The sequence below is a fragment of the Pontibacter sp. H249 genome, assembly GCF_037892465.1.
Lineage (GTDB): Bacteria > Bacteroidota > Bacteroidia > Cytophagales > Hymenobacteraceae > Pontibacter.
Genome location: NZ_JBBKTR010000015.1, coordinates 57,672 through 115,342 on the forward strand (window position 1 = coordinate 57,672; position 57,671 = coordinate 115,342).

At 43.8% G+C, this 57,671-nt stretch carries 52 protein-coding genes (2 of these 52 cut by a window edge); 17 read left to right on the forward strand and 35 right to left on the reverse strand.

Annotated features, from left to right (window positions below; all coding sequences use genetic code 11):
• From WG943_RS16780 to WG943_RS16825, 10 genes are all read right to left on the reverse strand, one after another.
• A protein-coding gene (locus WG943_RS16780) for an inorganic diphosphatase (protein ID WP_340410859.1) crosses the window boundary here: on the reverse strand, positions 1–176 show its start. The gene continues 385 nt to the left of window position 1, outside the view; 176 of the gene's 561 nt are visible here — the first part of the coding sequence; it begins with the start codon at positions 174–176; the stop codon falls past the left edge of the window.
• A gap of 60 nt (positions 177–236) precedes the next feature.
• On the reverse strand, positions 237–1,937 hold the full coding sequence (gene pafA / locus WG943_RS16785) for an alkaline phosphatase PafA (RefSeq protein WP_340410767.1): 1,701 nt from the start codon (positions 1,935–1,937) through the stop codon (positions 237–239).
• A 176-nt stretch (positions 1,938–2,113) separates the two neighbouring features.
• Entirely contained in the window at positions 2,114–3,001 is an 888-nt protein-coding gene (gene atpG / locus WG943_RS16790) for an ATP synthase F1 subunit gamma (protein ID WP_340410768.1), read from the reverse strand.
• 70 nt (positions 3,002–3,071) lie between these two features.
• Positions 3,072–4,652, reverse strand: coding sequence for a F0F1 ATP synthase subunit alpha (gene atpA, locus WG943_RS16795; RefSeq protein ID WP_340410770.1), 1,581 nt, complete (start codon positions 4,650–4,652; stop codon positions 3,072–3,074).
• Positions 4,653–4,654: 2 nt separating this feature from the next.
• Complete coding sequence (gene atpH, locus WG943_RS16800; protein ID WP_340410772.1) at positions 4,655–5,212, reverse strand: ATP synthase F1 subunit delta; 558 nt, start codon at positions 5,210–5,212, stop codon at positions 4,655–4,657.
• Between the two features lie 54 nt (positions 5,213–5,266).
• On the reverse strand, positions 5,267–5,761 hold the full coding sequence (locus WG943_RS16805; protein WP_340410773.1) for a F0F1 ATP synthase subunit B: 495 nt from the start codon (positions 5,759–5,761) through the stop codon (positions 5,267–5,269).
• Between the two features lie 141 nt (positions 5,762–5,902).
• A complete protein-coding gene (gene atpE / locus WG943_RS16810) occupies positions 5,903–6,163 on the reverse strand; it encodes an ATP synthase F0 subunit C (RefSeq protein ID WP_299817806.1) in 261 nt (86 codons plus the stop codon).
• A 39-nt stretch (positions 6,164–6,202) separates the two neighbouring features.
• Entirely contained in the window at positions 6,203–7,231 is a 1,029-nt protein-coding gene (gene atpB, locus WG943_RS16815; protein WP_340410776.1) for a F0F1 ATP synthase subunit A, read from the reverse strand.
• 44 nt (positions 7,232–7,275) lie between these two features.
• Positions 7,276–7,614 (reverse strand): hypothetical protein, encoded by a 339-nt coding sequence (locus tag WG943_RS16820; protein ID WP_340410778.1) that lies wholly within the window; start codon positions 7,612–7,614, stop codon positions 7,276–7,278.
• 50 nt (positions 7,615–7,664) lie between these two features.
• Positions 7,665–7,895, reverse strand: coding sequence for an AtpZ/AtpI family protein (locus WG943_RS16825; protein WP_340410779.1), 231 nt, complete (start codon positions 7,893–7,895; stop codon positions 7,665–7,667).
• Positions 7,896–8,212: 317 nt separating this feature from the next.
• Here WG943_RS16825 and porW point away from each other — a divergent pair, with 317 nt between their 5' ends.
• From porW to uvrC, 3 genes are read left to right on the forward strand one after another with little or no spacing between them, the layout of a single operon-like run.
• Positions 8,213–11,089: a type IX secretion system periplasmic lipoprotein PorW/SprE gene (gene porW, locus WG943_RS16830; protein ID WP_340410781.1), complete on the forward strand. Its 2,877-nt coding sequence runs from the start codon at positions 8,213–8,215 to the stop codon at positions 11,087–11,089.
• A gap of 3 nt (positions 11,090–11,092) precedes the next feature.
• Entirely contained in the window at positions 11,093–13,411 is a 2,319-nt protein-coding gene (locus WG943_RS16835; protein WP_340410782.1) for a penicillin-binding protein 1A, read from the forward strand.
• 12 nt (positions 13,412–13,423) lie between these two features.
• On the forward strand, positions 13,424–15,241 hold the full coding sequence (uvrC, locus tag WG943_RS16840) for an excinuclease ABC subunit UvrC (RefSeq protein WP_340410783.1): 1,818 nt from the start codon (positions 13,424–13,426) through the stop codon (positions 15,239–15,241).
• Positions 15,242–15,320: 79 nt separating this feature from the next.
• Here the strand turns inward: uvrC and porN are convergent, their stop codons facing one another.
• The 10 genes from porN to lipB form a co-directional block, all read right to left on the reverse strand.
• Complete coding sequence (gene porN / locus WG943_RS16845) at positions 15,321–16,178, reverse strand: type IX secretion system ring protein PorN/GldN (protein ID WP_340410784.1); 858 nt, start codon at positions 16,176–16,178, stop codon at positions 15,321–15,323.
• A gap of 19 nt (positions 16,179–16,197) precedes the next feature.
• The gene (gene porM / locus WG943_RS16850; protein ID WP_340410785.1) at positions 16,198–17,796 is read right to left on the reverse strand and encodes a type IX secretion system motor protein PorM/GldM; all 1,599 of its coding nucleotides are present in this window, start codon (positions 17,794–17,796) and stop codon (positions 16,198–16,200) included.
• Between the two features lie 51 nt (positions 17,797–17,847).
• Positions 17,848–18,651 carry a type IX secretion system motor protein PorL/GldL gene (gene porL / locus WG943_RS16855; RefSeq protein WP_340410786.1) on the reverse strand — a complete coding sequence of 268 codons (804 nt, stop codon included), beginning with the start codon at positions 18,649–18,651 and terminating at the stop codon, positions 17,848–17,850.
• A gap of 75 nt (positions 18,652–18,726) precedes the next feature.
• Entirely contained in the window at positions 18,727–19,746 is a 1,020-nt protein-coding gene (gene porK, locus WG943_RS16860) for a type IX secretion system lipoprotein PorK/GldK (protein ID WP_340410787.1), read from the reverse strand.
• Between the two features lie 229 nt (positions 19,747–19,975).
• Complete coding sequence (locus tag WG943_RS16865) at positions 19,976–20,935, reverse strand: PorP/SprF family type IX secretion system membrane protein (RefSeq protein WP_340410788.1); 960 nt, start codon at positions 20,933–20,935, stop codon at positions 19,976–19,978.
• A 159-nt stretch (positions 20,936–21,094) separates the two neighbouring features.
• Complete coding sequence (locus WG943_RS16870; RefSeq protein WP_340410789.1) at positions 21,095–21,901, reverse strand: uroporphyrinogen-III synthase; 807 nt, start codon at positions 21,899–21,901, stop codon at positions 21,095–21,097.
• A 57-nt stretch (positions 21,902–21,958) separates the two neighbouring features.
• On the reverse strand, positions 21,959–23,140 hold the full coding sequence (locus WG943_RS16875; protein WP_340410791.1) for a DUF4271 domain-containing protein: 1,182 nt from the start codon (positions 23,138–23,140) through the stop codon (positions 21,959–21,961).
• On the reverse strand, positions 23,115–24,164 hold the full coding sequence (locus WG943_RS16880; protein ID WP_340410793.1) for an MraY family glycosyltransferase: 1,050 nt from the start codon (positions 24,162–24,164) through the stop codon (positions 23,115–23,117). The genes WG943_RS16875 and WG943_RS16880 overlap by 26 nt, the downstream gene beginning before the upstream one ends.
• 102 nt (positions 24,165–24,266) lie before the next feature.
• The gene (locus WG943_RS16885; RefSeq protein ID WP_340410794.1) at positions 24,267–24,671 is read right to left on the reverse strand and encodes a hypothetical protein; all 405 of its coding nucleotides are present in this window, start codon (positions 24,669–24,671) and stop codon (positions 24,267–24,269) included.
• A gap of 5 nt (positions 24,672–24,676) precedes the next feature.
• On the reverse strand, positions 24,677–25,348 hold the full coding sequence (gene lipB / locus WG943_RS16890; RefSeq protein WP_340410861.1) for a lipoyl(octanoyl) transferase LipB: 672 nt from the start codon (positions 25,346–25,348) through the stop codon (positions 24,677–24,679).
• Positions 25,349–25,619: 271 nt separating this feature from the next.
• Between lipB and WG943_RS16895 the strand changes: the two genes are divergently transcribed.
• Positions 25,620–25,982, forward strand: a complete 363-nt coding sequence (locus WG943_RS16895; protein ID WP_340410795.1) for a YraN family protein — start codon at positions 25,620–25,622, stop codon at positions 25,980–25,982.
• On the opposite strand, the gene WG943_RS16900 is transcribed toward WG943_RS16895, so the two are convergent.
• Together WG943_RS16900 and htpG are read right to left on the reverse strand one after the other, a co-directional pair.
• Positions 25,979–26,893: a toxin-antitoxin system YwqK family antitoxin gene (locus WG943_RS16900; RefSeq protein ID WP_340410796.1), complete on the reverse strand. Its 915-nt coding sequence runs from the start codon at positions 26,891–26,893 to the stop codon at positions 25,979–25,981. The two genes, WG943_RS16895 and WG943_RS16900, sit on opposite strands and share 4 nt — an antisense overlap.
• Positions 26,894–27,141: 248 nt before the next feature.
• A complete protein-coding gene (htpG, locus tag WG943_RS16905) occupies positions 27,142–28,968 on the reverse strand; it encodes a molecular chaperone HtpG (RefSeq protein WP_340410798.1) in 1,827 nt (608 codons plus the stop codon).
• Between the two features lie 262 nt (positions 28,969–29,230).
• Here htpG and WG943_RS16910 point away from each other — a divergent pair, with 262 nt between their 5' ends.
• From WG943_RS16910 to WG943_RS16925, 4 genes are all read left to right on the forward strand, one after another.
• Positions 29,231–29,554, forward strand: a complete 324-nt coding sequence (locus WG943_RS16910; RefSeq protein WP_340410800.1) for a hypothetical protein — start codon at positions 29,231–29,233, stop codon at positions 29,552–29,554.
• Between the two features lie 172 nt (positions 29,555–29,726).
• A complete protein-coding gene (locus WG943_RS16915) occupies positions 29,727–32,111 on the forward strand; it encodes a TonB-dependent receptor (protein WP_340410802.1) in 2,385 nt (794 codons plus the stop codon).
• Positions 32,112–32,166: 55 nt separating this feature from the next.
• On the forward strand, positions 32,167–32,748 hold the full coding sequence (locus tag WG943_RS16920) for a hypothetical protein (protein ID WP_340410803.1): 582 nt from the start codon (positions 32,167–32,169) through the stop codon (positions 32,746–32,748).
• A gap of 140 nt (positions 32,749–32,888) precedes the next feature.
• Positions 32,889–33,455, forward strand: coding sequence for a hypothetical protein (locus WG943_RS16925; protein ID WP_340410805.1), 567 nt, complete (start codon positions 32,889–32,891; stop codon positions 33,453–33,455).
• A gap of 57 nt (positions 33,456–33,512) precedes the next feature.
• On the opposite strand, the gene WG943_RS16930 is transcribed toward WG943_RS16925, so the two are convergent.
• A complete protein-coding gene (locus WG943_RS16930; protein ID WP_340410806.1) occupies positions 33,513–34,148 on the reverse strand; it encodes a YdeI/OmpD-associated family protein in 636 nt (211 codons plus the stop codon).
• Between the two features lie 131 nt (positions 34,149–34,279).
• Here WG943_RS16930 and WG943_RS16935 point away from each other — a divergent pair, with 131 nt between their 5' ends.
• A complete protein-coding gene (locus WG943_RS16935; protein ID WP_340410807.1) occupies positions 34,280–35,524 on the forward strand; it encodes an MFS transporter in 1,245 nt (414 codons plus the stop codon).
• Positions 35,525–35,664: 140 nt separating this feature from the next.
• Here WG943_RS16935 and WG943_RS16940 read toward each other — a convergent pair whose 3' ends face one another.
• Positions 35,665–36,168, reverse strand: a complete 504-nt coding sequence (locus WG943_RS16940) for a hypothetical protein (RefSeq protein WP_340410809.1) — start codon at positions 36,166–36,168, stop codon at positions 35,665–35,667.
• Positions 36,169–36,314: 146 nt separating this feature from the next.
• On the opposite strand from WG943_RS16940, the gene WG943_RS16945 reads away from it, so the two are divergent.
• The gene (locus WG943_RS16945; protein ID WP_340410810.1) at positions 36,315–36,647 is read left to right on the forward strand and encodes a DUF4286 family protein; all 333 of its coding nucleotides are present in this window, start codon (positions 36,315–36,317) and stop codon (positions 36,645–36,647) included.
• Between the two features lie 71 nt (positions 36,648–36,718).
• On the opposite strand, the gene WG943_RS16950 is transcribed toward WG943_RS16945, so the two are convergent.
• The 3 genes from WG943_RS16950 to WG943_RS16960 all read right to left on the reverse strand — a co-directional run bounded on the left by WG943_RS16950 (position 36,719) and on the right by WG943_RS16960 (position 40,274).
• Positions 36,719–37,192, reverse strand: coding sequence for a GNAT family N-acetyltransferase (locus tag WG943_RS16950; RefSeq protein WP_340410812.1), 474 nt, complete (start codon positions 37,190–37,192; stop codon positions 36,719–36,721).
• 16 nt (positions 37,193–37,208) lie between these two features.
• Complete coding sequence (locus tag WG943_RS16955) at positions 37,209–37,967, reverse strand: acyl-[acyl-carrier-protein] thioesterase (RefSeq protein WP_340410813.1); 759 nt, start codon at positions 37,965–37,967, stop codon at positions 37,209–37,211.
• A 111-nt stretch (positions 37,968–38,078) separates the two neighbouring features.
• Positions 38,079–40,274 carry a prolyl oligopeptidase family serine peptidase gene (locus tag WG943_RS16960; RefSeq protein WP_340410814.1) on the reverse strand — a complete coding sequence of 732 codons (2,196 nt, stop codon included), beginning with the start codon at positions 40,272–40,274 and terminating at the stop codon, positions 38,079–38,081.
• A 236-nt stretch (positions 40,275–40,510) separates the two neighbouring features.
• Here WG943_RS16960 and WG943_RS16965 point away from each other — a divergent pair, with 236 nt between their 5' ends.
• Complete coding sequence (locus tag WG943_RS16965; protein ID WP_340410816.1) at positions 40,511–41,164, forward strand: 2OG-Fe(II) oxygenase; 654 nt, start codon at positions 40,511–40,513, stop codon at positions 41,162–41,164.
• Between the two features lie 92 nt (positions 41,165–41,256).
• Here WG943_RS16965 and WG943_RS16970 read toward each other — a convergent pair whose 3' ends face one another.
• Positions 41,257–42,258, reverse strand: coding sequence for a sugar nucleotidyltransferase (locus WG943_RS16970; protein WP_340410818.1), 1,002 nt, complete (start codon positions 42,256–42,258; stop codon positions 41,257–41,259).
• A 247-nt stretch (positions 42,259–42,505) separates the two neighbouring features.
• On the opposite strand from WG943_RS16970, the gene WG943_RS16975 reads away from it, so the two are divergent.
• The 4 genes from WG943_RS16975 (at position 42,506) to WG943_RS16990 (ending at position 47,156) form a co-directional block, all read left to right on the forward strand.
• Positions 42,506–43,084 (forward strand): LemA family protein, encoded by a 579-nt coding sequence (locus tag WG943_RS16975; protein WP_340410819.1) that lies wholly within the window; start codon positions 42,506–42,508, stop codon positions 43,082–43,084.
• Between the two features lie 67 nt (positions 43,085–43,151).
• Entirely contained in the window at positions 43,152–43,589 is a 438-nt protein-coding gene (locus WG943_RS16980) for a TPM domain-containing protein (protein WP_340410821.1), read from the forward strand.
• A 7-nt stretch (positions 43,590–43,596) separates the two neighbouring features.
• Complete coding sequence (locus WG943_RS16985) at positions 43,597–44,376, forward strand: TPM domain-containing protein (RefSeq protein WP_340410823.1); 780 nt, start codon at positions 43,597–43,599, stop codon at positions 44,374–44,376.
• Positions 44,377–44,552: 176 nt separating this feature from the next.
• On the forward strand, positions 44,553–47,156 hold the full coding sequence (locus tag WG943_RS16990) for an ATP-binding protein (protein ID WP_340410825.1): 2,604 nt from the start codon (positions 44,553–44,555) through the stop codon (positions 47,154–47,156).
• Between the two features lies 1 nt (position 47,157).
• Here the strand turns inward: WG943_RS16990 and WG943_RS16995 are convergent, their stop codons facing one another.
• The 4 genes from WG943_RS16995 to WG943_RS17010 form a co-directional block, all read right to left on the reverse strand.
• Positions 47,158–48,522 carry a sigma-54-dependent transcriptional regulator gene (locus WG943_RS16995; RefSeq protein WP_340410827.1) on the reverse strand — a complete coding sequence of 455 codons (1,365 nt, stop codon included), beginning with the start codon at positions 48,520–48,522 and terminating at the stop codon, positions 47,158–47,160.
• Between the two features lie 209 nt (positions 48,523–48,731).
• Positions 48,732–49,076: a hypothetical protein gene (locus WG943_RS17000; RefSeq protein WP_340410828.1), complete on the reverse strand. Its 345-nt coding sequence runs from the start codon at positions 49,074–49,076 to the stop codon at positions 48,732–48,734.
• Positions 49,077–49,372: 296 nt separating this feature from the next.
• A complete protein-coding gene (locus WG943_RS17005; protein WP_340410830.1) occupies positions 49,373–49,591 on the reverse strand; it encodes a hypothetical protein in 219 nt (72 codons plus the stop codon).
• Between the two features lie 47 nt (positions 49,592–49,638).
• Positions 49,639–49,995: a hypothetical protein gene (locus WG943_RS17010; protein WP_340410832.1), complete on the reverse strand. Its 357-nt coding sequence runs from the start codon at positions 49,993–49,995 to the stop codon at positions 49,639–49,641.
• Between the two features lie 292 nt (positions 49,996–50,287).
• Between WG943_RS17010 and polA the strand changes: the two genes are divergently transcribed.
• A complete protein-coding gene (gene polA / locus WG943_RS17015; RefSeq protein WP_340410834.1) occupies positions 50,288–53,140 on the forward strand; it encodes a DNA polymerase I in 2,853 nt (950 codons plus the stop codon).
• Between the two features lie 80 nt (positions 53,141–53,220).
• On the opposite strand, the gene WG943_RS17020 is transcribed toward polA, so the two are convergent.
• The 3 genes from WG943_RS17020 to WG943_RS17030 all read right to left on the reverse strand — a co-directional run bounded on the left by WG943_RS17020 (position 53,221) and on the right by WG943_RS17030 (position 56,926).
• Positions 53,221–54,081, reverse strand: coding sequence for a hypothetical protein (locus WG943_RS17020; protein WP_340410836.1), 861 nt, complete (start codon positions 54,079–54,081; stop codon positions 53,221–53,223).
• 172 nt (positions 54,082–54,253) lie between these two features.
• Complete coding sequence (locus tag WG943_RS17025; protein WP_340410837.1) at positions 54,254–55,675, reverse strand: SGNH/GDSL hydrolase family protein; 1,422 nt, start codon at positions 55,673–55,675, stop codon at positions 54,254–54,256.
• A 15-nt stretch (positions 55,676–55,690) separates the two neighbouring features.
• The gene (locus tag WG943_RS17030; protein ID WP_340410839.1) at positions 55,691–56,926 is read right to left on the reverse strand and encodes an OmpP1/FadL family transporter; all 1,236 of its coding nucleotides are present in this window, start codon (positions 56,924–56,926) and stop codon (positions 55,691–55,693) included.
• Between the two features lie 288 nt (positions 56,927–57,214).
• Between WG943_RS17030 and WG943_RS17035 the strand changes: the two genes are divergently transcribed.
• Positions 57,215–57,671, forward strand: the 5' portion of a protein-coding gene (locus WG943_RS17035; protein ID WP_340410841.1) for an NAD(P)/FAD-dependent oxidoreductase. It continues 437 nt past the right edge of the window; 457 of the gene's 894 nt are visible here — the first part of the coding sequence; its start codon is at positions 57,215–57,217; its stop codon lies beyond the right edge, outside the window.

The following is a 57,671-nucleotide window of genomic DNA, read 5'->3' on the forward strand; positions in this document are numbered from 1 at the left end:
TAGTTTGCAGGGTAATTTACAGAAGAGAAAAGCACACGGTCCAGCTTTAGCATACCACTTTCCTTATCCAACTCATACTTTGCTTTCGAACCTTTCGGTATCTCAATGATTGCGGTTACCACCTCGGGAGCTTCATCGCCGTAGCTCACGCTATGCCATGGGTTGTTGTTATCCATATTCTCCATTTAAAAAAATTTAATGTGCGCCGTTTATTTCCTCATCTTCAGGCGCTATGTTTATTTCATGTGTTGTTGCAATGGTTGCCCTACGCTTCCGTTAGGCTCCTGAATATATAGCCAGGAAGCGATGGTTGGAGCGATATCTGCTACTTTTGTTTCTACCGAGCTTTCACCGTGTCTTACCTTCCAGCCATACCATACCATCGGAACATGGGTATCATAGTTAGAGTACGAGCCATGTGTAGTACCTGTTTGTCTTCCCGATCCATACCCTTCAAACCAGGCTGGGCTTAGAATTAATACCACGTCTCCGCTTCTTGATGGATAGAAACCACGCTCTACTCTGCTTAATGCACCACTTGCCCAACTTGACGTAGCCAGACTTGATCCTGTTACAGCTCTTTCTACTGGCGATAAGCGGATTACATACTCGGCCACACGTTGCTGCACTTCGCTTAACTGTAGCTTTTTACTGTCAACTAATTTTCTGTTCAGATAGATTTGCTGATTCATGTAACGTTCTATCCATGGTCCTTTGCCATACAGCTTTGTCAGGTGGCTCTCTACAGAGTCTCTGATTATGGCCGATGTAGATACTCCGGCAGGTATTTTGTGCTCCGACAAGTATGCTGGTACATGTGCCGCACCGTGGTCAGCTGTCAGGAAAAACAAAACATTTCCTTTACCTACTTCAGCCTCTATTGCATCTATCATTTCACCTAGTTCTATATCCAGGCGCAGAAATACATCCTGAGCCTCAACAGAATTAGGACCAAAAGTATGACCTACGTAATCAGGTGTAGAAAAGCTTACAGTTAAAAAATCCGTATACTTTCCTTTGCCTAAGTTCTCGCCTTTAAGAGCAGCAAGTGCAAAGTCCCTCGTGATGGTGTTCCCACCTGGAGTAGAGCGAAGAAGTTCAAAATCTTTCTTCCTGATGGTAGGCAGGTTGTGCGGAAACACTGGTTTGCTTTCTCCAGATAATGTTCCTTCCCAAGGCATGTCGTCAGCTGTACTTTCTGTGTACTGTTCAATTGGTAGCAATGTGTTCCATACTTTGCTCAAGTACTGATCCGGATACTGTTGTTTATTGAACTCCTGTACCCATGCCGGCAAGTCTTTCATGTAGAAGGTACTTGTAATAAAGTTACCGTTCTGTGAGTCGAACCAATAGGCACCGTTACCTAAGTGACCAGCAGGCAGTATAGACCCTCTATCTTTCAGTGCTACACCGATCACCTTAGAACCCATATTTGTGGCTAGCCTCAGCTCATCTGTAATGGTGGTGGTAACAAGATTAGCCGGCGACATTAGACCTGCATCTGATGTACTTCCAACTGTTTTCACAGTCTTATCTTCGGTACAATATACTACCTTACCTGTAGTTCTATCGTACCAGCTGTTGCCTACTATACCATTAAGTGCAGGCTCACTGCCTGTATAAATAGAGGCATGTCCTGGTGCTGTATAAGTTGGTACGTAGCTATACTGTGTATTCTTAAAGTTAAAGCCTTGCCTTAAGAGTTTCTTGAAGCCGTTATCGCTGTACTTGTCCCAGTAACGGTACAGGTAATCGTAACGCATTTGGTCTACAACAATACCTACAATCAGCTTTGGCCTGTTAAGTTCTGTTAAAGCAGCACCTGACTGGTTTTGAGCTGTTGTTGTTTGTGCAGGTTTTGCACAGGCACTCAGCATCACCACCATCACGATAGCCACCTTTGCCCATACAGTATGCTTTAAGTCTCTAATCATCATTGGGTTTTATTATACCAACTGCAAATATAACAGGCGTGTATCTTATCATTTCTGATAATTACCTGTTATAACTCAAATTTTTTAATTTGTTAACAGTGTAAGTATAGTACAGCTACAAAAAAGAAGCAGCGCCCACCTATTTGATGGGCGCTGCTTCTCTTGAGTTCTTATTCTTCTTATTCTGAAGCCAGAGCCTCTGCACCACCCACAATTTCAAGAATCTCCTTGGTAATTGCAGCTTGGCGCGTCCTATTGTAGGTTAGCTTCAGCTGTTTTAGAAGCTCACCTGCGTTCTCTGTTGCTTTATCCATCGCCGTCATTCGGGCACCGTGCTCAGAAGCATTAGACTCCAACACTGCTTTGTACACCTGAATTTTAAGCGACTTTGGTATCAGCTCTTGTATTATCTCTTCTTTAGAAGGCTCAAAAGTATAATCGATCAGCATAGCAGAAGCATTCTCCTCCACCGGATTTTCCTCAATTGGCAGGAATTGCTCTGTCTGTACAATCTGGGTAGCAACGTTTTTGAACTCGTTATACACAAGATCTACCTGATCAAATCGGCCATTTACAAAACCATTCATGGCAAACTCGGCAGCGCCTCTTACTGTGTCAAAAGACAAGTTTGAGAAAATGGTAGTGTAGTCACCATTTACGTTGTAGCCTCTTTTCTTTAAACCTTCAAAGGCTTTTCGACCTATCGCAAGTATAGTAACGTTGCCAGTTGCCTGCTGCGCGCTATACTTTGTATTGATAAGAGAAACAACACCTTTTATGATGTTTGAGTTAAAGGCACCAGCCAAACCACGGTCAGAAGAAACAGCAATAATTAGCACATTTCTTACTTCACGCTTCTCAGTGTACTGGTTTGTTACAGAGCCTTCCGTTATAGAAGATAGGTTTGCCAGTATTCCGCTTAGGCGCTGAGCGTAAGGGCGCATACGCAGAATGTTATCCTGTGCACGTCTCAACTTAGCAGCTGCCACCATTTTCATGGCTTTTGTAATCTGCTGTGTTGATGAGATGGATGTGATGCGGCCTCTAACCTCTTTTAAACTTGCCATAATGTTGTTGCTATAAGCATAAACCAGGGGTTAGCAGCCTTAGCTACAAACCCCTGACTTTTTAAATCAACTATTTTTTATACTTAGCCGATACTTCTCTGGCTACTTGCTTGATCGTGTTGGTTGTTTCGTCGTCCAACTTTCCAGCTTTCAGCGCATTCAGCACATCGTTATGCTGTGCACGCATGGTACGCAGGAAGTCTTTCTCGAATTCTCTAACCTCAGAAACCGGAACGTTATCCATCAAACCGTTTGTAGCGCAGTAAATAATTGCTACCTGCTCTTCTACAGATACAGGAGAATACTGTGCCTGCTTCAAGATCTCAAGGTTACGACGGCCACGCTCAATTGTAAGCTTAGTTGCCGCATCCAGGTCAGAACCGAATTTAGCGAAAGCCTCCAGTTCACGGAACTGCGCCTGGTCAAGCTTAAGCGTACCAGCTACTTTCTTCATCGACTTGATCTGAGCAGAACCACCCACACGAGATACCGAGATACCTACGTTGATCGCAGGACGGATACCTGAGTTGAACAGGTTTGTCTCAAGGAAGATCTGACCATCCGTAATCGAAATTACGTTTGTCGGGATATAAGCAGAAACGTCACCAGCCTGCGTCTCGATGATTGGAAGGGCAGTAAGTGAACCACCACCTTTAACCAATGGACGAAGAGAATCCGGTAAATCGTTCATGTTTTTAGCGATCTCATCAGATGCGTTGATCTTAGCGGCACGCTCCAATAAGCGAGAGTGCAGATAGAATACGTCACCTGGGTAAGCCTCACGCCCTGGAGGTCTTCTTAGAAGAAGAGATACCTCACGGTAAGCTACGGCCTGCTTAGAAAGGTCATCATAAACAACCAGTGCCGGACGGCCAGTATCACGGAAGAACTCACCAATAGCAGCACCTGTAAATGGCGCGAAGAACTGCATTGGAGCCGGATCAGAAGCTGATGCAGCTACAACTACTGTATAATCCATAGCGCCACCTTTTTCAAGGGCCATCACAACTTGTGCAACAGTAGATGCTTTCTGGCCAATAGCCACATAAATACAGAATACAGGCTCGCCTCTTTCGAAGAACTCACGCTGGTTCAGGATAGCGTCAATCGCAACAGCTGTTTTACCAGTCTGGCGGTCACCGATGATAAGCTCACGCTGGCCACGGCCAATCGGAATCATCGAGTCAATCGCTTTGATACCAGTCTGCAGCGGCTCGTTTACCGGCTGACGGAAGATAACACCAGGAGCCTTACGCTCTAATGGCATCTCATATAATTCACCCGCAATTGGGCCTTTACCGTCGATAGGCTGACCAAGTGTATTTACTACACGGCCAATCACGCCTTCGCCTGCTTTGATAGAGGCAATGCGGTTTGTTCTTTTAACGGTAGCCCCTTCTTTGATCTCGCTGTAGTCACCAAGCAATACGGCACCTACGTTGTCCTCTTCCAGGTTCAGAACGAGTGCCTGAAGTCCGTTCTCAAACTCTAATAGCTCACCAGACTGTGCTTTGGAAAGGCCATAGATACGAGCGACACCGTCACCCACTTGTAGTACAGTACCAACTTCTTCCAGTTCTGCCTCAGAGCGGAAGTTTGATAGCTGCTCTCTTAATATGGCTGATACTTCGTCAGGTCTTACTTCTGCCATGATTATAGTTTATTAATGTATGGGTTGTCTTTGAATTCATTTCTCAGCTTGCGAAGACTGTTCTTCACTGAGCTGTCTATTTGTTTATCACCTACTTTAAGCACGAAGCCTCCGATTAGTGATGGGTCGATTATTTCCAACAACTGGATTTTCTGACCATACTCTGCAGCTAACTTGCCTACTAATTGCTCGCGCAGGTTTGCAGTAAGCGGCAGCGCCGATGTTACCTGAGCTTTAACAATACCTTTGATCGTATTGTACTGCTCTTCAAAAGAAGCTGCGATGAACTCAAGGTGAGACTCACGCTGCTTGCGGGCTACAATGCTGAAAAAAGCCAGTGTAAGCTCCTGCACTTTGCCTTTAAATACCCCGTTAAGTATAGCCAGCTTTTTATCAGGCTTAACTATCGGGTTCTGAAGCAACAGCTGAAAATCGCGGTTCTGAGAAACTACCTTTGAAAAAAGCTGCATATCGTTATGCACTTCCTCCAGTATGCCTTTCTCATTGGCCAGCTCAATCAGCGACTTCGCGTATCTGGAAGCAACTCTAAATTCTGACATAATGCTTGTTTATGATACAGCGGCCGCGTTAAGGCAAACCACCTTTAGATTCTTTTAGTTAAGCGTTACTTCACGGATGTAGTCCGCTGCCAGCTCCTGCTGTGCAGCTGGGTTGCTAAGCTCTTTTCTCAGGATGCGCTCTGCAATATCAAGAGAAAGAGTAGCTGCCATATTCTTCACTTCTGTGATAGCGGCGCGCTTCTCATTTTCGATTGCCTCACGTGCCTGTGCAATCATGCGTGCACCTTCCTCGTTGGCTTTCAGCTTTGCTGACTCAACAAGAGCATTACCAGCTTCAGAAGCTTCTTTAAGAATTTTATCACGCTCTAAACGTGCTTCTGCCAACAGCTTCTCGTTATCTGCTTTTAGCGATTGTATCTCAAGCTTTGCTCTTTCGGCAGCGCTTAATGCATCTTCAATGGAAGCTTCACGCTCGTTAAGCGCTTTCATGATTGGCTTCCAAGCAAATTTAGCTAGCAGGAACAGAACGATCAGGAATGTTACCAGCTGCCAGAAAATCAGACCAAAACCTGGGGTTACTAAGCTCATTTGTTTATCTTATTTGAAATCTTGTTTCTATTTAAGGGCCTCGATTTTACTCTGGCAGACGAGCACCTTCAACTGCCTCAAACTACTTCAGACCTCATCGTCCGGACCATGCGTCCGGACGTGAGATCATCAAAAGACTAATTAGCCTTTGAAAGAAATTAACAAGCAAACTACCACACCGAATAGTGCAACACCTTCGATAAGGGCGGCCGCGATAATCATGGCAGTCTGGATTTTACCACCAGCCTCAGGCTGACGAGCGATAGATTCCATAGCAGAGCCACCGATTCTACCGATACCCAAACCAGCGCCTAGAGCTACTAGACCAGCACCGATACCGGCACCCATGATAGCTAAACCAAAATCAGTGGTCGCTGCTTGAAGCAAAAGAGCTAATAACATAATAGTAGTTATATAGAGTTAAAAAATAAAAATTCAGAATTAATGTGCTTCTCCGTGCGCGTGCTCATCGTGGTGATGCTCTTCAACAGCGCCACCAAAGTACATAGCAGAAAGAAGGGTGAAGATATAAGCCTGTAGCAGCGCCACGAACAACTCCAGGAAGTTCATGAAGGTGGCAAATGCCACGCTTAACGGGCCTACTGCAACGCTTTGGAAAATAAAGATCAAGCTAAACAGGGAAAGAATAATGATGTGACCTGCCGTGATGTTCGCAAAAAGACGAACCATCAGAGAGAAAGGCTTAGTCAGGATACCAATCAATTCTACCGGGATCATAATAGGAGCCAGCCATTTTGGAACACCAGGTGTTGCGAAGATGTGAGCCCAGTAGTTCTTATTACCGCTAAATACTGTAATAAGAAGTGTAAGAGCAGCCAATACAAGTGTAACTGCTATGTTACCTGTTAAGTTAGCACCACCTGGCATTAGCCCTAAAAGGTTATTGAACCAGATAAAGAAGAAGACAGTAAGCAGATATGGCATGTAACGCTCATATTTCGGACCAATGTTTGCCTTCGCAATTTCATCACGAATAAAGATAATAATCGGCTCGAAGAATGATTGCATCCCTCTTGGCGCCTTACCTGGATTCTTTTTATAAGATGACGCAATTCCAAAGAACACAAAGAACAGCAACGCAACACTTACAAACATAGAAGCCACGTTCTTTGTAATAGACAGGTCATAAAGTCCAGCATAATCAACCATTGGCTCACCTGCAGCGTCAGCTTTGTAAATATGACCATGATCCATTACATAATTATTGTAAGGGACAATCTCATGGTTCTCGTTATAGAAATTACTTGACGAGAAAACATTCACCTCTCCGTTATCTACCAGAATAACTGGCAAATAAAGAACCACCCCATCAGCAAAGTGCCAGGTATAATCATCAGCGATGTGATGCGTAATCATGTCGCCTGGCTTAAACTCGCCACCTTCTGCTGGCTCAGCGGCATAAGCCGTGATTGTTAAGAAGGAAAACAGTAATACTAATAACTTCTTCATTAAGAGAGATTTAGAAACAGATTTTATAAAGCTTTGCCTTATTTTTAGTCCTGCCTTTTCAAATTCGGGCGCAAGTTAGCCAATAAGCTGTAAATTTCAAACCCGGTAAATAGAAAATAAAACACAAAGAAGTTTAGAACAAACTGTAATTCATTTTCTGAAAACAGGTAAACATATATGAATATCACGGCTATACTTAAGATCATCCGGAAGCCCATAGATCCAAAGTAGTACAACTGGAAGTTATCGCTATCGTAGCTGACACCCAGACGACTAATGTAAAAGGTAAGTGCTGTAACTAGCACAAAAAAACCGAAGATGTACCAAACATAAGTATGCACCAACTGATTGCCGGTATAGTAGGCAAGTGCAGCTGTAATCATGCCTATGATACCTGAGAAAATGAGAAGATTTCTAAGAAAATTCACCTGATTTATTTTTTATTAAGCGATAGAATAACCAGCACCATAGATACCACCACTGCTATAACGAGCAGCACAATAGTAAACCAAGGATTCTGTGTCTGGAAATATTCATCCAATTTCATACCCGCAAACGCTGCCAACACCATAGCTCCAATCATCTGAAATGCCAGGCCGGAGTACTTCAGGTAAGGCTTTATGTTGTCTCCGTTCTGTTTTTCCGATGGTGATTTTTCCGGCATTTGCGCGCTGATTTTTAAACCGATGCAAAATTAGTTCTTTTTTATGAGCTTAGTGCACGCCTGTGTTATATCTTTTGTTACTCAGTACAGGCGACTGCGCCTGAAACCAATTCAGGTTTTGTATAGTTCAATAGCAGACTATGCCTGAAGCATGTTTTACTATTGCTATAATATTGTAGTTTTGTATTAGTTAGTTACCAGAACCTATAATAGCTTACTAGAGTAATAAGCGCCTTAACTGTATGCTATACTTTAGCATGTGCCTGTTACGTTAGAATTATATTGTACTGTACACAAACCTTTGCTCCCGATTTAACTTGAACAAGCATCACCTTTATTTATACTTTCTGTTAGTTGGGCTTGTACTGGCTGGTTGCTCTGTAGAACGTAAAAATCCTCTTAGCAAAACCTACCATAACACAACCGCCCGTTATAACGGCTATTTTCTGGCAAAGGAGAAAATGGCTGCCATTGAGCGTGGCCTAGAAGAGGGCATACAATATGATTACAACCAAGTTCTGCCCATTTATCCTACAATAGACTCTACCACTGCTAAGGCACTTGCCGCTGACCTGGAAGATGTTATAAAGAAAGCCTCTTTCCCGATACAGTACCACAAGAACAGTAAGTGGATAGACAACTGCTATATCCTAATAGGTCAGGCTAACTATTATCAGCTCAACTTCGGCGAGGCATCCCGCACTTTTAAATATGTAAATGCCACAAGTAAAAACGCTGATGACAAGCACGAGGCGCTGGTATGGCTGATGCGTACATTTTTGCAGACAGGCGAAATGGACAATGCACAGCAGGTATCAGAGTACCTGCGCAAAGAGCGCTTAAATAAAGACAATGCACGAGAATTATACTTAGTGCGTGCGCAATATCACCGCTTGTTAGGCGATACCACTGCCATTATAGAAAACTTAGCCTACTCGCTGCCCAATTTCGACGATAACGACAGAGAGTCACGCATCAGGTTTATACTCGCACAGCTTTACCAGCTATCAAACCAAGATAGAGAGGCATATAAGCAATACAGCAAAATATTACGCCGTAATCCACCTTACGACTTGGGCTTCTTCAGCAGGCTTAACATTGGTCAGGTGTCTGAGCTTGAGGACAAGCAGGATATGGAGCGCATTGCTAATTATTACAAAAAACTGCTGAAGGATGATAAGAACACGGAGTATAAAAATAAGATATACTACGAAATGGCGCAGTTCGAGCTTCGCAAGCAGAACTACGACAAAGCTCTTGCCTATCTTGAGCAATCACTGCGTACTCCAGGCTCTCTGCAAAATCAGAAAGCCTATAGCTATGTATCTGCCGGCGAAATATACTTCGACAACCTGAGCAAGTATAATCTGGCAGCTGTATACTACGATAGTGCCACACAGGCTTATCCGCAAACAGCCCCTACTTACGAGGCTGTGGTAGAGCGGAGAGACATACTTGCTGATTTTGCTAAACAGTATGCAACGATCCAAACCCAGGATAGCCTGCAGCGCCTGGCGCGCATGAGTGACACTGAGCGTATAGAATACCTGCAGCAGCTCGTGCAGCAGCAGGAACAACAACGCCAGCAGGATTCTGCCCGCCAGGTAGCAGCATCTCAAGCTAACGAACGCAGAAATTCAAGCGGTAATAACAGGAGCCAGCGCAATAATAGCGGTGTACAGGATAACACAATGGTTGGCGGCGTGTGGTATTTTGATAATCCTACAGCTCTTGCCTCTGCCAGATCTGAGTTTGCGCGCCGTTGGGGCGATAGACCTTTGCAGGATTTCTGGCGCATACGCGCACGTGGCGAGAGCGGCAACGCAAATCAGGCTGAAATTGCCCGTGCCCCTGTTGCTTCTCCTGAACAGCAAATGACGTCAGAGGAGAGGACTAACATGCAGATGCAGCAATACCTGAAAAACATTCCTTTATCAACTGCAGACCTAATGCGATCTGAGAAGCAGATGGAGGATGCATACTTTAAGTTAGGCAACATATACAGCCAGAAACTCCGAAACGAGGAAAAGGCAATCCAGACTTTTGAGGAGATGCTGAAACGGTTCCCTAACTCTGAACACACCGCTGAAGTTTATTATAGTTTATACCTGTTGTATGGCAAAACTACAAACCAGGAACTGCAGCAGGCATACTATCACAAAATAAAGCAACAGTACCCTAATACTACCTTTGCGCGCCTTGTAGACGACTCAGATTTTCTGAACAAAAACGCCGCTGATAACCTGAAAGCACACGTGCTATACGACTCTGCTTATACCTTTTATGATGCTGTTGAATTTGATAAAGCAACAAATCTATTAAACCAACTGGTTAGCCAATACCCTCTTAATGACATCCCGGATAAGGTGGCTTATCTAAGAGTAATGATAACTGCACGAACTCAGAAGCCTGATATACTTTACAATGAGCTAAACGCTTTTAAGAAAGCTTATCCCGGCAGCCCATTAGTGTCGCAAGCTGACCAACTGCTGACTACTTATAATAGCCTGAAACAAAAGAATGAGTTGCGCCAGGATGTTCCTGTTTTATCTCCGACAAAACAAACAACAGCCAGTACTGCTACGCCAGAAGAAAAAGTTAGCACAGAAATTGCTCCTACAGCTACGGCATCTGTGGCAAAGGCTATACCGCAGTTATCACCTGCTACAGTGGCTCCTGAAACAGCCAAACCAGACACAGCCGCAAAGGCTGCGGTTCCTGAAGAAAAGGAAGCCTCACAAAAGAAGGTTGAACAACCTGCTGCCAATGTTACTGCGCCCGTTGACACAGTTAGTTTGCCTGAACCTACTGCGCCAGTTGCAGACCCTATGGCTTATGAGGCCAGTGCAGACTCTGCTTTTTATGTAGTACTGCTGTATCCTACTGCTGCACCTGCTTTCAAAGATGTGCAGCCTAAGTATGAAAAGTATAACAGCACTTATTATAGAAACCAACAGCTAAGTATAGATTCTGTTGCTTTCTCTACTGATAAAGCCATGCTTGTTATGCGTTCTTTTACCGATGCGAAGCAGGCACAGGCTTATAGCGTAAAACAAAAAGCGCCACAATCGCCAATTGGTAGAATAAGAGGCGTAGAATTCGTTACCTTTGTTATTTCATCTGCTAATTACCAGAAGTTCCTGCAGAAGAAAGACTTGGATGCTTACTTGACCTTCTTTAAAAACAATTATTAATACATGACTACGCGTCAAAAAACAGTCGATTCTCAACCAAAATCTGTTTATCCTAAAATTGCTTCTACCCTTTGGGTGCTGTTTTTAGGTGGTTTTGCAGCCTTTATACTTTACTTGTATGCTGTAAGTATAAACTTCCTGAACCTGTTTGGTGAATTACCTAACATGCGCACTCTCGAAAACCCTAAAAGTGCGCTATCATCCGAGATTTACTCCGCTGATAATGCTGTTTTAGGAAAGTACTTCAGAGAAAACAGAACTCCGGTAGAGTATGAAGATTTGCCAGAAAACTTCATTAATGCTCTTATTGCAACAGAAGATGTTCGTTTTGAAGACCACTCAGGCATAGACCCAGAGGCAATGGCGCGTGTTGCTGGAGGACTTATGATTGGCAGCTCGAAAGGTGGAGGTAGTACACTTACTCAGCAGCTTGCTAAAAACTTATTTAAAACCAGAGGTGAAGAATTAAATAATGGTTTATTGAACGATGTTCCTGGTTTGAGAACTTTGATTCAAAAAACCAAAGAGTGGATTATGGCCGTAAAGTTAGAAAGGTCATATACTAAGCGTGAAATCATGCTTATGTACCTCAATATTTTTGAGTTTGGAAGTAATGCTTTTGGTATCGAATCAGCTGCGAAGACATTCTTTAACAAGAAACCTAAAGATTTACAGGTTTATGAGTCTGCTGTACTGGTCGGTCTCTTTAAAAATCCAAACTACTACAGTCCAAAGTTTAAACCTGAGAATTCCAAGCACCGCCGTAATGTGGTTATGTCTCAGATGGTGAAGTATGGCTTCATGTCAGAAGATGAATATAATAACCTGAAAGACAATGATATTAAACTTGATTATCGGGTAGAGAACCAGAATATTGGCCTTGCACCATACTTTAGAACAGAAGCAAGTAAATTCCTGCTGCAGTGGTGCCGCGAAAACGGCTATGACCTTTATGCCGATGGGCTAAAGATTTATACTACCATTGATTCCCGTATGCAGAAGTATGCAGAGGAAGCTATGGAAGAGCATATGAAAGCTCAGCAAAAACTTTTCTTTGATCACTGGAAGAATCGCAACCCTTGGGTAGATAGAAATAATCAGGAGATCAAGAATTTCCCGGAAGTTGCTATTAAACGTACTGAGCGCTACCGCCGTCTGAATGCCCGCTTCGATGGCAACCAGGATTCTATCAATTATTACCTGAACAAGAAAATGCCAATGCGAATTTTTACTTGGGATGGTGAAAAGGATGTTGTAATGAGCCCAATGGATTCGCTTAAGTATTACAAGCACTTCCTTCAGGCTGGCTTTATGGCTATGGAGCCTCAAACTGGCCACATTAAGGCTTGGGTGGGCGGTATTAACTATAAGCACTTTAAGTATGACCACGTGAAGCAGGGTGTTCGGCAACCTGGTTCTACGTTTAAGCCGTTTCTCTATACAGCTGCCGTCGAGAATGGGTATTATCCTTGCTATGAGGTAATTGATGCCCAGGTGTGTGTTCCACTTCCGGATGGAACTATGTGGTGCCCTAATAACTCTGACAATAAGTATAGCGGCGAGAAATTTACCTTGCGTAAGGCGCTTTCACAGTCTGTTAACTCTGTCTCTGCATACCTAGTAAATAAGCTCGGCCCTGAAACACTGGTGCAGACGGCTAAGCGTATGGGTATATCCACACCTTTAGATCCTACTCCTTCACTGGCACTTGGTACTAGTGATGTATCCTTATTTGACATGGTTGGTGCTTACGGTACGTTCGTTAATGGAGGTACATGGGTTGAGCCTAGCTTTATTACTAGAATAGAGGATAAACATGGCAATGTGTTGTATGAACATGCACCTAAAACTGTGGAGGCACTTAGCGAAGAAACTGCTTACCTGATGGTGCACATGCTGAAAGCTGCCGCTGAGCCAGGTGGTACTGCTTATTATGGTCTTCGCCATAGAAACGGTCTTAAAAATGAAATCGGTGCCAAAACAGGTACTACTCAAAATCAGTCTGACGCTTGGTTTATGGGTATTACACCAAATCTTGTTGCAGGCACATGGGTTGGCGGAGAAGATCGTTCTATTCACTTCCGTACAATTGCTTTAGGCCAAGGTAACAAATTAGCAATGCCTGTCTATGGTTCTTTTATGCAAAAAGTTTATGCAGATAAAACTCTGGATGTATCAAAGGATGCTTTTCCTAAACCTTTGATGCCTTTATCGGTAGAATTAGATTGTGCAAAGTATAATCAAGGCATTCCTATAGACTCAACTATGCAAGATGAATTCCTTAATATGCCTACAGAGATTAACTTAGACGCAGAGATCTAATCAGGTTACTATATGCCAGCAAACGAAAAGCTGAAGGAACAAATTTCGCATCTGCCTCATAAACCGGGCATCTATAAATTCTTTGATGATAAAGGTATCATCTATGTTGGCAAAGCAGTTGATATAAGAAAACGTGTTAGCTCTTATTTCAACCGCTCTGCACAACATAATAAGAAAACACTTAAGCTTGTCTCTCAAATCAAGCACATAGAGTTTACCATAGTTGATACTGAAGCTGATGCATTTTTGCTTGAAAACAACTTGATTAAGCAGTACCAGCCAAAGTATAATATACTTCTCAAAGACGGTAAAACTTATCCATACATTTGCATCTTAAACGAGCGTTTTCCGAGGGTAATCAGTACTCGCAATAAGCTTAATGATGGTTCGCGTTACTTTGGCCCCTATCCGAGTATAACCACTATGAATGTGGTGCTGGATCTGATATGCACACTTTACCCGCTACGAACCTGTACTTATAATCTTTCTCCTGAAAACATTGCTGCTGGTAAGTTTAAAGTATGCCTAGAGTATCACATTGGTAATTGCAAAGGCCCATGCGAAGCTCTGGAAGATGAAACTCATTACAATGATTACATTTCCCAGATTAAAAATATCCTCTCGGGTAATCTTGCTGTAGCTAAGAATTATTTTAAAGAGCAAATGGCTGCTGCCGCTGCTGATTTTCAGTATGAGTTAGCACACCAGTTCAAGCAAAAGCTGGACATGCTGGAAGACTTCCAGGCCAAGTCTACTGTAGTTAGTAATACATTAACTAATATTGATGTGTTTACTATAACTAGTAATGAGCAATGTGCTTTCTTAAACTACCTGAAAGTAATGAATGGCTCTATTATACTTACACAGTCGCTGGAGATTGAGAAAAAATTAGAGGAGGCTGATACGGACATTCTCGCTTCTGTAATCGTGCAGCTGCGCCAGGAGTTTGAAAGCACTTCCCGTGAGATTATAACTAACCTTGAGGTTAAACTACCTTTAGATAACATTAGTGTAACGCAGCCGCAGATCGGTGACAAAAAGAAGCTTATTAACCTGTCGCTTAAAAACGCTATGTACTTGCGTAAAGAACGTGAAGGCCGACAGGAAAAAAATAAAGATTTAAGTGATCAGCGTGAGTTGCGTGTGCTTGAAACACTAAAAAAAGATTTGCGCCTGACTGAGCTTCCTCGCCAGATAGAGTGTTTTGACAATTCCAACTTTCAGGGTGATAATCCGGTGGCATCAATGGTTTGCTTTAAAAATGGCAAGCCTAGCAAAAAAGATTATCGTCACTTCAATATCAAGACTGTTATTGGCCCTAACGATTTCGAATCTATGTATGAAATTGTTACGCGTCGGTATAAGCGCCTTTTAGCTGAAAATCAGCCCTTACCCCAACTGATTATTATTGATGGTGGTAAAGGCCAGCTAAGTATGGCTGTAAAGGCTTTGAAAGAACTTGGAGTTTATGGTAAAATAGCTGTAGTAGGTATAGCCAAACGTCTTGAAGAAATCTTTTATCCTGGGGATACACTTCCTCTATACATTGATAAAAAATCTGAATCTTTAAAATTAATTCAGCGGCTGCGTAACGAAGCTCACCGATTTGCTATCACTTTTCATAGAAGCAAGCGTGATGCTGGCACATTAAAGACTGAATTAACAGATGTTAAAGGTATAGGTCCTACAACAGCCGAAGCATTACTATTGAAGTATAAATCTGTTAAAAAGCTTAAGGAACTAACTCATCAACAACTTATAGATGAAGTTGGTAAAGCAAAAGCAAACATACTCTATACCTATTTCCACTCTGAAAAGACTGCTTCTTGATCCTCAATGTTTTATCTATAAGCAACAAAAAAGGTGACCTTTGGGGTCACCTTTTTTGTTATTGACAAAGCCTATTCGTTTAGTAACTCCACAAGCTATACTCATATTCAATTAGTGCTTCAGCAGCCTCTTGAGCAGCTAGCAAACCTTTTTTGCCACCACCGTAAATATCTGCCAGGCCTCTGTCACCTGGGTTCGAAATTTTAGTAATGTAGGAGCTAAACAGCCACAGATCAAATGCATCTGCAAGATTCTTGTGTTGCGCATCGTTCTGAGCATTGTACCATATAGCCACATCTGGGTTGTTACGGAACACTCTTACCAGATCGCTCATCTTAAAGCTTGCTACTGTCTGCTCAAATCCTAGCGGATTTAGCGTTGAAGGTACTTTTAAGCTAATAGTCTGAATGTCGTGATACATGCGTGAACGCTTTTTATCGAACACAACATTTTCCTTTAACTCCAGCAGGTATAACTGCTTTGGAAAAAACTCATTGCTTACAGGAGCAGCCGTTTGAGTAGCATCTTTACCTAGTGCAGCACCCCAACCATCATCTTCCTGAGCCTGCTTACCAAATCCTGCTGCAATTTCTTCTTCACTTAGCTGCTCACCAGATTCTTTTGGAGTCATGTTGGCGACAAACTCTTCTCTTGTGATTGGCGTGTTAACAGAATCTGACTTATAGGCTACTAATTCTCCGCTTTTAACTGCTTCTATTATTACCTTAGTGATTTCTCTGTTTTCAGAGAACATTGGCTTATTCTGCTTCTCACGTAAGTCTATTTTACGCCATACTGTTTTTTTAAACAGTATATCATGCTCCGGAATAGGTCTTGCTGATGGATTGCTTGATGCAGTAGTTGATACCTGCTGCGCCATAGCACCCATAGATAAGAATATGCCTGCTGCTACACCTATTACTTTTGCTAATTTCATACTCCTGTAATGTTTTTAATTAGTTAAGAGGAACAATAAAGTTGCCTTCCCCAGTTTTCGCGTCAACGGCTTCACCTCTGTAGTTAAGACGCTTTACATCAAGCACCTCAATTACTACTCTATCTCCTTTTGCTGCTTTCGCTGCAAAGTTCGAAAGATTGGCACTAGGCCCGTTAAACTCGCCCTGATCGATAGGAGCGTTGTTTCTAACCAGGTAAGCTTTCCACTTTGTTACTCTATAACGTGCTTCGTTAGGTAATAATTGTTTAAAGCCTTCGTCTGCTACTGCCTGTATTTCTACAGCTCTGATCGACTGCGCAGGTACACCACGCTTCACATCAATCGGACGGCCGTTTACAAGCGGAACAAGCTCTGGCTTAGGCATTGGTCTTACTTTGAATTTTTCAGTACCAATGGCGTTACCACCGCTGCTTACGTTAATGCTAACCTCAGTTGAGTTAGGGATAATTGTCACCATACCCTTTTTAGCACCTTTGATTGCAGAACCACCATTAGCGGTAAAGCTAGGATCATAAATTGCACCCAGCGCAGGTACCTGAATGTTCAGTTCGTTAGCGCAACCGAAGTATAATGCCTGTACTGCAGCAGACTGTACCTGAATAACAGGCTTAGCTACGATGTACTTTTCTTCTACAGGGAAAGTCTTCTCTTCACCATTCTGGTTGATCTTGATAGTTCCTTTCCAAGTTTTCTCTGCATTTCCGTCTGCATCGTACTGGCCAGCAGAAGCTACAAATTCTATCTGCCCTTTACCATCTACAACTTTGATTGGTTTTCCATCATAGTACATTTCTGGTGTGATCGCATCAGATGAGGCTGCTATAAACATCTCGGCTTTATACTTAGTACCAGCCGCTACTGTCTTAGACTCAGCACGAGCTAATGCAAATATCTTTTCAAACTTGATGATATCTGCACCTACACGCTGCGCAAGTAACTGTAACGCATCTGCCTCATACTTCAGAACTTCGTTTTCTTTCTGAGATAAAACAGCAAGCGCAGCAACTAGTGGAGTCTCACCGAAGTTCAACTCTGCAAAGTCTTTGTTACGCTGTGTCTTGTCGTTCTTTGCTACTACATCATCCTTACCATCATTAGCTAACTGGTCTGGTGTGTTCGGGTTATACTTCTTCAGGAACTTAGCATAATTGTTCAGCTTATCTTTTAACTCATAAGCCTTACCATTATTTTTATTGGCAGCGCCAATCATCATAATAGCTACTTTATCCTCACCACTAGGATTAGCATATTGATTTGGATCATCCTCATTTTTACCTCCTGTGGTAGCAATAAGATCTTTTCTTATTTCACGGATATATGACACCATTTCTGATGTTTGCTTGCGTATTTCCTGTGCATCCTGTAATACACGCGCATCGTTTGGTCTGTTACCGCCTTTATCTACAGCGGCTCCTATGTTTTTAAGAACACCGGCATTGTCAGTCACTGTTTTATTATTCACTCCCAACAAACTTTCGTCAAGGAACTGAAATTTTAACAGGATTGCCGAGTTCACTTGTAGGGCAAGAAGAGCGGTCAGTACGAGGTACATCATACCGATCATCTTCTGCCGTGGTGTCTCTTTTCCTCCAGCCATTTTATACTATTTTAACTGTTGTTTTCTTGTTGATTTAGAACTGTGCCGGAATTAGCTTCTCATTGCTGAAAGCATGTTACCATACACTGTGTTTAGAGAGTGCAGGTTCTGCGTTAAGCGAGAAACTTCTTCTTTGAACTGTTCTGTATCTTTGCTGGCGTCAGTCAGGTTATCCATGGCCATTGTCAAGTTGCCATAGAATTTGTTCATGGCTTTCAAGTGGTTGTTGGCATCCTGAAGTTCCATTTCATAAACAGCATTCAGAGCGCCTAAGTTTCTAGTCATGTTCTGAATCTGGTTGTGGTACTCTTTAGCGTCTACTGTAGAACCTGCCATATGTGCAAGAGCCTCTGCAGTAGTTGCATAAGCTTTGTTCATGTTATCTAACTGATCAGCTGCTGCCTTTACACGGATAGTATAATCTTGTGTAGCTGCCGTAGCCTGGCTCATATCTGATAACTGAGCAGCAGTTTCGCTAAGTCTGTTTAAGCCTAATCCAAGGCTATTGATCGATTCTGGCGTGATATCTGCGTCACGCATCATGTCGTCTAGCTTTTTTGTTAACGAAGATCCACCTGATACAGCGGCAGTTGCTGGTATTAAAGCCTCTCCTGCGTAATCATCGGCAAGCTGAGGATAAACTCTTGCCCAATCCGGATCGTGTGGCTGTGGCTGAAATGCACTAAGGGCAAAAATTACAGCCTCTGTACCCAGACCCACAATAAGCATTATGTCGGCACCAGCCCAGTGCTGGATCTTGAACAATGCTCCGACAATTACGACAGCTGCACCAATACCATATATTTTAGGCATCAATACGTCGTACAAAAAGCTGCGACCTTTAGCTTTACTCATTTTGTTTTCTAATTAATAAGTGAACGATTGGATTATTGGGTTTTGTAAATTTTAGGGTTCTGTTTTTACTACTTATTATCTGAACTCTCTGCCAGAAGATCTTCCTAAGTAGATCATGGCATTACGGAAGCCAATAAATGATCTGGCTGAATCCTGATATTCGAAGTTACGTGTGCCTGTCTCCAGGAAATATGCAATATCCTTCCAAGAGCCACCTCTTACTACTTTACGAGGCTCGTTGTCATCGTTATATACTGGGTTCAGGTCCCATACTACCGGAACTGAAGCGTCATAATAGGCATCTTCGCACCATTCTGCTACGTTGCCTGACATATCATATAAACCAAAGTCGTTAGGGAAGTACTGTGCTACAGGCGCTGTGTAAACAAAGCCATCGCTGTAATAGTCACCACGGCCTGGCTTAAAGTTAGCTAGCAAGCAACCTTTACCATTACGCAGGTAAGGTCCACCCCATGGATAAACAGACATATCACGTCCGCCTCTGGCAGCATACTCCCACTCAGCCTCAGATGGCAATCTGAATTTTGGCATTGGAGCACGACCATCTTCTTCGTTAGCCTGGTTCTTAAGCTTTGTTCTCCAGTCGCTGAAATATTTTGCAGCAAACCAGTCTACACCTACAACAGGATAATCATCAAAAGCAGGATGAGAAAAATAATACTCCATCAAAGGATCACCCATGTGGTATGTAAAATCTTTTACCCAAACAGTTGTATCCGGATACAATTGAGTCATTACAAATTCCTCACCCAGCACATCCATTGAGTCCTGCATCATTACCTGGATAAACTGACGATATTCATTGTTAGTGATTTCTGTCTCATCCATGTAAAATCCACTAATCGTCACCTGCTTATTCAGGTTGGCCATTGAAGCTGCTATATCCTGATCAGCTTGACCCATATGGAACGTACCGCCTGGGCAAGGCACCATCCCGTAAGGTATCTCCTGAGCATTATACTCCGGTCGGTCGTCAACGCCCACAAGGTCTCCCTGAGGTCCTCTTCTAAGTCCGCAGCTTGCAAGCAGTACTACCGCCAAAGCGAAGGAAGACAGCTTAAGTAGTTTGTTCATATTGAGTAATAAAAAAAGTAAATATTTTCAGTAATATTAATTTTGTACACTTTTTCGAGCGTAGCAAATATAAAAGGTTTAACAACAAATAAAAAGCAATTCACCACGACACGTATTTATTATTTTTTAACGCCGTAATAAATTGATTATTATCACACTATATGTTATTTTTTCTTAGCCTGATCAGGCATAAGAAAAGATTTTTAAGTGACTGCCTCAATGTTTGTACTTATTTCTGGAGATTGTATCGCGGAGTGCGAACTGGCGGTTTGAATCTTATTATTGGCTCTGGCAACCTATAATTCACCATTACTTCATGCGAAGTTGGCGCTTTTGCTTCTCTATTAAATGTTGTAAAATCAAACGCATAGCCCACTCTAAGAGCATTATCCTGAAATAAAGACATTCCTATAAGCGCACTAACAGCTTCTTTATGTCTATAATTCACTCCTGCCCAATATTTTTCGCTGTATGTAAAACGGGCCCCGGCATCAAAAGAAAATGTTTCGGTATCATGCTTTAAAAGAACTGTTGGAGTCATCTCCAAATCGGTGGTTACAGGTAAATTATATCCTGCGGTTACATAGATGTGGTTTTCACCTAAAAACTTACCTGTACCTGTATTGGCAGAATCTGCGAACTCATATTGAGAATTTAAAAGGTTTGTTACCCCACCTCCAGCGTAAAACGTTTCAGACTGGTACCACACACCAGCGCCCAAATCATATTTGGTATCAGAAGTATTGAAAGGAACACTTGGATCACCGTCATCTATGGCTCTGTATCTACCTTTCTTTATATTATTCAAGTTGCCCTGCACGCCAAGGCCTAGCTTATTCTCTCCTATGTTAATATGAAAGGAATACGAAATCGCAGCCGAGAGCACTGTTGTATTAGCAATCTTGTCACGCATCAGGTTTAAGCCTAATCCGCCATGAAGAAGCCTTACAGGTGTATGCGCAGTAAGTAGAAGCGTTTGTGGAGAGCCGCCATCATCAAATGTAGCATCGTAGCCGAGCCACTGGTAGCGATACAAAGACATTATCTCTGGCCTTTTTGTTATACCTGCATATGCTGGACTTATTTGCATACCATTAAAGCCATAGTGAGTGAACTGTGGCTGTTGCTGTGCCCATGCTACAGTCTGACTTAACAGCATCAGCAACAAAATTGGTAAAAGCTTTCTCATAAGCAGTTATAAGCAGGCAAGATTTTATACAATCAGTATCAGAGAAGCAATAATCAAATATAAATATTAAACGGTAAAACGCAAAAGCTAGTATTTTAGCCAATACTAGCTTTTGCGTTTAATAGTATGTATTTAAGAGATAAAAGTTGCGTTAGATAACTATTTTTTCGTCTCTTGCTTCTGCTGGTTCTGAATATATACTTCTATTGCACCCGTCATAGATGGAGCATTAGGCATTGGAGCCTCTATATCCAACTCCAAACCGGCATCTCTAACAGCCTTAGCCGTTGTAGGTCCGAATGCGGCAATCCTGGTATTGTTCTGCTTAAAATCAGGGAAGTTGATAAACAAAGATGTTATACCTGAAGGGCTAAAGAACGCAAGACAATCATACGTTACATCATCCAGGTCCGATAAGTCGGCTGCCACTGTTTTATAGATGATAGCTTCAGAGTGCTTGATCTTGTTTGACTGCAAGAATTCAGGAATATCCTCTTTGCGAATGTTAGAGCACGGAAACAGGAATTTCTCGTTTTTATGCTTTTTGATGACTTCAAAAAGGTCCTTTGCAGTTTTTTCGCCTACAAATAGTTTACGCTTACGCAGTGTAATGTATTTCTGAAGGTAATAAGCCGTTTGATCTGAAATACAGAAGTACTTCATATCTGCAGGCATCTCTATCTTGCTCTCTTGGCAAATTCTGAAGAAATGGTCTACTGCGTTGCGGCTTGTAAAGATAATCGCTGTATGCGACAGGATATCTACTTTATCTTTTCTGAATTCTTTGTATGGTACAGGCTCTACCTCAATAAAAGCCCTGAAATCTACTTTGATGCCGTACTTCTCTGCAATAGACAAGTATGGTGAGTTTTCTGTGGTAGGCTGTGGTTGGGTAACCAGTATACTTTTAATAGGAACCTTGTGTCTTTCAGGGTTTGCACTTCCCTTTGCTTTACTCTCAGCCATATAAATAAATGCGGTTATTTTATATTTCACCTGCGAACCGCCGCAAATTGTGTTTGCTTAGAAGGTAAAAACGATCAATTTCAGCACAATTGCCAGCGGAATTACTTCTGTGGCGCAAAGGTATGAAAATAAATGCAAATTTAGTACTGTAGCTTTCTTATTTACAGTTACAAATACCCGCAACACCGCTAATAACAACAGCAACGATACCAGCACATTAGATACGAGTAATATGAATTCCGGCATCAGAGCGTTCATGGAAAGGTACAACAGCATCACAAACGGCAGAAATATCCCCAGGAAAAGGAGGGCTTTGATAAACTCACGGTACTGTACCAGCACCACCTCTTCCAAACCAAAGATGAAAGCCATTACTTTAAGAAAGAGGTACTTTAAAAGTATAAAAGAGAATATAAATAAAGTATAAACGCCAATTTTTGTAGTGATATCGGATTCGGATACAGGAAATAGGCGGTTGAAAAGGCGAATATGCTGCACATTGGTATGAATAGCTGCAATTAGCAGCGCCAACGACAATGAGAACGCCAAAATAAACAAAATACTAGACCAAGATGATAAAGGCTTTGCCAGAAATCCCTCGTCTAACCGGGTATCACTGCCTCTAAGACTTGCACTAAAAAGTGCACTAAACTCTGCTGAATAACTTATTCTAAGCCAACCGTACACTAGCCCTATTAGTAGCAGGAAAAGTATAAATGGGTTTTGGTTAACGTAGTCTCTTAGCTTTAGCGACAGTGGTCTCTGCCCTGATGCCATACTTTGACCGGTTCTCTCAACGTTGTTATAAAAACCTTTAATATTTGGCTTTTGCGACGGATGCCAAACAGTCATTAAGATTTTACCATCCACTGGCTTAAGAGCTTCTGCATAATCTGACAGGTTTAACTTAAAAGTCGCAGTCGAGTCTGCCTTAAATATCAATTTATTATTCAGGAAGATGCAAAGGTCTTTTTGGGCTGCAAAGCCAATAGGAAAGGGTTGCGAGGGCACCACCTTTAACCATTGGTGCAATGACTGCTGCTCAGAGTGTAGCACTGCCACATAAGGCACCAGTTCCTGCGCCTCCTCCTCATACACCAGCCACTCTTCTGTAAGTGTATTGTTTTGCTCTAATGGCAGCAACTGGGCATTAGACTTAGGCGCTGCAGCAAGCAAAAGAGCAGCTATAAAGTATAGATTAAATAGAATAGCCTTAGGCTTCCGAAACACTTTGATCACCTCTGGACTTATAAATTCCTAGAAACACGCTTAACAAAACAGAGAAGGCTAATAGTGCCAACAACATGTTAAGGTTACCCCATTCGCCTAGCAGCACTACTACAAGTATAACCGCCAAATTGATAGTAGCCAAGGTAATTACAGTAGCTGTTTGGGTTAAACCTATACTTAGTAACCTATGGTGAATATGATTTTTATCAGGCACAAAAGGAGATGTACCTTTAAGTATGCGGATCAGGAACACACGGAATGTATCGAAAAGCGGCACGAAAAGGATCCCTAAAGCCACAGATGGGGCAGCCGGTACCATTCGCATTTCAATAAACTGTATAGCGAGCACTGAAAGTATAAAACCACAAAGTAATGAGCCTGTATCGCCCATAAAAATAGTTGCCTTCCTGAAGTTATACCGCAAAAATCCTAGTATTCCGCCAACCAAACAAAATGCCACTGCTGCATAATTACCGTAATCTGCACCGCCATATAAGTAAAAGTATACCCCAAAGGTAGTGGCTGCAATTATCACAAGCGTTCCTGCCAAACCGTCAAGGCCATCAATCAAGTTAATCGCGTTTGTTATACCGATCACAACTATAAAAGTAAAAGCATAACTGGTGCCTATTTCGAGCTCGCCCACACCAAGTATACCCTGAAAGCTAGTAATTCTGATATCAGCCATGAATATGACAATGCCTGTAGCTAATATCTGCACAGCAAACTTTTTTAAAGCCGAGATATTAATCAAGTCGTCTTTCAGGCCTATAAAGAAGAGCATAATGCACCCTGCTAGCAACTGCTGCACCCCATTGTTAAGATCGGCAAAAATAGTAAGCGCAGACATGAAGCCGGCAAACATAGCACCGCCGCCCAGTCTTGGCGTGAGTTCAGCGTGCACTGTACGGCCATTCGGTTTATCCAGGATGTTTTTTAAATGTGCTACCCGAATTATAGACGGAACAGCAAAAATAGCTATTAAAAAAGCCCAGCTGGATGCAAGTACAAGGGATAGTAAATTTTGATCCATACAGTTAAGGAACAAAGTGAAGCAGCAGCACCTTAAACATAATGTAATAACACAACAGTTCCTATGTACTTTGCTGCAAAAACCTGATCTAAATTCTTTTACCTAAGAATGCAGTACACCTTTTAGCTGTAGCATACCAATATCGATTAGGTTTTCTTCAGTAATTGAGTCTGGAACAAAGATAAACTTCTTGTCCAGTATTTGCTTTTCCACATAGTAACTAACCCAATACTCGTTGTTTATGTGAAAAATGGCCGGATCGATGGGCTCAATCTGCACAAAACTTTTAGGCTCTACACGCTCAAACATATGGCGCAGCACTGATGTCTTTACTTCGTTATCGTCCATCACGCCATATCCTTTAGAGGTAATAAGAACGTTCTCCAGCGCGAAATCATTGTTGTTTAGCAAATAAACATCCCAAGTAGCATCGCCTAACTCATTTTTTTTGGTAGCAATAGCAACAGCTATACCCTCTACTGCTCCAAAATCAATATCTTTCTTCATGTAAATTAAACTGTGATCTCGGCCTCGAATAATGTAGCTATATGTTTCTTTAATTTTTCTTCAACTTCCTCCATCGGTACTTCATGGCCCAACTCCTTTGCAAGTGAGGTTACTTTCTTATCTGATATACCGCATGGTACTATATTATCAAAGTATGAAAGGTCGGCGTTTATATTAAAGGCAAAGCCATGCATGGTAACCCAGCGGCTGCACTTAACACCCATGGCACATATCTTACGTGGGTTTACCTGCGCTTCGTGGTCCAGCCATACGCCGGTGAGGCCTGCAATGCGCCCTGCATTAACGCCATATTCTGCTAGCGTAAGTATGATGGCTTCTTCTAACAGGCGCAGGTATTTGTGTATATCTGTAAAAAAGTTCTCTAAGTCTAGTATAGGATATCCTACAATTTGGCCAGGACCATGGTAAGTTATATCGCCGCCACGATTTATTTTATAGTACGTAGCACCTTTAGCCTTTAATCCTTCTTCATTTAAAAGCAGGTGCTCCTCGTGGCCACTCTTCCCTAAAGTATAAACATGCGGATGCGAACAGAACAGCAGATAGTTTGGTGTCGGGACCTGCTCCCCGAGGTCTGCTTTACGGTTTTGCACCTTTAGGTCGAGCACGCTTGTAAATAGCTTGTCCTGGTAATCCCAAGCTTCCTTGTAATCCATCAGCCCCAGGTGCTCAAACCGGATCTTTTTGTTTTGTAACACTCGTGATTGCGTTTATAAATTTCTTAGTTAACCAACTAAGTATGTATCTGTTTTAGAATAGACACACACTTTGGTGCTGCCGCCAACCTAAATATGCCCCTCAAGTATAAAGCTGAAGCTAGTCCTGATATCAATAAGCTAAAGCTATATTCTTAAAGAATAGATGTTTAACTATATTAAAATCACAATTTTAACTTGGCCCTAATTTGGTGCAAATTACTAGTTTTAGATGGCATCTCAAACAAACAATCATATTAGAACCGGACAGAACGGTGAACACGCAGCCGCGGCGCACCTTTTAGAGCTTGGATATACTATACTTCATAGAAACTACAGGTATAAACGCGCAGAGGTAGATATTATAGCCACCCGGGATGATGTATTAGTGTTTGTGGAAGTAAAAACTAGGACTACAGATGTCTTTGGGTTTCCGGAGGAAGCTGTTGGTCCTAAAAAGGAAGCGCAATTGCTGGCAGCAGCTGAGGAATACATTTACCAAACAGGTTGGAACAAAGAAATCAGGTTCGATATTATAGCCATTACATTAACTCCCAAACAGGAGATACACCACATAGAAGATGCTTTTTATTAGCGCTGCGCCTGCGAACGCTTATCAAACTTATCTTTTTCGTAGATAAGCGTACCGTGGCGATCGTACTCTTTTACCAGGAATGGCTCAAAAGACTTATCATAGGCTGTTTCGGGATACTGATATTCGTAATGCCGGCGACCTCTAAAATCGTAGTGTTTTATCCATACACCCACTTTTCTGCCTTTCTCATACTTGCCAGTCCATTCTACTTCGCCGTTCTCGTAAAACCGATAGTAAGTTCCCTGCAACTGGCCGTACTCATATGGCATTACTTCTTTTATCTTTTTGCTTCCATCATAATATGTTACTATGGCATCGCGCTGAAAACCTTTCTCATAATGCTGCTTGTTCACTAAAATACCTTCTTCGCCACGGCGATAGGTTTCCCAACGCAGGTGCCTGGTTCCTATATAATAATAGCCTTCCTCAACAGTATTGCCGTCTATCTCTTTCTTGTAAGGTCCGTGCAATATTTTATAACGGCCAGCATCTATCTCATCTGAACTAGTGCGATAAATTACCTTCTTTTTAGTATCGAAGTAATATTTAAGCGGGGCGTAGGGGTTAGGGTCTTTATGACCAGGCAAATAGCTAAATGTTTCTACTTCTTCTCGGCTTCCATTGCCTCTCTTAGTAAAACCACGCTTTACTTTTTCTCCTAAAAAGTAGCGTTTGCTATGCTTCTTTTTACGTTTCGCCTCTTTTTCTTCTACCTTCTCGGCAAACAGACTCTCTGCCATAGCTTCAGCAGATGTATCGACAGAGGCAATGGCATTAGTTTTAGAATTCTCTTTAAGGCGAGCCTGGTTCAGGTTATAGTCGCTGTTCCATTTAGGCTTACCACAACCACCCAATGTTAAAAACCAGGAGCCAAGAACCATCGAAAAAACCAAGCAAAGGGAATGCCTCATACTAATTATAGATGTGTGAATATGCTAGTTAGTGAATAAAGCAAGTATGCATCCAACCCAAACAGCAACTTAACAGTTTAGTAATCTAACTTACAAAGTATAACGTAAAGATGTGCATATTTTATATACCCATCAACATGCCATATAACTGCTTCTCTGTTGCGATAGTTTCATGGCTGCTGCTGGCAATTAAAAAAGGCAGCACCCTGTGGGCACCGCCTTATTCTGTTAGGTATATATAAAATTTATTATTCTTTGTCGATCAACTCAAAGCTGCGCTTCACAAAAGCAGTAAGAGAGGCTCCTGAAAGCATGTTCTGAGAAAGTAAAGCCAGGTCAAACGCCTGTCGTGCAATGCGTGGCCTGTTTTCTTCTTTAGCGTTCAGGATGCGCTGGTTCAGGCTGTGGTTTGCGTTAACGGTAACATTGTAAGTATCCGGCATATCACCCATAAACATCATACCGCCGCCGCCAGTTTTGCTCATGTCTTTCATGCGGCGCATAAACTCTGGCAAAGTAATTACCACAGGCGCATCGTCCGGCGACATTGGGGCAACCTCTACCATCATATTTTTATTATCGATGGCTGTTTCATAGATACCCTTTAAGTTCTCCTTCTCCTTATCGTTCAGCACACTTTCCTTGGCTTCGTCGCGCTCTATCAGCTTGTCTACAGTTTCAGAGTCAACACGCTTTAGAGTGGTTTTCTCCAGCTTCTGCTCCAGCATGCCTATAAAGTGGCTGTCTATCATTGTATCCAGCTTTAGCACGTCGTAGCCACGGTTTTGGGCAGCCTCTACATAAGCGTGCTGCTTATCGGCATCGGAAGTATAAAGCATCACCAACTGGTCAGATTTGTTAGTCTGGTTAGCTTGCGTAAATGCTTTGTATTCTTCTAAAGTATAATACTTGCCATCCACGCTCTGCAGCAGCACAAAGTCTTTCGCTTTTTCATAGAATTTGTCGTCGCTTAGCATGCCATACTTTACAAACACGTTAATGTCTTCCCAACTGGTTTCGAAGGCTGTGCGGTCTTTCTTAAAGATCTCGTTCAGCTTATCGGCTACCTTTTTGGTGATATACGTGTTGATCTTCTTCACGCTGGAATCGGCCTGCAGGAAAGAACGGCTTACGTTCAGCGGAATATCCGGTGAGTCGATCACACCGTGCAGCAGCATCAGGAACTCCGGCACAACGTCTTTTACCTCATCCGTAATGAACACCTGGCGGGAGTACAGCTGTATTTTGTTGCGCTGCAGCTCAAAGTCGTTTTTGATCTTAGGGAAGTATAAAATACCCGTCAGGTTAAACGGATAGTCTACGTTCAGGTGTATCCAGAAAAGCGGCGCCTCAGAAAACGGGTACAACTCTTTGTAGAAGTTCTTGTAATCCTCGTCTGTTAGTTCGGATGGCTGCTTAGTCCAGATTGGGTTAGGGTTGTTGATTACTTCGCCCTCAAACTCCACCGGAACAGGCAGGAACTTACAGTATTTCTCAAGTATAGTTTTAATGCGAGCAGGCTCTAAGAACTCTTCAGAATCTGCAGCCACATTAAGTATAACATTGGTGCCACGCGTTTCTTTGTGAGCAGGGGCAATGGCAAACTCGGTGCTGCCGTCGCAGGTCCAGTGGGCTGCCTCTGTGCCATCTTTATAAGATTTGGTAACGATCTCCACGCGCTCAGCCACCATAAAGGCAGAATAAAAGCCTAAACCGAACTGTCCGATTATCTGGTTTTTGTCACCGCCAGACTCCTTGTAACGCTCCACAAACTCCGAAGCACCAGAAAAAGCGATCTGGTTGATGTACTTCTTGATCTCTTCGGCTGTCATACCGATACCATTGTCGGAAATGGTAATGGTGCGGGCATCTTTATTAACAGATACCTCTACTTTCAACTCGCCAAGGTCTCCTTTATACTCTCCGATTGATGCCAGGCGCTTCATTTTCTGGGTGGCGTCAACGGCGTTGCTTACCAGCTCACGCAGGAAAATCTCGTGATCAGAGTATAAAAACTTCTTAATGATCGGGAAAATATTCTCGGTGTGGATCGAAATACTACCTCTTTCTTCCATGTTTATACTTTAAGGTTATGAATCTTGTCTATAGTCTACTCACTCGCATTCAAATCCTGTTCCATACTGCTATGGTTGCATATTCTGTGACAGGTTGTCAGAAAAACTCCATTAAACACAATACTTTTTGCAGCAAAACGCTATATTTATGTTTAGTATGGCACACTGGATTAAACCTAGCGCCGTATCTTGACTCTAACTAAAGTCGTAAAACCAGGCGATTGGAATTAAAAGCTACTTAATTTTAGTTATATACTATAAGGTGAATCTTTTTCTGAGACATATTGCAGTGTTGCTGCTCTTGCTTTTTGTAAGAGTAATGGTACCGGATGCTCTATTACTGGAGCTTCACGGGCACGCGCATGCTGTGCATTCAGAGCACACAGATTCACATAAGGCTCAGGTTGGCCAGAAACACTCTCACTGTCCGGTTGAGGACCTTTTTGGAGCTCCTTTCCAGCCGGCTATCAACCCTGTAGAATTTAAAGCTGTAACCCATACAGCTACTTATAAGGTGCATTACAGCAGCAGCTGGCATGGCACCACCCTTCATAACGCCTCGCTACGAGGCCCACCGTTAATTTAGTTTTTAGCTTAACCCATGCGCCAGGCCTGTTTTTAAAAACAAGCTTTTTGGCACATACATGTTACCGAACCTAACGCTCTGGTCTGGCAGTTGCCTTTGGCATGGTGCTAGCCTTAAATGAGCGGTGGCATCTTATTTATGTTGCCCATTTATTATAGCTAAAACTAAAGTAGTGTTTACACAATTTTATTATATAAAGTATGTACTGATAGCTGTACTGCTTACCGTTGCAGGTTTACAACCTGTGCAGGCACAGCAGCAGGCAATGGTAAGCGGCCCTGATGCAGGACCGGAGCAGGATTGCGGCCTTACCTTATCAGGAAAAATACTAGATCACGACACCCGTACCACGTTGATAGGTGCAACAGTATACATTCCGCAGCTGGATAAAGCGACCATTGCAGACGAGTACGGGAATTATCATTTTCATCACCTATGCAGGGGCACTTATACTTTAAAAGTGACTTATGTTGGGTACGAGCCGGAGAGCTTTACTATAAAACTGGGTTCATCTACCGTACGCGATCTGCAACTGCACATCGACGAGCACACATTACGCACCGTCGAGATTACGGGCAGCAACATCAAAGAGCAGGCGCAATCTTCTGAAACGCTTTCTGGCAGAGAACTGGAACAAACCCGTGGGCTTTCGCTGGCTGAGTCCTTAAAAGGGATTGCAGGCGTTACCACTATTCAAACTGGTCCTACTATTTCGAAACCAGTGATACATGGCATGCACAGTAACCGTGTGCTGCTGCTGAACAACGGTATCAGGCAGGAAGGACAGCAGTGGGGCACTGAGCACGCTCCGGAAATAGACCCGTTTGTAGCCAGTGAGATGAAGGTGATAAAAGGTGCAGCCGGTGTGCGTTATGGCTCTGATGCCATTGGTGGTGTAGTAATCGTTGAGCCAAGCACTTTACCAGACTCTGCCGGTGTAGGTGGAGAGGTAAACCTGCTAAGTAGTACCAATAACAGGCAATTGGCAACATCAGCCACCCTGGAAGGTAAGCTAAGCCAGTTGCCTCTAAGCTGGCGCGTGCAGGGCACGCTCAAAAAAGCTGGCAATGCCCGCACTTCTGGTTATTATTTGGAGAATACCGGTTTTGAAGAAAGAAACTTCTCTGCTGCACTCGGCTATAAAAAAGGCCGCTTCGGCAGTGAGTTGTTCTATAGTCAGTTTAATACAAAGTTAGGCATATTAAAAGCTGCGCATATAGGCAACTTAACCGACTTGCTTTACGCCATTGAAAGAGGCAAACCCGACAACGCAGAAGAAGTTGATTTTACATACCAGATCGGCAGACCATACCAGGATGTGCAGCACCAGCTGTTAAAGGCGAAGGCATACCTGCTTACCGGCGAAGCAGGCAAACTGGAGTTTGTGTATGGCTTGCAGCGTAACCTGCGCCAGGAGTTTGATGCACATAAAATAGGTACACGCCCTGCGCTGGAACTGGATCTGGTAACGCACACCACAGAGGCTATCTGGGAGCATGCTCCTATCGGTAATTTCTCAGGCTCTGTTGGTGTAAGCACTATTTACCAGAACAACACTTACCAGTACAACGATTTCCTGCCATACTTTACAGGTATAACAGCCGGCGCTTTTGCTATTGAGAAGTGGCGCAAAGACAGGTTACAACTCGAAGCCGGCCTGCGTTACGACTACAAGCACCTGCTGGTAAAGAAACTGGAAAACAACAGAGATCTGTCTAAACCAGAATTTAATTTCGGCAACGTGTCGGGTACACTGGGTGCTATGTATGATGTAGGCTACCACCTTACGTTTGGCCTGAGTGCAACTTCAGCTTGGAGAGCCCCGAATACTAATGAGCTTTTCAGTAACGGAGTTCACCACAGCGCCGCCTCTTACGAAAGAGGTAACCCTACACTCAAGTCAGAGCAAGCTTATAACTTCGAAGCATCTGTAGACTATTATGCCAATGCCCGCTTAAACGGAAAGCTGAGCCTGTACCACAACTTTATAGACAATTACATTTACTTGGCTCCGCTTCCAGAGCCTGTACTAACTATAAGAGGTGCTTTCCCGGCTTTCGAGTACAAGCAGACAAATGCAACGTTTACAGGCGCAGACTTAAGCCTGACCTATAATCTGCTGCCAAACCTTACGTTAGACTCTAAAACCTCTATTGTAAGAGCAAAAAACACCAGCACCAATGATCATCTAATTAACATTCCGCCAGACCGTTTTGATAATAGTCTGCGTTACGAGATCAGTGATCTAAGCAGATCAGGCATGTTTAAGAATGCATATTTTACGTTAGGTGGGGTTTATGCAGCAGAGCAGACAAGAGTGCCAACTAAAACCGACGAGGACTTTGCTCCGGCTCCAGATGCATACTTTTTATTACAGGCAGAGGCAGGCACAACTGTATACTTTGGCAAGCAACCGGTAGAGTTTGGTGTAACAGGCAATAACCTGCTTAACACAAGCTACCGTGAGTACCTGAACCGTTTCCGGTACTACGCCGATGAGATGGGCCGCCTGCTGATGCTGCGCGTGAGAATACCTTTAGATTTTAGCAAAAATTAGTTTTAATCATTTACAGTTTTAAACAATTTTCAACATTAATCCGAGTACTAAACTTATGAAAAAGTTATTCAGACCATACCTTGTTTTCCTTATGATGGGTTCTTTACTGTTCACAGCATCGTCGTGCAGCGACGATGACCCAGAGCCAATTGAGGAGGAGCAGGAGCTAATAACCACTTTAAAAATAACACTTGTTCCTGTAGGCAAAAGCCAGTCTGTTGAAGGCATCTATAGCGACCCTGATGGTGACGGCGGCAATGATGCTAGTGTAAACACACTTAATTTAGAGGCCAATACCACTTATAATGCCACAATAACTCTATTTGATGATAGCAAGAATCCGTCTGTAGAACTTACCAGCGAAGTAGAGGAGGAAGGGGATGAGCACGAGTTCTTCTACCAAACGTTAGACAACCTTGTGCTAGCAATCACTAAAACCGATAGAGACAACAGCAACCGCCCTGTTGGTTTAGAGGCGCAAGTTGTTACTACAGACGCCAGCAGCGGCAGACTCCGTATTACTTTAAAACACCAGCCAAATCTTAAAGTTGGAGCCAATGATGCTAACCGCGAACAAACAGGCCTAACCAGAGGCGAAACAGATGTGCAGGCGACTTTCCCTGTTGTTATTCAGTAACATAAAGTAAAGAGTATAAAAAAACAGGCGCTTTTTAAACAGCGCCTGTTTTTTTATTTATACGGCATCAATATACTATTCTTGGCACAATATTAGCTTACCACTATACTTATATAACCTATTTAAGCTAAAATGAAACTATGAAACTAATTACAAAATTTGCCGGATGCCTCGCACTTTTAGCTGCCTTTACACTTGCCTCCTGCGAAAAGGAGAAACTTGAATTAAATGTAGTTCAAGTTAACGGAGTTACTGTAACACTTACACCACAAGGTGGCGGAGAAACTACCAGCTTTACCATGAGTACACCTTATACTACCGAAGATGGCAAAGTATATGGAGCGCTAAAGCAGGATGATATCAAACTAAAGCCTAACACCACTTATAACGCGACTCTTACTTACTTTTCTGATGAAACGGGCACACGTGCAGAGCAGAACGAAATCATCAAAAAGGAAGAAAAAGTATACACGGTAGAGTATAGAAAGGCGCAGAGCAACATTGATGACATGAAAGCAGAACTGGCTGTAGTTACTACTGATAAAAAAGCAGATGGCTCACCTCTAGGATTGCAGGCAACCTTTACAACTGGCAAGGCCGGCATCAAAACGCTTCACATCGATCTTAAAGCAGAAAAAAGGCAGGGTAAGTCTTACATGAACGGTACTGTTTACAATGCCACTTTCTTTATAGATGTACAAAACTAAGCTACGAAAACAAACAATTTTTACAGCAGGGGCAGTCATTTGGCTGCCCTTTATGTTTTATACTTTCTGCTGTTTCGCCTGCAGTTCTTCTACAGCTTTTTGTATCCGCTTGGCACGTGTCTCAGGGCGCTTGGCCTCCAGCACGGCAACAACATACTCTTTTCGGTGGGTAAAGGCCAAATTCCCGAACATTTCCAGCACGCCAGCCTGCTCCAGTGCCAGCTGCATATCCTCAGGTAAGGTAACTGTTTTGTTCTTTCGGTCTATGCCTGGCATATCCATACCAAACGTAGAGGGCTTGCTTCGCTCGGTCTTGTGCCTGTATCTCGCCGATGACCATGTCTCATCCAAAGCCACCAGGCGTGTAGCTTCATACCCTAATTCTATTACAGTTTTCCAGCCCTCGTCGCGGTTTAGGTTAGTTTTTATGCCTGATGATTTTTTAGGGTACGCAATCCAGAAAAGTCCTTTAGGTTTTAAAAGTGGCACCACCTGCGGCACCAACTGGTTTAGCTCTTCTATGTTTCGTACGAACAGCTGCACTGCATCGTAAATGCCAACATGAGGTGGCTCGGCAGCATTTGCAAAAGTATAACCCTCTGCGGCGAGGGCATCAGCAATATGTTCTGGCGCATTTATAAGTAATAAGCTAGCCCCTAGTTTTAACTGCAGTTTTCTCCCTAACTCTGCCATAGTATAGTTCTGTATCGTTCCTGGATTAATTTAAAAGCCTAAACTAATTTAAAATCAGCAGAACTAAATTATAAAAGGCCCTTTACATTTAATTAGGTAAAAGCTATATTTAAGTATAGAAAACCGTTCCTATGCCACAGCTAACTAAATCCCGCCAGAAACATTACTTGTTAAATGCTTCAGTAATTGTAGCCGCCCTGGGTTACTTTGTTGATATTTACGACCTGGTACTATTCAGCATTGTGCGCATCCCCAGCCTCCGCGACCTGGGTGTTACAGACCAAACGCAACTGCTGGAGCAGGGGGTAATGCTGCTGAACATGCAGATGATTGGGATGCTGATTGGCGGTGTGGCCTGGGGTGTACTTGGCGATAAACGCGGCAGGCTGTCGGTGTTGTTTGGCTCTATCTTTTTATACTCTGTTGCTAACCTGATGAACGGTTTTGTTACAACCATACCGATGTATGCTTTTCTGAGGTTAATAGCAGGTATTGGTTTAGCCGGGGAACTGGGAGCTGGCATTACATTGGTATCGGAGGTGCTGCCTAAGGAGAAACGTGGTTACGGAACTATGGCTGTGGCCACCATTGGTATATCCGGAGCTATACTTGCCGGGTTTATAGGAGAGTACTTTGGCTGGCGCACGGCATACTTTATAGGTGGTGGTTTAGGACTCCTGCTGCTGTTCCTGCGTGTGGGGGTTTATGAGTCTGGGATGTTCGATAACCTTAAAAAAACACAAAGTGTTACACGTGGAAATTTTCTCAGCTTATTCACGAACCTGAGTCGCTTCTGGAAATACCTTAAATGTATACTTATTGGCCTACCGATCTGGTATGTGGTGGGTATACTGATCACATTCTCGCCTGAATTTGGTATAGCTCTGGGCATGCAGGAAACAGTTTCAGCGGCCAAGGCTGTATCGTTCTGCTATCTGGGGTTAACCTTCGGCGATTTTGCCAGCGGTTATCTGAGCCAGCGGTTTAAAAGCAGACGCTACATTGTAGTAGCCTTTCTGGGGCTCACAGCCTTTTTTGTTGCAGTATATCTGCTAGGGTCTGCTTTCAGCCTCAATGCTTTTTATACTTTGTGTGTGGCGCTTGGTTTTGCCAGTGGTTATTGGGCTGTATTTGTAACCATTGCTGCAGAGCAGTTTGGCACTAATATCCGGGCAACCGTAACTACAACCGTACCTAATTTTGTGCGCGGCGCTGTAGTGCCATTAACCTTATCTTTCAGTTATTTAAAAGATGGCATTGGTTTAGTGCCGGGTGCTCTTATACTTGGGGTATTAAGCCTTGCCTTGGCACTTGTTGCTATACTTTCTTTAGAAGAAACATATGCCAAAGACTTAGATTATACAGAGCCAATTTAACCTTCTGTGCCTGCAGAGTTACTTAACTATAATCAACCACAGATGCAGGAATGCTCCTAAAATAGTTTTATTAAGTTCTTTTATCTGCAATAAAAAAGCAGCGGCTGTTAGTTAAGGCCGCTGCTTTTCTGTTTTATACTTTAGTCTATATCTTCTTCCTCTTCTTCGCTATCGTCACTATCAAAGCCTAATGCTTTCATGCGCTTGTCGCTGCTCTCGAGGGCTGCCTTCAAGGCTGGGTTATTCTCAACGCGTTTGCCTACTTCGGGGTCAAACATAATTTCGAATATAGTTTTAAAGTATGATTTGTTACCTGCCCGCTGCTCAAGCCCCTCTTTGTCTTTCTCGCTCATGCCTTTTATCCAACGTTCTAGCTCAGGCTTTATCTTTTCGAAACTTGTTATCATCTCATCGTTCAGCTTGTTCACCATGGCAATGGTTTTCTTATCGTCTTTTTCAGCAAAGGCAGCCTTTAAACCGTTAGCATACTTCTCCATTATCTTGTCATACTTGGCTTCGGTTGGGTGTGTGTTACTTGCTGCGACAAGTGCAGTTGGTGATACAGCTGCAACAGCAGGCTGCTGCAGCGCTGCTCCCAAGCCCATACCGGCACTTAGAATGCAGCCAATTAATAATTTTTTCATAGTTATACTTGGTTGTAAAAATAATATTATACGAATTTAAGATATTGTTGTATAATATAAAACAAGAGGAGCAGGTTAAATCTTAAGTCACGGCACTATTCCTCGTAAACACGCTGTTAAGTATAAGCTAATTTGTAATTTTGAGTATGATTTTATACAATGTAACTGTAAGTATAGATAACAATGTAGCCGAGGAGTGGCTGCAGTGGATGAAAGATGTGCACATACCAGAGGTAATGAGTACAGGTTATTTTTTGGCCAACCAAATTTGCCGTGTAGTAGAAGATGAGGATACCGGGGGAACCACTTATGCAGTGCAGTATACATGCCGTAACGCTGAAGACCTGCTAGAGTACCAGCGTGATCACTCTCCAGCACTACAACAAAAAGTTAACGACCGATATGCAGGTAAGTATGCTTCCTTTAGAACAATGCTAGAAATTGTTGGCGTAAACGTAGAGCGAAAAGAGCAGGAGTAGACACTTGTAATAAAAAAGCCGCACCTAAACAGATCATACTGTCTAGGTGCGGCTTTTTTATACTTGCCAGCTTAGGCCAAGTATGTTTTTATCTGTTCTTCCGTCATGTTGCAGTTTATCCACTCACCATCCAGGTTTGCGCCTATTTTTTTATAAAAGGCTATAGCCGGCTCGTTCCACTCCAGTACCTGCCACTTAAATCGCTTTGCCCCTGTTAGCTTTGCCTCCTTTAATATAGCGTTAAAAAGCTTACGTCCAATGCCAGTGCGCCTGTACCGCTCTGTTACCACCAGGTCTTCCAGAAAAAGCATTTTGCCTTTCCAGGTAGAGTAAGCGGTATAGTATAAAGCAATGCCCACTATGCCGTTTTCTGCTGTCTCGGCCACAAAGAACTCAAAAATCGGTTTTTCTCCAAAGCCATCGCGCCGCATATCTTCCAGTGTGTTAGTCACTTCATGTGGCGCTCGCTCGTAATCTGCCAATTCCTGAATAAGCCCGTGCACCTGTGGCAGGTCATCTATTATTCCTTTGCGTATCTGTATCACTTTTAATTGTTGATTTTTAGTCGTTGATTGTTGACCAGCACCACTCTGTTTTCGCCTGCACCAGTTCTTTGCCTGTGCCCTGGCTGGTAAGTTTGTGCAAAAGTATACTTTCTGCTTCTCCTATGCCAACTTCAGATAAAACTGTATCGCCTAGTATACTTTCGGCTTTGTAGATAATGTCTACTTGCCTGAGGTGCTTTTCCAGTGTTTCGGTAGGCAATGTATCTAATATCCATTGCAGATAGCGCGTGTTGGTAACATGGCGGTTTAAGTCGATGTCGTGCCAACGGACGGGCATTCGCTGGGTATGCTGTACATCCTGTAGTTGTGGTAATTTACCTTTTGCAAATGGGAGCGGCTCCTGCCCCGGCACTACCTCTACCTCCATTATAAAATCAGGCACCGACACCAGCTGGCGCTTTACCACATCCATTACCAGCCACACGCTTGTAGCCTGTCCCAGCAGCTCTTTGTCCGAGGTATACACCCTAAAGTCACGGTGCAGAAAAACGCGCTCTCTACCAGATGCCCACGTCTCAACAAGTATACTTTCGCCATGCTTTGGGTAACGAAACATTTTCACCCGCATGCGCTGCAGCACCCACGTAAACCCTCGCTCCAGCAGGTCGTACATCGAGATTCCGAGATCTCTGGTATTCTCCCATGCTGCCTCCTGCATATAGCCTACCAGTGCAGGCATGGTAGCCAAACCACGGTAATCTATCTCGTTCGATCGGATTGTAAAATGGCTGGTGCCGGGGTATGATTTTGTCATAAGTATCTGAACTCGTTAAATGCTAAAGTACGGAAGAAATAACAAAAAAAGCCGCGCCACCTGATACAGGCGGCGCGGCTAAAGTATAAATGGCAGACTTATACTTAGTTGTTATTGTTGACTCTGATATGGGTTAACGCCAATATTCTTATAAACAAATGCCCACGTATCGGCCCACTCCTGAATAAGCAGTGAGGTTGGCTTACCGGCACCGTGGCCTGCTCGCACATCCACTCGGATCAAGTATGGATTACCATCAGCACCTTTGTCCTGAAGTTCAGAGATAAATTTAAACGAGTGCGCTGGCACAACACGGTCATCATGGTCGGCTGTTTTGACCATAGTGGCAGGATACTTTATACCCTCTTTAATGTTGTGCAGCGGCGAGAAAGTATACAGGTTTTTAAATTGTGCCTCGTCGTCAGATGAGCCGTATTCTGGCACCCATGCCCAACCAATTGTAAACTTATGGAAGCGCAGCATGTCCATCACACCTACAGCAGGCAGAGCCACTTTAGCTAACTCCGGACGCTGTGTCATAAAGGCGCCTACCAGCAAGCCACCGTTAGAGCCACCGGCCACAGCCAGTTTTTCAGAAGAAGTATACTTGTTGCTGATCAGGTACTCGGCAGCACCGATAAAGTCGTCGAACACGTTCTGCTTGTTTGGCGTCATGCCGGCTTTGTGCCAGTCTTCGCCATATTCGCCGCCACCGCGCAGGTTTGGCATCGCAAACACACCACCATTCTCTAGCCACAGCATATTGGCAATGCTAAAGCTTGGCGTCATGGAAATGTTAAATCCACCATAAGCATACAGGTATGTCGGATTCGTACCATCCAGCTTAAGGCCTTTTTTATGCACAATAAACATAGGCACTTTAGTCCCGTCTTTCGAAGTATAAAATACCTGCTTCGTTTCAAAGGCATCGGTATTCACGTTAACCTCAGTCTTGCGGAACTGCGTTACCTTATTGTTTGGCACATCATAGCGGTAAATAGTCGGTGGGTAGGTAAAAGATGTAAAGGTAAAGAACGTCTCCTTATCCTTTTGGTCCCCGCCGAAGCCGCTCACCGTACCCAACGTAGGCAGCTCTACTGTGTTTAGTTGCTTGCCGTTCTGGTCGTAAACTACTACCTGGCTGGTGGCATCTTTCATGTAAGTAGCGATAATGCGGCCTCCCACTGTAGATACACCCTGCATTACATTCTGAGACTCCGGCACTACTACTTTCCAGTTTGCCTCCTGTGGCTTCTTCGGGTCTATCATCACCAGGCGGTAACGCGGCGCGTTATTGTTCGTCATCACCAACAGCTTATCGCCAAAGTTATCAACTACGTTATACTCGTTCTCAAAGCTATCTACAATAGGCTTTATAGTTGATTTCGAATCAGCCAGATCTTTATAGTATAAAGCATTAGCTCCACTCGCACCCTCCGACACGTTCAGGATCAGGAAACGTTCATCGTCTGTGGTCTGGCCGTAGAAGTTGCGCAGCGGCTTAGTTTTATCTTCGTACACCAGTTGGTCCTGGCTCTGCGGCGTTCCTATTTTATGATAGTATACTTTATGGTACTCGTTTTTATTGGCCAGTTTGTTGCCTTCGGTTGGAGCATCGTAGCGGCTATAGTAAAAGCCGTCTTTATACCAGCTTGGGCCCGAGAATTTTACCCACTCAATTTTATCTTCCAATGTTTTGCCGGTAGCAGCATCCATTACCTGGTAGGTGTTCCAGTCGGAGCCACCGCTTGAGGTGCCATAGGCTACATACTTACCGTCTTTAGAAAACTGAAGTGCCGTAAGGGCTACGGTGCCGTCGTTGCTCAGCTTGTTCGGGTCAAAGAATACCTTTGGCTCCGACTCCAGCGTTTCTTGCACATACAGCACGCTTTGGTTCTGTAGGCCGTCGTTCTTAAAGAAATAGTATTTACCACCCTCTTTAAAAGGAGCGCCATACTTCGGGTAGTTCCAAATCTCGGTCAGGCGTTTTTTAATATTGTCCCTGAACTCGATGCCATCTAGGTAATTAAATGTTACTTGGTTCTGCGCCTCTATCCACTGGTCTACCTCTTCGTTGTGGGTTTCGAGCCAGCGGTAAGGGTCGGCTACCTGCGTACCGAAGTAATTGTCAAAGTGGTCTACTTTTTTTGTTTCCGGGTAATTTAAATCACTCTCAGCTTCTACAGCAGCTGCAACTGTGGTTTCTGTTGTCATGCCTGTGGCAGTTGTATTATCGGTTTGTGTTGATTTGCACGCCGTAACAGCTGTTAAGCCGCCGGCCAGCAGTATTGCCGTTGTCTTTTTCATAATGGCTTTGCCTATAGTTTTGTTTAGACTTTAAAATAGCAAGGAACTAAGATACATATTTTATAGCAAAATCCATTGCCTTACCTTCAGCCATACCAACTGTTACAAATGGCTTTATACTTTAAAATCAGTATGTTTAAGTATAAAAAATCTTGGTTGAGTGCGTATACAACGGATGCTTTTACTCGTTACTTTTGCGGGCTTTTATACTAAGCTTATAAAATTTTGTTCTGGTGATGGAAGAAGTAGAAGACGAAAAACTGCTGCAGAAATTCGAGCAGATAGCTGATAGGCTGTCCGAAAAAGGCTATGCTATTGTTGACAACTTCCTGGTGCCCGAGGAGGTGCATAACCTACTAGAGGTGCTGCAACACCATCAGGAGCAGGGCACTTTTAAAAAAGCAGGCATCGGCACTGCCGACCATTTTACTGTAGACAAGCAAGTACGCGGTGACTTTATTCGCTGGATAGAACCAACGGAAGCGCTGCCGCCAACCCAGATCTTCTTAGACCGAATGCATGAGGTAATGCGCTACATTAACCGCACCTGCTTTCTGGGCCTCAAAGATTTCGAGTTTCACTTTACGGTTTATCCTCCGGGTACTGTTTACCAGCGCCATTTAGACCAGTTCCAAACCAACGATCACCGCCGCCTCTCGTTTATCTGCTACCTAAACGAAAACTGGAAACCTGAGAACGGCGGCAACCTGCGTTTATACTTACCAAACGAAGATGGCTCTGAAGAAGAGGTAGATATTCTGCCAATCGCCGGCCGCCTTGCCTGCTTTAGAGCAGACATGATTCCGCATGAGGTGCTGTTAGCTAATCGCCACCGCTACAGCCTTACCGGCTGGATGCTGGACCAACTGAATGAACTGACGTTTTTGTAGAGACAAAGGACTCGGTGACAAAGGACAAAAAACCTAAATTATGATAATAAATTCTAAAAGTCTTTTGTCAAACAATCCATTGCCACAACAAACTACTGCGAAAAATTGATCTCTGTACTATCCCCAATGTTCAGGCTGTGACTAAAGCCCCTGAAGGAAGCATCGCTGCCAATGATAGAGTCGTGCATCACAGCGTGGCGAAGTTCTGAGTAAGAACCTATAATTGAGTTACTGATAATGGAATTGGAAATAGTGGTATTATCACCGATAGCCACATTAGGGCCAATTATAGAGTTAGTGATAGTACAGTCCTCGCCTATTGTTACCGGATGAATAATGATGCACCCCGGACATTGCTTGCTGTAGTCAATGGTTTTTAGGTTAGCCCTGTTTAGCAGTGTGGCATTAGCCGCTAACAAAGTATCTTTCTTTCCACAGTCAAACCAATGGTCTACGCTCCACGTCACAATCTTCTCACCTTGTTTAATCATGTGCATCAGCGCATCAGTCAGGTGGTACTCGCCCTGTGTACGTTGATCCTCTGTTATAATATGTTCCAGAGAAGCGACTAGCTTAGCAGGGTTCACAATCTTATAAAGCCCGACCAGCGCAAAATTAGACTTCGGGATTTTAGGCTTCTCCACCACCTTTACTATAAATTCGTCGTTACCTACCTCTGTAACACCAAAAAGCGAGGGTTTGGCAACTTTTTTTACACCCAATACCGAAGTAGGAGCCTCTATAATTGGTTTCAGATCTACGTCTACAATAGCATCACCCAACATTATAAGTACACTTTCATCGTGCTCATAGGTGTGGCGGGCAACCCAAAGAGCATGTCCAAGTCCCTCACGCGGCTGCTGCACTATAAACTCTGCATTTATCTGCGGGTATTTCTTTCGCACATAACGTTCTACCTTCTCACCTAGGTAGCCTATTACAAAAACGAATTCGGTGATGCCAGCCTCTAAAACTTTTTCGATGATGTGCCCAAGTATAGTATTATCAGCAACAGGCACCAAAGATTTTGGCTGCGTATGCGTGTGCGGCCTAAGCTTTGAACCAACTCCTGCTACTGGTATAACTGCTTTCATAAACTATACTTTTCATGCAATATATTGATTTTGTACTAGATTTTAAACTTTGCCTGCCACATTAACGCTATTAAATTACTGTTAACAATGCAGTTACAACACTTGCTGCATGTATTAAAATATACAACCTTGTTAATTTATTCATCTTTTCCCTGCTCAACCAACGTGTATTTATTAAATTCGTACTGATATAGCTTTATTAAGCGTATTGTACCGTATAGTAAAAACATATATACAACCTTAAACCATGAAAAGAATTTTCTTTTACCTGATCGGATTTGTCATTTTAGCTTCTCAATCATCGTGCGGCTATAACACGATGGTGCAGAAAGACGAAACTGTAGAAGCTGCCTGGGCCAACGTTCAAAACTCTTACCAGCGCCGCGCTGACCTTGTTCCAAACCTGGTTAATACCGTAAAAGGTGCAGCTAATTTTGAGCAGGAAACACTTACACGCGTAATTGAGGCACGCGCCAAAGCGACTAGCGTTAACATTAGCCCAGACAACCTCACTCCTGAGAACATACAGCGCTTCCAGCAGGCGCAGGGCGAGCTAAGTGGTGCCCTAAGCCGCTTACTTGTAACCGTAGAAAAATATCCAGAGCTAAAGGCCAACCAGAACTTCCTGGAATTGCAGGCCCAGTTGGAGGGTACTGAAAACCGAATTTCGGTGGAGCGGCGCAAGTTTAATGAGGCTGTACAGGATTACAACACCACTGTCCGCTCCTTCCCTAACAATGTTATGGCTGGCATTTTTGGTTTTGAGCGCAAAGGGCACTTTCAGGCCGAAGCAGGCGCAGAACAAGCTCCAACGGTTGAATTCTAAATTGCTGACTGCTAATTGTTGGTTGATTCTTCACAGATAATTAGCAGTTATTATCAACAACAAAACTATGCCACGAGATATAATAACTCCCGCCGACGAGGAGAAGATAATGGCAGCCATACGCGAGGCTGAGCAAAATACCTCCGGCGAAATACGTGTGCACGTAGAGAGCAACTGCGATAAGGACGTGCTGGACCGTGCCACAGAGGTGTTTGCAGAACTGCACATGCACCAAACCAAGCTGCGAAACGGCGTGCTGTTTTATATTGCCCTCGAAGACCATCAGTTTGCTGTGCTGGGCGATGCTGGTATTAATGCCATCGTTCCGGACCATTTCTGGGAAGATATCACAGAACACGTAATCAAGCACTTTAAGCAGAAGCATTATGCCGAGGGTCTGGCAGAGGGTATTCTAATGGCTGGTGAGCAGCTGCAGGCACATTTCCCTTACGACCGCAAAGGCGATGTAAACGAACTGAGCGATGACGTATCGTTCGGAGACTAATTAACACATGAAAAAACTCTTATTACTGCTGTATTTTTGCGTTTTCACTGTAGCGGCACTTGCCCAAAACAGTGATTTCCCGCCCAAGCCGAACCGCCTCGTAAACGATTACGCCGATATGTTATCTGCCAGCGAGGAACAGGCACTGGAGCAGAAATTAAAAAATTACAGCGACACTACCTCTACACAGATAGCCGTTGTACTGATGAACTCCATTGGCGGCTACGACCCAAACCAGTATGCAGCCGAACTCGGTGAGCGCTGGGGTGTAGGCGCTGGCCAGTACGACAATGGCCTGATTATACTTGTGGCTAAAGACGAACGCACGGTTACTATACAAACCGGCTATGGCCTCGAAGAGTTTGTACCCGACGCTCTAGCCAAACGAATTACAGAACGAACATTAAAGCCAGCATTCCAGAAAGGTCAGTTTTACGAAGGCTTGGAACAAGCCACCAATTTGATTATAGACCTTGCTAGCGGTGCTTACACTGCAGACCAAAGTATGGCAGCCGACAGTGAAAGCGAAGGACCTTCACTTATCTTCATCATCATCATTGTTATACTTGCCCTTATCATTTTCTCTAAAATGGGCGGCGGCAGAGGTGGCCGTGGAGGTGGTGGCAGACGCTACGCCAGAACCTTCGGTGGTCCTGTTATTATACCAGGTGGTTTTGGCACTTTCAGTTCCGGGGGTGGCATCTTCGGCGGAGGTGGTGGAGGCGGTGGTTTTGGCGGCTTTGGAGGAGGTTCTTTTGGAGGCGGCGGAGCCAGCAGCAGTTGGTAATAAAGTTTAGAAAAATATGAAGAGGCGGCAAGTATAATCTTGCCGCCTCTTTTGTTTTAGACCGAGTGCATATTTTACTTCTGCATCAGAATTTTAATGTTTTGTAATCATTTTAAACAGATTGGCGTTATAGACCTTTATCACTTCAGAAAGCAGAAAAGCGGGCAAAAGTATAGATGAAGTTGTTTGGCGATAGCATTAAGACAAAAATTGTAATTGGGTTTGGACTAGCTTTAAGTATGGTGGTAGTGGCTGTTTACCTGACCTATGCCAGCTTTACCCAACTGCTCAGCTCTGTGGACGAGCTCTCTAAGCCCAACATCAAATTAAATAGCCTGCAGCACACGCTGGCAACTATCTCTGCGGCAGAAAGCTCCATCAGAGCCTATACATTAACAACGAAAGAGCATCACTTTAAATCTTATCTCAGCCACCTCGATACCATAGAGAACCAGCTGGACAGCCTGCGTACGTTATTGCAGGACAACAAAACTGAGGTGGCACAAATAGACTCTATTGCGGTATTACTAAAGGCTAAACAGGTAAACATGCACCGCTATGTAGCTCTTAAGAAGGAACAGCAGCGCCTCAATCCATCTGACCAAGCTTTGCGCCGGATCGCTTCTGCAGCAGAGCCGAAGCCAACCTCTACCACCATTCGGCAGCACACCACTACTACTATTTCTGATAGGCTACTGAAAGTGCCTGAATACAGCGAGCCGCAACAGGAAGAAGAGCAGGAAAAGAAAGGCTTTTTAAATAAACTATTCTCTCGAAAAGATAAAGAAAAGCAACAGCCTACCGCACCGCCGCAGGTAATTAAACCAGAATTAAGCGTTACCCGCGAGGTTAGAGTTGACACCAGCAAAGTAGCCCCACCTGTAGCCCAATTGGCTAAAGTGCGCAGCATCCTGAAAAATGTAAAGCGTGAGTCGGATAAAAAGGAGGCTTTATTACAGGCCGAAGAACTGACTTTACTGCAGCAGGACAAAAACATTATGGACCAGATCAGGGCGATGATGTATGAAATGGAGCAGTACGAGCAGGCACAGTCGCAGTTAAACTCTGAAAAGGCGCGCACAGAAGCAAAGAAAACCTCTACCATACTTTTACTGGTTGGCATCTTAGGACTAGGCGGTGGCGTAGCGTTTATACTTTTGATCCTGCGCGATATTACCCGCAGCAACAACTACAAAAGGAGCCTGATCAGGGCGCAAAAGGCGTCGGTGCAGCTGGCAAGGGCAAAAGAGGCTTTTGTTGCCAACATGAGCCACGAAATGCGTACGCCGCTAAACGTTATACTTGGCTTCACAGAGCAATTACAGCACACCAACCTGCAAAAGCAGCAGCAAGGGCACATACAGGCCATTAACAGCGCCGGGCAACACCTGCTGCATATTGTAAACGATGTGCTTGATCTCTCTAAAATTGAGGCCGGAAAACTGAATATCAACCCTGTTCCTTTTGGTTTAAAACAATTAACTGCAGAACTGGAACAGGCATTTAGCTTAAAGGCAGCTGCTAAAGGCATTAGGTTAAGTTGCCAAGTTTCTGATAATATACCAGATGCACTACAGGGTGATGTAATTCGTATTAAGCAGGTGCTGTTTAACCTGATTGATAACGCCATAAAGTTTACCCACGAAGGACTGGTACTGGTGGATGTTGTACTAAAAGGCCAGCGCCGCAACAGGATTACAATAAGTATAACTGTAAGCGATACAGGCATTGGTATACCTAAAGACAGGCTACAGCATGTATTCGGGGAATTTAACCAGGCAGATGACTCTATACTTCGAAAGTATGGCGGCACCGGCCTCGGCCTATCGATCAGTAAAAAACTGGTTGAGATGCAGGGCGGAACCTTAACCGTGAATAGCGAAGCAGGCAAAGGCACCAGCTTTACCATGGTACTGCCACTGCTACTGGCACAGCAAAGTATAAATGCACCAGCACCTGCCGCACTCACTACAGGCTCCTTTACAGGCTATACTGCCCTTGTGATAGATGATGATACCTACAGCCGTACGTTAGCTGAACTCATACTAAACAGGTGGGGCATGCAGGTGCACCTGGCTAATGATGGGCACGAAGCGCTTGACTTGGTAAAGGAGCATACGTATGATGTGGTGCTAACAGACCTGCAGCTGCCCGGCGTAAGCGGAAAAACAGTTTCAAGGGCTATCCGGAAATATAACAAGCAGGTACCTATACTTGCCCTTTCGGCTAACATCCTCAGCAACGACCCTGACTTCTTTAAAGGCGCTGCAATTGTTGGGCACCTGCTAAAGCCATTTACCGAGCAGGAGCTGCACCAGCTATTGGCAACTGTACTGCCTGTACAACCCGCTGTAGCACCTGAAGTCCAAAGTATAGCATCTGTTACTCAAGAGAAACAACCAGATGATAAACTTTTCAGCCTAGAAGAGATACGTCTTTTTACTGGTCCTGATAACCAGATGCTGGCGATGGTTCTGAAAGTGTTGCTAGCAGATCAGGAACAAAACCTGGTTCAGCTAAAATCCTACGCACTAACAGCTGACTGGGATAAGGCAGCTAACGTTGCGCACAAAATGATTACAGGTTTCAGGCAATTAAAGGCAGATACGGTGGTGCCCTACCTGGCGGAGCTGGAGCAGGTACTTCATGTAAAAAATCCTGATGTACATAAACTACCTGAAACAGCAGAAGTGATAGTGACTAATGCAACTATTGTACTACAGGCATTGCAGCAAGAACTGGTAACTTTAAAACAAGAAGCTAAGCAGGAAACGGCTTAGTCTACGCTTCTATATTATATTGCCTGAGTTTGTTGTAAAGCGTTTTGCGATCGATGTTGAGCAGGCGTGCTGCTTTGGATTTGTTATACCTTACTTGTTCAAGCGTTTTAAGTATCATCTCACGCTCGTTACGTTCGGTTATACTTTTCAGGTTTGTTTCAGATTGCCCTGCAGCCATACGTATACTTTCTGTATTGATTACAGGTTCTGGTTTGTAGTTAACCACCTCCGGCGGTAGTACCTGCAGGCTAATCGTATTTCCTTTTGTTAGCAGCACGGCACGCTTTATCACATTTTTTAGCTCGCGCAGGTTGCCCGGCCACCTGTAATGCAGTAGCACCTCTTCTGCATCGCTCTCAAAGCCTGTAATATTTTTCTCCAGTTCCTGATTTGCCTGCTGCAGAAAATGCTTTGCAAACAACAGTACATCACCGTTGCGCTCGCGCAGGGGCGGTATGTTTATTTTAAACTCGTTCAGGCGATGGTACAGGTCTTCGCGAAACTGTCCGTTGTGGATTGCTTTTAATAGATCCTCGTTAGTTGCAGCAATTACGCGCACATTTACATCCAGGTCGGTGGTGCTGCCAATTTTCCGAATTTTACGCTCTTGCAAAGCCCGCAATAGTTTCACCTGAACTTCATAAGGCAGGTTCCCGATCTCATCCAGAAACAAAGTACCGCCATCAGCTGCTTCAAACTGTCCTTTTTTATCAGTTAAAGCTCCTGTAAACGCTCCTTTTACATAACCAAACAATTCGCTTCCGGCAAGTTCCGTAGATAAGGCTCCGCAATCTATAGCGGCAAAAGGTTTATCGCGGCGCTTGCTGTTTTCGTGTATCGTACGGGCTGCATACTCTTTGCCTGTGCCGCTCTCGCCTTCTATAATTACAGAAAGGTTGGTAGGAGCAACCAGTTGTATAAACTCATCTATCTGCTCTGCTTCGGGGCTGGTGCCATGCACAAACGCTGAATTAGCTGATAGTTGTGGAGAAACTGGTACATCTTCTTTCTTTTTTAGTGTGCTTTGCACCAGCAGCAGCGTCTCGTCGGGGTTTATTGGTTTTGTGAGGTATTCCAGCGCACCCATTTTTATAGCTCTTACCGCAGTCTGTATATCTGCGTAAGTTGTCATAAGTATAACAGGAAGCGTGGGAGAAATTACTTTGATCATGCTAAGCAACTCAAGACCATCTTTATCAGGCAACCTAAAGTCAGTAAGCACCAGGTTAAAAGTATGACCCCTAAGCAATCTGAGTCCTTCTTCTGCACTATGCGCAGTTTGCACCTGGTACTGCTGTTGCTTTAAAAAAGCACTAAGCATCAGGTTGAAGGCAGGATCATCGTCTATAACGAGTATTTGTGGCATAAGGGCGAAAACAAGTACTGGTAAGGGTTATCAGCACTTTCTTTAAACAGCAGTATACTATGTAAGGTTATAGCTAAGTTTAAACTGTCTGCTACATACGCACAGATTAGCATATTGTTTTGTATTGCCTTTGGTTGATATGCATGGGGTAAACATAAAAAAAGCCTTCGTTACCGAAGGCTTTTTTTAACATAGTTCTACTTGTACTACTATTCCTCTGACTTTACTGCTGTACCGTCTTCATTGAAGCGGGCTACGGCGCGCTGGTTTGTGCTGTTTGTAAACTGTACTTCGTAAGTTGGTTTCGCACCCTCTGTGGCTGCAGCAATTTTATATACTTCGCTTACCGTCCAGTCCTGGAACTTCTCATTGTTAAGTGCTTCCTTAATAGACTGTGGTAATTGGTCTTGTGTGATCTTTGCTTTGTTAGCATCCTGCGCAGGAGTTTGCTGTTGCTGCATAGGAGTTTGCTGTGTGTTGCTCTGTGCAATAGTGTCTACAGATGTAAAGCCTACTAATGCGATTGCTGCTGCTAATACAGTTATTTTTTTCATGTTTTATTGGGTTAAGTCTCACTTTGTTTAACTACTGGCATATAGGAGATAACTGTGCCAAAACGCTACGCAACATATAACTAACTAACAATCAGTTTATTAAACAAACATCAGCACAACACCAGAGCGAGTAACTACGTGCCACATTGGGGTATGGCAGGAACAATGTGTAGAGATCTTCCCCACATTACTTATCGAGCATAAAAAAAGCCCCCGCGCCAACGGAAGCTTCTTTCGTAACTTAAATATGAATGGCTTTAGCCACATAACTGACTTTATTTATCAGCCTTTGCTAACTAACAGTTGGTGCAGTTTTGTTGCTCCGTGTAAGCTTTGCGCAGGGCAGGTAAAAACTTATGAAGTTCGCCAGTTGTTCGGCCTCTGTTATTACAGTGGGCCCTTAATGTATAACCTGGCGGGGCATTAGGCCTTGCCGGGTGCTGCGACGAGGCGGCCAGTTTAACGGCCGGTTCGGTTAATGCAGCAGCAGCGGCTAAAACACTCATTTGATTCATAATTAATCTGGTTAATGCGGTTAGTCTATTTTTATTAAAGCAAATACTTAATTTCTTCCTGCAACTACTTTCCCGTTTCTGTAGAACCGGGCAACTGCTCTTTTATGGCTGGCATTGGTAAGGTATACTTCGTACATCGGCTTTGGATCTACTTGTTGCACTGTGGCTTTAACAAAGTATACTTCGCTTACCTGCCAATCCTTCAGAGACTCGTGTTTTAATGCTTGTCTCACAGCTTTGGGCAGTTCAGCTTTATCAATTTGCTCTTTACCGGTTTCCTGCGTCACACCTTGCATTGCGCCCTCCGGCAACTGCGAAGATGCGGCATAAGGGGCTTGTGCCTTTGCACTTGTAACAAGTCCTACGGCTACTAACACAATAGCAAGAGCAAATATTTTATTCATGTAATCTGTATGCGTATTAAGATCAATTCCCATTAAAGCATAACCATGCCAGAAAAGTTCATCGTTTTTAAAACCCTTGAAATAAGCTAATTAAGCACACGTATACTGCTAACTGCTGCTGCTGCTGGTTTCAGAAAGTGTGGAAAAAAGCCACACTTTGTAGCATTGTGCCACATGTTGTACTAAGAACCACAACTGCTCTTGCGGCTAAAAGTATAAATTACCTGCATGTGCAGTTTAAACTGCTGCTGCTGCAGCCAAAAGAGTAGCCAAAAATGATTAAATTAGCCCCATGAGTGAACCACGTAAGAAACTGTTTCTGCTAGATGCTCTGGCATTGATATACCGCGCACACTTTGCCTTCAGCAAGAACCCGCGCATTAACTCCAAAGGTATGAACACCGGGGCTGCCCTGGGCTTTACCAATACGCTGGTAGAGGTACTGCAAAAAGAAAAACCGACCCATATTGGTGTAGCCTTTGACTCTGCGGCCAAAACCTTCCGCCACGACAACTTTGCCGAGTACAAAGCCAACCGTCAGGCCATGCCGGAGGATATATCGCTTGCCATACCTTACTGCAAAAAAATTGTAGAGGCTTTTAACATTCCGGTGCTGATCATGGATGGCTATGAGGCCGATGATATTATCGGAACCCTGGCCTGTAAAGCAGAGAAGGATGGCTTTGATGTGTACATGATGACGCCGGACAAAGATTACTGCCAGCTGGTTACTGACCATATCTTTTTGTACAAGCCTGCTTTTATGGGTAACGCTATCGAAGTATGGGATGTGCAGAAGGTGCTGCAGAAGTGGGAAATTGAGCGTGTAGAGCAGGTAATTGATATACTTGGCCTGCAAGGGGATGCCGTGGATAACATACCGGGCATACCGGGCATAGGCGAGAAAACGGCTAAGTCGCTGATTCAGCGCTTTGGCACTGTAGAAAACCTAATTGCAAACACTGGCGAGCTTAAAGGCAAACAAAAAGAGAACGTGGAGAACTTTGCTAACCAAGGACTGATGTCTAAGGAGTTAGCAACCATACACCGTAATGTACCTATTCCATTCAGTGCCGAGGCCCTGCATTACGACGGCCCTAACGAAGAACACATAACAGAGCTTTTTGCCGAGCTGGAGTTCAGGCAGCTGGCACAGCGCGTACTTGGGCAAACACTGGCATCTGCCACTACAGCCGCTGCTATTAAACCTGCCGCACGCAAAGGAAAAGCATCGGCAACATCTGCCCAAACGTCACTTTTTGATGCACCTGCTACAGAGGTAGCTGAAGATGTAGCCATAGAAGATGCTGCTCCTGTGCTGATGCGGAGTTTTAAAACCACAAAGCAGGATTATCACCTCATCGATACGCCAGAGCTGCGCCAGAACCTGATCAGCTATTTACTTAAACAGGACGAAATTTCTTTCGACACCGAAACCACAAGTATAGATCCGATTACGGCTGCTTTGGTGGGGATGTCGTTTTGCTACCGCCCAGGCGAGGCATATTATGTGCCCGTACCACATAACAACCTGGAGGAGGCGCAGCGCATTGTAGATGAGTTTAGAGAGGTACTGGAGAATGCTAACATTGCCAAAGTTGGCCAGAACATCAAGTATGATATTCTGATTATGAAGAGCTATAAAGTGGAGGTGCGGGGGCCGATATTCGACACGATGCTGGCACACTACCTGCTGGAGCCGGAAATGCGTCACAACATGGATGTACTTTCTGAAACCTACCTCAACTACAGCCCTATTCCTATCACTGACCTTATCGGGCCAAAAGGAAAAGGACAGAAAACCATGGCAGACCTTGCCCCAGAGGATGTAAAGGATTATGCCTGCGAGGATGCCGACATTACACTGCAGCTTAAGTTATACTTTGAGCCGCTGCTGCAGGAGCAGGGCCTGATGAAGCTGTTCAATAACGTAGAGAACCCACTGGTGCAGGTGCTGGCTGATATTGAGAAAGAAGGAATAAGCATTGACTCTAATGCCTTGGCGGATATTTCGGAGCAGTTGGAAGCGGAGATCACAACTATAGAGAAGCGCATTTTTGAGATTGCCGGCGAGCAGTTTAATATCGGCTCTCCGAAGCAATTAGGCGAAATACTTTTTGATAAGCTGGAGCTGCATGGCAAATCCAAGATCAAGAAAACCAAAACCGGACAGTATGCCACAGGCGAGGAAATCCTTACTAAAATGGCATCTGAGCACGAGATCGTAAGGCTTATACTGGACCACCGCCAGTTAACTAAGCTAAAATCTACGTATGTGGATGCGCTGCCGCAGCTGGTTTGCGAGTTGGATGGCCGTGTGCATACCTCCTTTAACCAGGCTGTAACCGCCACAGGCCGTTTAAGCTCTACCAACCCGAACCTGCAGAACATACCAATCCGGACGGAGCGTGGCCGTGAGATTCGCAAAGCTTTTGTGCCGCGTAACAGCGACCATCTCATTATCTCTGCCGATTACTCGCAAATTGAACTGCGTATTATAGCTGATTTTAGCGGAGATCCTACCATGAAAGAGGCTTTTAAAAATGGATTGGATGTGCATGCCTCAACGGCTAGTAAGGTATTTCATGTGCCCCTAGAGCAGGTAGACGGCGAGATGCGCCGAAAAGCAAAAATGGTGAACTTCGGTATCATCTACGGTATTTCGGCATTTGGTCTGGCAGAGCGTCTGGGTATACCGCGCCGTGAGGCTGCTGATATTATAGAGGCGTACTTCCAGGAGTTTCCGGCTATAAAAGAGTACATGGATAGCGCGATAGAAAAGGCTCGTGAAACTGAGTATGTAGAAACATTGCTAGGCCGCCGCCGCTACCTCCGCGACATTAACTCCCGCAATGCTACCATTCGTGCCTTTGCCGAAAGGAACGCTATCAACGCACCCATTCAGGGCACAGCCGCCGACATTATAAAGATTGCCATGATCAACATACATGACTACTTAAAGGAGGAGAAGCTGAAAACACGCATGATCTTACAGGTACATGACGAATTGCTGTTTGACGTGCCGAAAGACGAAGTGGAGATTGTTACGCCAAAGATCGTGGAGTTGATGACCAATGCCATGCCACTGAGCGTACCAATGGAAGTTGGCTTAGGCGTTGGAGAGAATTGGCTGGAGGCACACTAAAGTATAACTCCATAAAGTATAAAACAGCAGCGGCGCTCTATTAAAGGGCGCCGCTGCTGTTTTATACTTTATGGTAATTGTTAAGCCAGCTCCTGCAGCCACTGCTGGGCCACTTGGCGTGCTGTAGTAGTAGCTTCTTTTCCCGCTCTAAAGGCTTTCTTCCAATCTCCTGATTTAGACTCGAAGGTCGGGTTTACAAACTTCATCTTGCCACGGCCATTATCTTTCAGCTCGGCATTGAAATCAATGTCTTTGGTTTCGTTCAGGAACTGCTGCAGGCGCATCTTAACAAAGGCTTGTGAGTTAGCCGGAAACTGCTTCTCCCATTTAGCCAGGTTTTCTTTGTAAGCTTCTTTTTCGTAAGCGTTGTTTTGAGCAGATCCCGTTGCCAGCATCTTTACCATCTCACTATTTGGGTTTTCGTACTCTTTAAGCTGAGTTTTTAACATGGTTAAGGATTCAGCCATCATCTTCTTCGTCTCGCTATCCATTTTGGCCATTGCCTCTTCGGTGCTCTTTATGCTTTTCTTTAGGTCGGTTACCATCTTCTCCCGAATCTCAGCTTCTGTTTCGGCTGGGGCTGGTTGTGTGGGTTTGTGTCTTGCCCTTAGTGTTTCATACTCCTTCTTAAAGGCATCGCTTTGGGTATGCTGCTTTGCATAGGCCATCGCATCTTTTACGATGGCGGCTCTATCGCCAACAGCTATACTTTTAAGGTTTCGGGTATTTACATGCGCCAGGTACCCTTCCAGAAAAGAGCGGGTAATACTTTGGTCGGCTTCAGATTGGCTTAGCCCTAACCGCTGGAATACGGCATCTGAGACACTGCGCGTAGTAAAGGAAAATAGGCCAATGCAAACAATTGCAAGAATAATGGCTGTTACAAGAGACAATACGCCTCTTCCTGTGCTCCCATCAAGAGCAAAGTGATCTTTTTTCATAGTTGTAGGTTTGGTAGTGATAGTTTAAAACACAAAACTATAATACCTGCACCATAAACCAACATCAGCCAAGCTAATTTTTAGTAAAAGAACTGAAACACAGGATGTAGCATAAAAAAAGCACCCCATCTTGAGGTGCTCTTTTTATACTTTAAACTTTATACTTTTACTACTATGGTAGCAGAACTGCTCTGTATTGGGTTTCGTCAGCTTTTGGTACACTGGCGCTATACTTTGCATTGATCGCACCAATCATTTCGTTTGCAACAATAGCGTAACCGCGAGGCGTTAGGTGCACCCCATCTAACGAGAACAGGTTACCTGTAATGAACGCTGGGCTATAGGCTACACCATTTCTGCCAAACCCGCTCTGGATACTGGTAAAGTATGCGTTAGCATCCCATAATGCCAATCCTTTTGCCTGCGCCTGCGCCTTGATGATATTGTTAAATGATGTAGTGGCAGCTTTTACACTATTCTGCTCATTTACATCAAGCAATAAAGCACTTGGCCATGGATTCTCTCCTGAAAATCCAAACATCTTTGTAGTATCTACACTATAGTTCAGAAGAAGCTGCGCTAGTGTGCCTCTTACAATTAGTGGATCCTGGCTTGGGCTAACCTGTCTTGCAAGGTCTCTCCAATATTTACCGGTCGGCTGACCCAACAATGGAGCATATGATGCGCCTGTTAGCGTAAACAGTACTCCATTCTGAGGAGCATTAATCTGAGCTGTTGCCACCTGAATTCTGTCTTTGCCAGCTCCAGTTATAGCAACCATACCAGGTATGTTGTTATCTGTTAAAGTTTTCTTAACCGATGGGCCTACAGTTGTGAAGAAAGGGATACCCGTAACATCCGGAATTGTTGCAAGAATACCCTCCTGACCATTTGCTGTTAACGCATTTACTAGCTCAGAATAATTTGCATCAAATAAATTAACTGGAGTAATAGCATTAGATGTAGCAGAAGATGCACCTCCAGAAGTGGCATAGCTTAAAACATCATTGTTACCCAGCCACAAGCTAAAAAACGTGTGATCTGTAGACTGCTGTACACGCTGCAAGTAAGTCTGACCAGCCTGATTATCTGGTGTAATACGCTCAAAGTAAGGATTACCTTGTGCACTACCGTAACCCTGTACTTTAATTTCGGCTACTTTAATGCCTGGTACTCCCAGATTTTGAACAGGATCTGTAAACTTTGTGAATAGTACAGGACTAGCACTTCGGATAGCACGTTCAGTAGTTACTGTTTCTGTAATTGGGCTGCCTGTAGGTGTAAATCCTACAAGTCTTAAGTATCCTGATCCGTTTCTTTGGTTTTCTGGAAACAGAGGCTGAACAAAGTTACCTCCACCCACTTCTCTAAACTGATCTGCCAGTATAGCAGGATAAGAACTCAACTGTCCTTCACGGTATAAACCATTATCCTGAAAGCCTGCTGTAAGTGAGTTTCCTACAGCTATGTATTTAGAAAAGTTTGCTTCGCTACCCGCCGTTGGATTCGGCGTATCGATCTCTGGTTCGCAGCTTGTTAAAAGTACACCGGCAGTTAAAGCCAGTAAACTCGATTTATAGAAAATATTTTTCATGACTGTTTCGGGAAATTAAAATTTGAAGTTCAGGCCTATACCTGGAATGTAAGCAACAGACTTAAAGGTACCTGGTACGCCTCTTGAAAACTCAGCTGTATCAGTTCTTTCTTTTTTGTTGATGTAAAGGAAAGATGCATCTATGCTGAAGTTATCAGAAATAGAATAACCAATACCAGCAGAAAGACCGCGAGAGTCAGCATCTGGTGTTTCAGGAGTTAAGTAACCATCCTGTACCGGAGTCTGGTCTAAATAAGCACCGGCACGTAAGGCAAGCTTATCATTTACCTGGTACTCGCCACCTATACGGTAGATAAAGGCATCATCGTAGTTTCTGGCACTTTCAGACACATTAGAACCGCCTACTGGCTGTGTAAAGTCAAAGCGAAGCGACTCGTACTCGCTCCAGCCAACGTGGCTAACATCGGCAGCAAGTGTTAACTGCTCGTTTACTTTATATCCAATACCCACTGATAGTGTAGCAGGCAGTGGCAGCGTAGCCCCGAACTGCGTTCCTTCCGGGAAGTTACCTCTGGCTGCAGCAGGTATGTTAGAGAACATAACATCTCCTTCTTCTACTTCAAGCTCTACTTTAGAGCGGTAATTAACACCGATTGATAGTTTTTCTGTAGGCTGGAAGAAAACACCGGCATTGAAACCAAATCCTGTCTTGGCACCGCCATCCAGTTCGATTCCGCCTTCAGTGCCATCTTGGTTTTGCACCGGCAACACACGCTTTAAATTCACACTACCGGTTGCCACAGTTAAGCCTACACCAACGCCAATTTTATCAGAGATTTTATAACTTACAGTTGGCTGAACGAAAATTGCCCGCAGGCTAATATCCTCCAGACCAAAGCGGCCAGTCCACTGATCACCCCATGTAACGCCACTGCCAAACGGAGTATATACACCCAGGCCAACAGCAAGTTTGTCGTTAACTTTATAGGCTCCATATGCCTGGAAAGGAGTACCCATATCGTTATCAGCTTGCGTAACCGTGTTAGACTCTAGTGGGCTGTAGGCAATCTTTGAGAATAAAGCACTTGCACCAATAGTTACTCCATTCTCGCGAATAAAGCTCATGGCACCAGGGTTAAAGAAGATGCTGGATGTTCCGGTCTCGATACCTGTACCAGTGTGGCCCATACCAATCTGGCGCTGGCTAGCCAGGTTAACCTGATATCCTCCGGCCATGGCTGTACCTGAGAACAGTACACCTCCAAGTAAGGCTAGTAATTTACTTTTCATATAGAGCAGTTTAAAATAAAGGGTGATAATACATCTAAACAAATATATACATTTTTCATACGCTGCATACCGAGCATCTGAGATTTTTCAAATATTTTTTAGAATGAGTCGAAAAACATAGAGCAGTTTCCGCTTGCTGCCCTTTCTATTACCATTAAGTAGTTATGCTATTCAAGCCGGAAATGCGCTACAACAGTAGTTTTTATATTTCCTAAGTGAGTTTTTTGGCTATCAGGTTATCCAAATAACGTGTTATACGTTATCTAATCCTCATGAGGAGAAAGAAATATGTATGATGTTATAATAATAGGAGGTGGCCCGGCAGGTCTAAACGCTGCTATGATATTGGGCCGATCCAGGCGTAAAGTAATTTTATTTGATAGCGGTGAGCCAAGAAACCGGTGGGCCAGAAACATGAATGGTTTCCTGAGTTGCGATGGCATGGACCCGAAGGAATTTATACGCAGAGGAAGGGAAGAGCTAACTAAGTATAAGGTAGAGATAGTAGACCTAAAAATAGATGCCGCTACTTATAGTAAAGGCCAGTTTATAGTAACCGATGCCAATGATAAAGTATACCATTCTAAAAAACTGCTACTGGCAACCGGCTTAAAGGATAAACTACCGCAAGTGGAAGGCATAGAGGAGTTGTACGGAAAAAGCGTACACCACTGCCCATACTGCGACGGATGGGAGAACAGCGACAAAGCTATTGCCGTGTACGGAAAAGACCGTGACGGCATTG

What these genes read in the sequence shown, in the direction of transcription:
- WG943_RS16970 (WP_340410818.1), bottom strand. Translation starts at nt 42,258, where the DNA reads ATGAAAGCAGTTATACCAGTAGCAGGAGTTGGTTCAAAGCTTAGGCCG.
- WG943_RS16900 (WP_340410796.1), bottom strand. Translation starts at nt 26,893, where the DNA reads ATGAGGCATTCCCTTTGCTTGGTTTTTTCGATGGTTCTTGGCTCCTGG.
- WG943_RS17000 (WP_340410828.1), bottom strand. Translation starts at nt 49,076, where the DNA reads ATGAAAAAAATAACTGTATTAGCAGCAGCAATCGCATTAGTAGGCTTT.
- WG943_RS16825 (WP_340410779.1), bottom strand. Translation starts at nt 7,895, where the DNA reads ATGCCGGAAAAATCACCATCGGAAAAACAGAACGGAGACAACATAAAG.
- WG943_RS16920 (WP_340410803.1), top strand. Translation starts at nt 32,167, where the DNA reads ATGAAAAAGTTATTCAGACCATACCTTGTTTTCCTTATGATGGGTTCT.
- WG943_RS16925 (WP_340410805.1), top strand. Translation starts at nt 32,889, where the DNA reads ATGAAACTAATTACAAAATTTGCCGGATGCCTCGCACTTTTAGCTGCC.
- WG943_RS16870 (WP_340410789.1), bottom strand. Translation starts at nt 21,901, where the DNA reads ATGGCTGAGAGTAAAGCAAAGGGAAGTGCAAACCCTGAAAGACACAAG.
- lipB (WP_340410861.1), bottom strand. Translation starts at nt 25,348, where the DNA reads ATGGATTACAAGGAAGCTTGGGATTACCAGGACAAGCTATTTACAAGC.
- WG943_RS17010 (WP_340410832.1), bottom strand. Translation starts at nt 49,995, where the DNA reads ATGAATAAAATATTTGCTCTTGCTATTGTGTTAGTAGCCGTAGGACTT.
- WG943_RS16945 (WP_340410810.1), top strand. Translation starts at nt 36,315, where the DNA reads ATGATTTTATACAATGTAACTGTAAGTATAGATAACAATGTAGCCGAG.
- WG943_RS16980 (WP_340410821.1), top strand. Translation starts at nt 43,152, where the DNA reads ATGCCACGAGATATAATAACTCCCGCCGACGAGGAGAAGATAATGGCA.
- WG943_RS16880 (WP_340410793.1), bottom strand. Translation starts at nt 24,164, where the DNA reads ATGGATCAAAATTTACTATCCCTTGTACTTGCATCCAGCTGGGCTTTT.
- WG943_RS16930 (WP_340410806.1), bottom strand. Translation starts at nt 34,148, where the DNA reads ATGGCAGAGTTAGGGAGAAAACTGCAGTTAAAACTAGGGGCTAGCTTA.
- pafA (WP_340410767.1), bottom strand. Translation starts at nt 1,937, where the DNA reads ATGATGATTAGAGACTTAAAGCATACTGTATGGGCAAAGGTGGCTATC.
- porM (WP_340410785.1), bottom strand. Translation starts at nt 17,796, where the DNA reads ATGGCTGGAGGAAAAGAGACACCACGGCAGAAGATGATCGGTATGATG.
- WG943_RS16805 (WP_340410773.1), bottom strand. Translation starts at nt 5,761, where the DNA reads ATGAGCTTAGTAACCCCAGGTTTTGGTCTGATTTTCTGGCAGCTGGTA.
- WG943_RS16865 (WP_340410788.1), bottom strand. Translation starts at nt 20,935, where the DNA reads ATGAGAAAGCTTTTACCAATTTTGTTGCTGATGCTGTTAAGTCAGACT.
- polA (WP_340410834.1), top strand. Translation starts at nt 50,288, where the DNA reads ATGAGTGAACCACGTAAGAAACTGTTTCTGCTAGATGCTCTGGCATTG.
- WG943_RS16940 (WP_340410809.1), bottom strand. Translation starts at nt 36,168, where the DNA reads ATGAAAAAATTATTAATTGGCTGCATTCTAAGTGCCGGTATGGGCTTG.
- WG943_RS17030 (WP_340410839.1), bottom strand. Translation starts at nt 56,926, where the DNA reads ATGAAAAGTAAATTACTAGCCTTACTTGGAGGTGTACTGTTCTCAGGT.
- atpB (WP_340410776.1), bottom strand. Translation starts at nt 7,231, where the DNA reads ATGAAGAAGTTATTAGTATTACTGTTTTCCTTCTTAACAATCACGGCT.
- porN (WP_340410784.1), bottom strand. Translation starts at nt 16,178, where the DNA reads ATGAAATTAGCAAAAGTAATAGGTGTAGCAGCAGGCATATTCTTATCT.
- WG943_RS16820 (WP_340410778.1), bottom strand. Translation starts at nt 7,614, where the DNA reads ATGATTACAGCTGCACTTGCCTACTATACCGGCAATCAGTTGGTGCAT.
- porL (WP_340410786.1), bottom strand. Translation starts at nt 18,651, where the DNA reads ATGAGTAAAGCTAAAGGTCGCAGCTTTTTGTACGACGTATTGATGCCT.
- WG943_RS17020 (WP_340410836.1), bottom strand. Translation starts at nt 54,081, where the DNA reads ATGAAAAAAGATCACTTTGCTCTTGATGGGAGCACAGGAAGAGGCGTA.
- WG943_RS17005 (WP_340410830.1), bottom strand. Translation starts at nt 49,591, where the DNA reads ATGAATCAAATGAGTGTTTTAGCCGCTGCTGCTGCATTAACCGAACCG.
- atpH (WP_340410772.1), bottom strand. Translation starts at nt 5,212, where the DNA reads ATGTCAGAATTTAGAGTTGCTTCCAGATACGCGAAGTCGCTGATTGAG.
- WG943_RS16955 (WP_340410813.1), bottom strand. Translation starts at nt 37,967, where the DNA reads ATGACAAAATCATACCCCGGCACCAGCCATTTTACAATCCGATCGAAC.
- WG943_RS16995 (WP_340410827.1), bottom strand. Translation starts at nt 48,522, where the DNA reads ATGCCACAAATACTCGTTATAGACGATGATCCTGCCTTCAACCTGATG.
- WG943_RS16895 (WP_340410795.1), top strand. Translation starts at nt 25,620, where the DNA reads ATGGCATCTCAAACAAACAATCATATTAGAACCGGACAGAACGGTGAA.
- WG943_RS17025 (WP_340410837.1), bottom strand. Translation starts at nt 55,675, where the DNA reads ATGAAAAATATTTTCTATAAATCGAGTTTACTGGCTTTAACTGCCGGT.
- WG943_RS16960 (WP_340410814.1), bottom strand. Translation starts at nt 40,274, where the DNA reads ATGAAAAAGACAACGGCAATACTGCTGGCCGGCGGCTTAACAGCTGTT.
- WG943_RS16965 (WP_340410816.1), top strand. Translation starts at nt 40,511, where the DNA reads ATGGAAGAAGTAGAAGACGAAAAACTGCTGCAGAAATTCGAGCAGATA.
- atpA (WP_340410770.1), bottom strand. Translation starts at nt 4,652, where the DNA reads ATGGCAGAAGTAAGACCTGACGAAGTATCAGCCATATTAAGAGAGCAG.
- WG943_RS16985 (WP_340410823.1), top strand. Translation starts at nt 43,597, where the DNA reads ATGAAAAAACTCTTATTACTGCTGTATTTTTGCGTTTTCACTGTAGCG.
- WG943_RS16990 (WP_340410825.1), top strand. Translation starts at nt 44,553, where the DNA reads ATGAAGTTGTTTGGCGATAGCATTAAGACAAAAATTGTAATTGGGTTT.
- atpG (WP_340410768.1), bottom strand. Translation starts at nt 3,001, where the DNA reads ATGGCAAGTTTAAAAGAGGTTAGAGGCCGCATCACATCCATCTCATCA.
- WG943_RS16935 (WP_340410807.1), top strand. Translation starts at nt 34,280, where the DNA reads ATGCCACAGCTAACTAAATCCCGCCAGAAACATTACTTGTTAAATGCT.
- atpE (WP_299817806.1), bottom strand. Translation starts at nt 6,163, where the DNA reads ATGTTATTAGCTCTTTTGCTTCAAGCAGCGACCACTGATTTTGGTTTA.
- WG943_RS16885 (WP_340410794.1), bottom strand. Translation starts at nt 24,671, where the DNA reads ATGAAGAAAGATATTGATTTTGGAGCAGTAGAGGGTATAGCTGTTGCT.
- WG943_RS16975 (WP_340410819.1), top strand. Translation starts at nt 42,506, where the DNA reads ATGAAAAGAATTTTCTTTTACCTGATCGGATTTGTCATTTTAGCTTCT.
- htpG (WP_340410798.1), bottom strand. Translation starts at nt 28,968, where the DNA reads ATGGAAGAAAGAGGTAGTATTTCGATCCACACCGAGAATATTTTCCCG.
- WG943_RS16835 (WP_340410782.1), top strand. Translation starts at nt 11,093, where the DNA reads ATGACTACGCGTCAAAAAACAGTCGATTCTCAACCAAAATCTGTTTAT.
- uvrC (WP_340410783.1), top strand. Translation starts at nt 13,424, where the DNA reads ATGCCAGCAAACGAAAAGCTGAAGGAACAAATTTCGCATCTGCCTCAT.
- porK (WP_340410787.1), bottom strand. Translation starts at nt 19,746, where the DNA reads ATGAACAAACTACTTAAGCTGTCTTCCTTCGCTTTGGCGGTAGTACTG.